We start from the raw sequence: 57,316 nt of genomic DNA on the forward strand, positions 1-57,316 counted from the left end.
CTGTCTGCGGCTTCGTCGCCTTGTCCTGATTTAAATTTAATCCACTATAAACATTATTGGATGGCGGATTTCCTGTTTCGTTACTGTAATTGCGCACAAGAGTTAACATGTGTTAAATTATGGCAATTCTTGTCATGATAAAAACATACAAAGGAGTAAAAACATGAACTTTTTGACCGCAGTCAGTCGGCAAATGACCCGCTTCACCGCCCTGATTATCGTCCTTGCCTCCATCATCGCCTTTATCGAACCTGCCACTTTTTCATGGGTAAAAGGCGATACGCAAGTCGTCGTACTCGGCATCATCATGCTGGGTATGGGCATGACTTTGGGCAAAGAGGATTATCAAATTTTGGCGCAACGTCCGCTCGATATTTTTATCGGCGCCATCGCCCAATACACGATTATGCCGCTGCTCGCCATCGGTATTGCCAGAGCCTTTGACCTGTCGCCCGGATTGACGCTGGGTTTGGTTTTGGTCGGTACTTGTCCGGGCGGCGTTTCGTCCAATATCATGAGTTTTTTGGCTAAAGGCGATGTTGCCTTTTCGGTTGGCATGACCACTGTTTCCACCGTCCTCGCGCCTGTGATGACGCCGCTGTGGATGACTTATTTAGTCGGACAAACCGTCGAAATGGACGGCTGGGGTATGTTCAAATTTATGCTGCTCGTTACCCTGTTGCCCGTCGTTATCGGTTCTGCCGCCAATATCTTGCTACATAAAAAACACTGGTTTGAAGACGTGCGCGCGATTATGCCGGCTGTTGCCGTTGTCGCATTTGCCTGTATTGTCGGCGGTGTTGCTGCCGTTCACGGCCATCGTTTCGCCGAGTCCGCCTTCGTTATGGTACTCGCCATCGCTGCCCACAACATCGGCGGCTACACCCTCGGCTATTACAGCGGCGCGCTGACTGGCATGAATACCGCCAAAAAACGCACCCTTGCCATCGAAGTCGGCGTACAAAACGCCGGACTTGCCACCGGTTTGAGCGCTAAATTCTTCCCCGGTAATGCCGAGTCTGCCGTTGCCGCCGCCGTTGCCTGCGTTTGGCACTCTGTATCGGGAACGGTTTTAGGTAATTTGTTCGCCTGGTGGGACAAACGTAAGCAATAAGCTGTAAACATTGCCAAATAACAAAAGGCCGTCTGAAACATTTCAGACGGCCTTTTGATTGCCTTTTATTATCAATGCGCTTTATGCGTCGTGCTGTACACGATTTTGTCTGTTAAAGCCATGGCGAGGGCGGAAATCAGGAAACAGATGTGGGTAATACATTGCCACATGATTTGTTTTTCCGACAGATTGGCGGCGTTGAGGAAGGTTTGCAGCAGATGGATGGAGGAAATGCTGATGATGGACATCGACAGTTTGACCTTCAAAACCGAAGCATTGACGTGGCTGAGCCATTCGGGTTGGTCGGGATGTTCGTTAATATGGAGGCGGGAAACGAAGGTTTCGTAGCCGCCGATAATGACCATGGTCAGCAGATTGGCAATCATCACAACGTCAATCAAGTTTAACACGGCCATCATGATGGTGTTTTCGTCCATGATGCCGAGATTGGTGACCAAATGCCATAAGGATTTGAGGAATTTGTAGGCGTAAATGCCTTGGGCGACAATCAAGCCCAGATAAATCGGCAGTTGCAGCCAGCGGCTGGCGAAGATGAAATGCGCGAAGATGCCCATTCGGTCGCGGGGCGTGTGTTTGGTCGGGGTAGAATGTTCCATAATATGTTGTGTGTGGGAAAGACAGGGGGCGGCATTTTAATGGAAAAATTTTTAAGCTGCAATTTGAGCGGCTGAATTGAAAAAGAAAGGCCGTCTGAAAACAGGATATGGTTCCTAGTTTTTCAGACGGCCTTGTAGGTTGTCAGGATAGGTAAACACGCGCAAAATCGCTTTGCTTTTTAGAGATGGACATTATGCTTGCAGATTCGTTTTTTTATTATCTGGTGTTGGTCGGTTTTGCCGCCGGGCTGATGGATGCGGCGGTTGGCGGCGGAGGGCTGTTGCAGATTCCCGGATTGTTCAACCTATTGCCAAACGCTACGCCTGTGGCTTCGGTGATGGGTGTCAATAAATTTGCTTCCTGCTGCGGCACGTTGACCGCGACGGGGCAATATCTGCGCCGAATCCCCGTACCGTGGAAAATGTTGCTGCCTGCCGCGGCTTTGGCATTTGCCGCTTCATATTTGGGCGCGAAAACGGTGGTGTATTTCCCCGTGCAATACATGAAACCGGCAATGTTGGTCATCATGATTGCCATGTGTCTGTATACTTTTTTGAAAAAAGACTTGGGGCAGACGGTGCGCACTGAAAAGCTGACGCGTCGCGAAACCTTATGGGGCTTGTTTTTCGGCGCGTTAATCGGGTTTTACGACGGCATTTTCGGGCCGGGAACGGGCAGCCTGCTGGCTTTCGTGTTCGTCCGCTTTTACGGCTATGATTTTTTAGCGGCCAACGCTTCGGCGAAAGTCATCAATTCGACCACCAATCTTGCCGCGCTGACATTTTTTATCCCGCAAGGCCATGTTGTGTGGGCATGGGCGATACCGTTGGCGGTAGCGAATTTGTGCGGTGGCGTGGTCGGCGCGCGCTTGGCAATACGCAGCGGAACCAAGCTGCTGCGTTACGGGTTTATGTTGTTGCTGTGTCTGACCATTGGAAAGTTTGCCTGGGATTTATTGGGTTGATATCGAATGAAAAAAAGGCCGTCTGAAAGTTTCAGACGGCCTTTGTGTTTTACAGTTTAACCGAATGCTCGCGTGTTTCGTGGAACACGATGTCCGGCCAGCGTTCTTGCGTCAGATTTAAGTTTACGCGGTTAGGCGCGAGGTAGGCGAGGTTGCCGCCTGCATCTATCGACAGATTGCCTGCGTTGGCTTTTTCAAATTCCGCCAGCTTTTTCTTGTCTTCACACGATACCCAGCGCGCCGACCAGATGGATGCGTTGTCGAACACGGCTTCTACGCCGTATTCGTTGGCCAGCCGCGAGGTAACGACTTCAAACTGCAACACGCCGACCGCGCCCAAAATCAAATCCGCGCCGCTCATCGGTTTGAAGACCTGTACCGCGCCTTCTTCGCCAAGCTGTTGCAGGCCTTTTTGCAGTTGCTTGATTTTCAGCGGGTTTTTGATGCGTACGCTGCGGAACAGTTCGGGTGCGAAGAAGGGAATGCCGGTGAACGCCAGTTGTTCGCCTTCGGAGAAGCTGTCGCCGATTTGGATGTTGCCGTGGTTCGGGATGCCGATGATGTCGCCGGCGTAGGCTTCTTCCACCAGCTCGCGGTCGTGCGACATGAATGTAACCACGCTGGAGGCAGCGATTTCGCGGTTGATGCGCAGGTGTTTCATCTTCATGCCGCGCTCGAACTTACCGGAGCAGACGCGCAAGAAGGCGATGCGGTCGCGGTGTTTCGGGTCCATATTGGCTTGGATTTTAAAGATAAATCCGGAAAACTTCGGTTCGTCCGGCTCGACCATGCGCACGGTCGCATCGCGCGGTTTCGGCGCGGGCGCCCATTCAATCAATGAATTGAGGATTTCCTGAATACCGAAGTTGTTAATCGCCGAGCCGAAGAATACGGGCGTGAGTTCGCCGGCGAGGAATTCGTCGAGATTGAACTCGTTGGAAGCGGCCTGCACCAATTCGATTTCGTCGCGCAGCTGCTGGATTTCCAACGGAAAGCGTTGTTCCAATTCGGGATTGTCGATGCCTTTGATGATGTCGAACTCGTGCGGCAGGCGCTCGCCGCCCGCTTCAAAGAGATAGATTTCATCGTTCAGGATGTGGTACACGCCTTTGAAGTTTTTGCCCATGCCGATTGGCCAAGTTACGGGCGCGCAGCGGATTTGCAGGATGTTTTCCACTTCGTCCAGCAATTCCAAAGAATCGCGCACTTCGCGGTCGTATTTGTTCATGAACGTCACAATCGGCGTGTTGCGCAGGCGGCAGACGTTCAAGAGTTTGATGGTTTGCGCTTCCACGCCTTTTGCCGCGTCGATGACCATCAAGGCGCTGTCCACGGCGGTCAAAACGCGGTAGGTGTCTTCGGAGAAGTCTTGGTGTCCCGGCGTGTCCAAGAGGTTGACGGTGTGGTCTTTGTAGTCGAACTGCATCACGCTGGATGCCACGGAAATGCCGCGTTGCTTCTCGATTTCCATCCAGTCGGAGGTGGCGAATTTGCCGGTTTTCTTGCCTTTTACCGTACCCGCGCTTTGAATTGCACCTGAAAACAGCAAGAGTTTTTCGGTCAGCGTGGTTTTACCCGCGTCAGGGTGGGAGATGATGGCAAACGTGCGGCGGCGGCGCACTTGGTCGAGGATTTCTTGGGACATGGTTTTCTTTGCAAAAAGTTTCAGGCCGCTTTTTCAGACGGCCTGAAGGGTATGGGTGTTGGAAAACAGGCTAAAATAAGGGCGTGTGCAACACGCCCTGCAATAGATTGAAAGATGCGGAATTGTACAAAAAAATGCTTGATAATTCAATGTTTGCACTAAGACAAAGGCCGTCTGAAAAGTTTCAGACGGCCTTTGGTTATGAATCGATGATTAAATATCCATCGGTTTCCATTCTGCGCCTTTTACCGGCGGCAGCCATGATTGCGTACCGCTGGAGGTAGAGCTCCACAAGGTGTCGGGGAAGCCGTAATGGTCGGTGCGCGTCGAGTCGAGTTGCGTTTCGATTTCATCTTCGCGGCCTTCACGGATTTGCGTGGCGATGTGCGGATTAATCATCACGGTTTTGCCCAATGCGATAAATTCTGCCCAGCCGGTTTCATAGGCGGCCAAAATTTGGTCGGCGGTAAACAGGTTGCCCACGCCGATAAGCGGCAGTTTGCCGTTGATGCGTTCATGGATGAACTGCATACGGGTTTGGGCGGTATCGCCGCCGCGACGGATTTTTTTATCAAATTCCCACAGGGAAACGTGCAGATATTGCAGCGGTTTTTGTACTAATGCGTCAATCAGTGCGCCGGTTTCAGTCATGGTCAAGCCGTCATCGCCCGGTTCTTCGGGAGAGAAGCGGTAGCCGATAATGAAGTCGTCGCGCTGGTGTTTTTCACGGACGGCAACCACGGCATCGATAACGGCGAGCGGGAAGCGCATTCTGTTTTCCAAGCTGCCGCCCCATTGGTCGTTGCGGCGGTTGCTTTGGGCAGAGTAAAACTGTTGGATCAGATAGGCATTGGCACCGTGGATTTCCACGCCGTCAAAACCGGCACGAAGCGCCAAATCGGCGGCTTGCGCATAAGAGGCGATGAGTGCTTCGACTTCTTTTGCGGTCGCTTCGCGCGTGTGTTCGGCTTCGCTGGCGGAAGCGCTGATTTTGTCGAGACCGTCCAAAAGGTCATCAATGGCTTTGGAACCGCCGTGATGGATTTGCAAAATTGCTTTTGCGCCTTGTTGTTGCAGGATTTGTGCGGTTTCTTTCAGGCTGTCGAGGCAGTGTTCGCCTGTGGCTTCAGGTTGGCCGTGAAAGGCTTTGCCGTCTTTTTGAACCAAAGTGGCGGCAGTGATAAACAAGCCCATATCGCCTGCGCGGTTGCTGAGGAAGGTACGCTCTTGGTCGCTGATCAAACCGTCGGCTTGTGAGCCGTAATGGGTCATGGGGGCGACGACAAGGCGGTTTTTGATGGTTACACCGTTATTGAGGGTATATGTTTGAAAGAGTGGGGCATATTTTGGATTCATGGAGTTTTACTCTTGATAAGTGAATGGTTGGTATAGAATTGGGCCATTCGGGAATTTATCAAGTACACAGGCCGTCTGAAAAGTTTCAGACGGCCTGTTTATTCTTTAAATCTTGGGATTAAAGATTAGGATTGACAATGATTTTTACTGCGGATTCGTTGTTGTGAATCAAACGCTCGAAGCCTTCGGAAATCAGCTCGTCCAGCTTGATGCGCTGGGTGATGAAAGGTTCGAGGTTAATTTTGCCTTCTTCCACCAGTTTGATGGTTTCGGCGTGGTCGTTGCAGTAGGCGATGGTGCCGCGCACGTCCAGCTCTTTCATCACGACGCTGTGAACGTTGATGGTGGCGGGGTGGCTCCAGATGGAGACGATAACCAAATTGGCCGTGGGCTTGCATGCTTCAACCAAAGTATCCAGAACTTTGTTGACGCTGGTGCATTCGAATGCGACGTCCACGCCTTCGCCGTTGGTCAGTTTTTTCACTTCTTCAACGACATCGACTTCGGACGGGTCGAGGATGTAGTCGGCAACGCCGGATTCGCGGGCTTTGTCTTTGCGCGCCTTGCTCAATTCGGTGATGATGACCTTGATGCCTTTGGCTTTCAACACGGCGGCAAGCAGCAAACCGATTGGGCCTGCGCCGCCGACCAATGCGACGTCGCCTGCTTTCGCGCCGCTACGGACATAAGCGTGATGGCCGACGGACAGAGGCTCAATCAAAGCGGCTTGGTCCAATGGGATTTTGTCGGAAATAGGGTGTACCCAACGGCGTTTGACGGCGATTTTTTCAGACAAGCCGCCACCGCAGCCGCCCAAGCCGATAAAGTTCATGTCTTTGGAGAGGTGGTAGTTGCTACCTTCGCCGGTCGGTACGTCGTCGCGGATGATGTAGGGTTCGACCACAACGTGTTGTCCGACTTTAATATCGTCCACACCTTCGCCGACGGCATAAACCACGCCGGAGAACTCGTGTCCCATGGTTACGGGTGCGGACTCGCCTGAGATTGGGTGTGGGTGGCCGCAAGGCGGAATGAAAATCGGGCCTTCCATGAATTCGTGCAGGTCGGTACCGCAGATACCGCACCAAGCAACATTAATGCCGACAGTACCCGGAGCTACGGTTGGCTCTGGAATGTCTTCGATGCGGATGTCGCCTTTGTTGTAAAAACGTGCTGCTTTCATTGTAACGCTCCTTTTTTTAAGTGGAGGCCGTCTGAAAAAGACGGTCAATTGGGGAAAGGGAAGCAGTGTGGCGTGTGAAATGTTTTTATTGATATGTTTTATGTTTGTTATTTTACTACTGATAATATGGAAATGGTTTGTCTTTGCTCAAATTAAAGTTTGTAAATGAAAAAAAAGGCCGTCTGAAATGGATAATCTGTTTTCAGACGGCCTGGGGCAATAGTTTGAATGCGTTATGGTGTAGGATTGTTACTTTTGCCGCGCTTCAGATGCTTTTGGTAGGCGATGACGTAGTCGGCCTTGCTTAAGCCAGCCAATACGCGGATGTGGGCGGCAGCGGATTTAGACATGGATTCCAAGGTATATCCGCCCTCCAGTACGGAAACGACACGTCCTTGACAGCTTGCCGTTGCTTGGACGATTTTGTGCGTCAGCCAGGCAAAGTCGGCTTCATGCAGGTTCAGACGGCCTGTTTCGTCTTGTTTGTGCCCGTCAAAACCTGCCGAAAGCAACACCAACTCGGGGCGGAAGGCCGTGAGCTTGGGCAGCCATTGTTTGCGGATGGTCGTGCGGAAGATACGGCTGCCTGTGCCCGGTTTGAGGGGCGTATGCAGCATATTCTTATTGCCGGCGTATTGTTCCGCCTGAGGGAAGGGAAAGATGTCGGTTTCAAACAGGTTGAAAAACATCACGCGCGGATCGTCTTGGAGAATCTCCGCCGTACCATCGCCGAAGTGGACGTCGAAATCGATGACGGCGATGCGTTGCAAGCGGTATTGGGCAATGGCATGCATCACGCCGGCGGCAACGTTGTTGATCAGGCAAAAGCCGCCGGCGCTGTTGCTGTGGGCATGGTGGCCTGGCGGGCGGATGGCGCAAAAAGCATGCCAGGCCTTTTTGTTCATCACCATATCGACTGCCTTGACGACGGCGCCGGCCGCAAAACGGGCGGCTTGGAGGGAGTCGTGGCAGATGACGGTATCGTCGTCGATACGGTGGATTTTACCGGGGAGCGGCTGGGCGGCTTCCAATTCGTGCAGATAGTTACGCGAGTGGACCAATGCCAGCTGCGCATCTTTGATTTCCGGTGCTTCGGCGGTTTGCAGGCGACGCCAAATGCCTTCTTGTTTTAAGGCGGTTTGAATGGCGCTGATGCGTTCGGGCCTGTCGGGATGGTTGGGCCCCGGCTGGTGCTGTAGGAATATCGGATGCGAAATCCATACGGTGCGGGCGTTTTTGCCAAACAAACGGCGCAGGCGGGTGCTGATGCGCCAAAGGATTTTTTTGAACATGGAACGGTATGTGTCGGACAAGTCGTAAAGACTGCTAAATATGGTTAATAAATACGGAAATACTTGGAAATTTTTCAGACGGCCTTTAGAATAGCTCAATTTTGCAGTCCAACCAATGTGTTTGATTGCAGTGTGCAGTTTTTTACTTAATCTAAAACTTGAAAGAACGGATATATTATGAATCAAGCAGTGGCTCAATTTGCCCCTTTAGTGCTGATCATGGTGGTGTTTTACTTCCTGATTATGCGTCCTCAACAAAAGAAATTCAAAGCGCACCAAGCGATGTTGGCCGCTTTGAAAGTCGGCGATAAAGTCGTTTTGGCGGCAGGTTTCAAAGGCCGCGTGACCAAAGTCGGCGAGCAATTCTACACTGTCGACATCGGTCAAGGTGCGAAAATCGAAGTGGAAGTTGAGCGCAACGCGATTGCCGCGAAAGCCGAATAATCCGTTTTTTTGCAAAAAGCCGCCTCATTTTCCGAGTGCGGCTGTTTGCCTTTATAAATAAAGCAAAGGTTTACCATGAACCGTTATCCTTTATGGAAATACCTGCTGATTGCGTTCACGATTGTGGTTGCGGCTGTTTACTCGCTGCCCAACCTTTTCGGTGAAACGCCTGCTGTACAGGTATCGACCAACCGACAAGCCATCGTGATCAACGATCAAACCCAGTCTAAAGTGGATGCCGCGCTGAAACAGGCGGGTATTCAGACTGATGGTATGTTCATCGTCGACAACTCGCTGAAAGTGCGTTTCAAAGATACCGAAACGCAATTGAAAGCGCGTGATGTCATCGAAAACACTTTGGGCGAGGGCTATATTACCGCGCTCAACCTGTTGGCAGACAGCCCTGAGTGGATGGCGAAAATCAAAGCCAATCCGATGTTCCTGGGTCTGGACTTGCGCGGCGGCGTACATTTCACCATGCAGGTGGACATGAAAGCCGCGATGCAGAAAACGTTTGAACGTTATTCCGGCGACATCCGCCGCGAATTGCGCCGCGAAAAAATCCGTACCGGCACGGTGCATCAGACTGAAAACGGTCTGACCGTGCCTTTGCAAGATGCTGCCGATGTACAAAAAGCCTTGCCTCAGTTGCAAAAATTGTTCCCTGAAGCCACTTTGCTTGCAGACGGCAACAATATCGTGCTGACTCTGTCTGAAGAGGCGATCAATAAAGTACGTTCTGATGCGGTAAAACAAAACATCAACACTTTGCACAACCGTGTGAACGAATTGGGTGTGGCAGAACCGGTTATCCAACAATCCGGTCTTGACCGCATTGTTGTACAGCTGCCGGGCGTGCAAGATACTGCCAAAGCCAAAGACATTATCGGTCGTACCGCGACTTTGGAAGTACGCATGGTGGAAGACGATCCGATTAAACTTCAAGAAGCCTTAAACGGTAATGTACCGACTGGTTATGAGTTACTGTCAAGCGGTGGCGATCATCCGGAAACTATTTTGGTCAACAAACAAGTTGAATTGACCGGCGACAACATCAACGACGCGCAACCTAGCTTTGACCAAATGGGTGCACCTGCCGTGAGCCTGAGCTTGGACAGCGCAGGTGGCAGCATTTTTGGCGAATTGACTTCGGCCAATGTGGGTAAACGTATGGCTATGGTGTTGATCGACCAAGGTAAATCCGAAGTCGTGACTGCGCCTGTCATCCGCTCCGCCATTACCGGTGGCCGTGTGGAGATTTCCGGCAGCATGACAACTGCCGAAGCCAACGATACTTCATTGTTGCTGCGTGCCGGCTCGCTGGCTGCGCCTATGCAAATTGTCGAAGAACGTACCATCGGCCCGTCTTTGGGTAAAGAAAACATTGAAAAAGGTTTCAATTCCACCTTGTGGGGCTTTGCCGCTGTTGCTGCATTCATGGTGATTTACTATCGCTTGATGGGTTTCTTCTCTACCATTGCCTTGAGTACCAATATCTTGTTTTTGGTGGGTATTTTGTCTGCCATGCAGGCAACGCTGACCTTGCCGGGTATTGCCGCCTTGGCTTTGACCTTGGGTATGGCGATTGACTCCAACGTGTTGATTAATGAACGTATCCGTGAGGAACTGCGTGCCGGTGTCGCACCGCAGCAGGCCATCAACCTCGGTTTCCAACACGCTTGGGCAACCATTGTCGACTCCAACTTGACCTCCCTGATTGCCGGTATCGCTTTGTTGGTATTCGGTTCCGGCCCTGTACGCGGTTTTGCCGTTGTGCACTGTATCGGTATTCTGACCTCGATGTACTCGTCTGTGGTCGTGTTCCGTGCTTTGGTTAACCTGTGGTACGGCCGTCGTCGCAAATTGCAAAATATTTCCATCGGTTCGGTATGGAAGCCGAAAGCTGAAATGGCAGAAGGCAAGGAGTAAAACATGGAATTATTTAAAATCAAACGCGATATTCCGTTTATGAGCTACGGCAAACTGACGACCTTTATTTCGTTGGTTACGTTTATCGCTGCCGTGTTCTTTTTGGTAACCAAAGGCCTGAATTTCTCCGTCGAATTTACCGGCGGTACGGTGATGGAAGTCCAATATCAGCAGGGCGTGGATGTGAATAAAACGCGCGAACGCCTCGATACGCTGAAAATGGGTGATGTACAGGTTCAGGCATTGGGTACGAACAAGCACATCATGATTCGCCTGCCGAACAAAGAAGGCGTAACGTCTGCCCAGCTGTCCAACCAAGTGATGGATTTACTGAAAAAAGACAATCCTGATGTTACCTTGCGCCAAGTCGAATTCATTGGCCCTCAAGTCGGTGAAGAATTGGTTACCAATGGTTTGATGGCATTGGGCTTCGTAGTGGCAGGTATTATTATTTACTTGTCCATGCGTTTTGAGTGGCGTTTTGCAGTGTCCGCGATTATTGCGAATATGCACGATATCGTGATTATTCTCGGCTGTTTTGCCTTCTTCCAATGGGAATTCTCTCTGACTGTCTTGGCAGGTATCTTGGCTGTTTTGGGTTATTCCGTAAACGAATCCGTGGTAGTGTTTGACCGTATTCGTGAAAACTTCCGTAAGCCGCATATGCGCGGCCACACTGTGCCGGAGGTCATCGACAACGCGATTACTGCAACCATGAGCCGTACCATCATTACCCACGGTTCGACCGAGGCAATGGTTGTTTCTATGCTGGTGTTTGGCGGTGCAGCCTTGCACGGTTTCTCTATGGCGCTGACCATCGGTATCGTGTTCGGTATTTACTCTTCCGTATTGGTTGCCAGCCCGCTCTTGCTGATGTTTGGCTTGAGCCGTGAGAACATTGCCAAAGAAGTGAAGAAAAAAGAAGAAGTTGTAGTTTAATCGCTGTAATACTTCAATAAAGGCTGTCTGAAAATTGATTGAATCAGTTTTCAGACAGCCTTTTGTATTTAAATTTCAGAATGTTTTGTTTTAATGAAATAAGAGGGGATAAACGTGAAAGAAAAAGAAAAAATAGGAACAATATAGTTTTGTGATGAATCAAGTTTATTGTCTGATATTCCCTTAATTGCTTGTCAGTCCTAATATTTTAAAACATAATACTTTTGCCCCCGATGCTGGAGTTTTACTACAAGTACATGATTTGCAAAAAATCTGTCGGGAGTGCAGACCCTGCCAATCAACCTCAAAAAAGGAAGGCCAAGAATGAAAGTAACCAGTTTCGGCGAAGTGCTGTGGGACGATTTTCCAAATGGAAAGGTATTGGGTGGCGCGCCCTTGAATGTTGCTGTCCGTTTGCAGTCTTTGGGTATCGATGCTGCCATCATCAGCCGTCGCGGCGATGATGCCGATGGTGAGGAATTGCTACGTCAAATTCAAAGTAAAAACGTCAATACTGATTATTTGCAGGTTTGTCACGAATGTGCGACCAGCTTGGTGAAAGTACACTTGGACAAGTCTGGCAGTGCGTCTTATGAGATTGTTTATCCTTGCGCGTGGGACAGGATTGCGGTTAATGATGCGGCAATCAAACGTGTGGCAGAATCAGATGCTTTCGTTTTTGGCAGCTTGGCAACCCGCGATGAAGTTTCGCGTAAAAGCTTGGCGGTTTTGCTGAAAGAAGCCAAATTTAAAATTTTTGACGTTAATCTGCGTAAGCCTCATTACGATATTGACCGCTTGCTTGAGACCATGAAACAGTCCGATATGGTCAAACTCAATGATGATGAGTTGTATGAATTGGCTGCGGCTTATGGCTCTCCTTATCACAGTATCGAGCAAAATATCAGCTACCTCGTTGAGCTGACCGGCGTCAAAATCCTTTGCGTGACTTTGGGAAGCCATGGCGCGGTTTTGTATAAGGATGGCGAGTTATACCGTCATTGCGGTTTCCGCGTCAAAGTGGTGGATACCGTCGGCTCCGGCGACAGCTTTCTTGGCGGTTTGACTTACAAACTGTTGAACAATGCGCCTCCTCAAGAAGCCATTGCTTTTGCTTGTGCGCTGGGTGCATTGGTTGCTTCACGTCATGGCGCGACGGCGGATATTTCTTTGGAAGAAGTTGAAGCGTTTATGAATCCTGTTTGATATTTTGACAAGAGACATAAAAAGGCCGTCTGAAAACCATTAAATCAGGTTTTTCAGACGGCCTTAGTATTTTCAGGCTTTACCAATAAGTTGTAAAACATTCTAAGTTGGTATTTTTCGGGCCGCTTCCTTCTTCGGTCGGCGAACCAATCATCATCAGGCCAATGATTTTGTCTTTGTCGGCACACTCAAATGCTTCGCGCAACAATGGGCTGTTGACCCACATGCCCGTAATCCAAACATTGTCGAAGCCTTGAGCAGAAGCAGCCAGTTGTAAAGCATAGGCGGCGCAGCCGGCAGTCAACATTTGTTCCCATTCAGGTTTAGGTTTTGCCACTTCACGGTTTGGCGTAAATGTAACGCCGATAATCATAGGCGCCATGTTGCCGACGCGTTCGGCTTTTTTCATGGCGTCATCGCCGAAGTTTAGTTCGGTAACGGTCTTGCTTAAAAGACTGCGGAAACGTTCCAATCCGGCTTCGCTTTGAATAACGGTAAAGCGGAAAGGGCGCATATTGCCGTGATCGGGTACTTGTGTTGCCGCTTGCAGCATTTGTTCCAGTTGCTCGGCATTGGGTGCCGGAGCAGTCAGTTTTTTGGAAGAGCGACGCGTAGTGAGGAGATTTAAGGCATCCATTTTTATTCTTTCTTGTGAATTCGAATGAGAATAATTATATAGCAGAACGATAAATAAATCAGCAAAGGACTAAGGCCGTCTGAATTAAGGTTTCAGACGGCCTTTGAGTTTTACAGGATACCGTTGTTTTGTGTATTTTCAGTCATCAGTGCTTTGCTGATTTCGTCGGCGGTGTAGCTCTTACCGTTTCCGAATACAAAGCTGTCGACATTATTGTTGGCAATGTCATGGATGGTCAGGGTGTCGCCTGTATCTTTGATGGTTAAGACCCAATTATCGCCGGTTTTCAACTGTAAATCTTTCAGCGTCAGCCCTTCTTTGAAAAGGACTTGGGTATCGCTGCCGCCATACGGATTAAAGGTGTCGTTGCCGCTGTTTCTGCCAAACATGATGACGGTGTTGTCGGCACCCGGGTCGGTAATGTTGTCGTTGCCGCCGGCCGTATCGACGATGTTTATGCCTCGGCCCAAAGTAATGGTTTCATCGCTGCGATTGCCCCTGTATTCGACAACAGAAGTGTAACGCGACAAATCTAAATCGCTGTTGTCGCTATCGGCGTGGATGGTGTGGTTGAAGTTGTTGTACACATTACGGTTGAGTTCTTCAACGGGTTGGCCGGTGTATTGGACGATGTTTGTGTTACCGATCATGTGCGGGATAGACAGTTTGAAGTGGTTGATTAGCTCGCCCGTGCTGTATGAGGTATTGCCGTCAAACTGAAATTCGGAAATCGCACCGTAAATGCCGCTTTGGTTTTTGATGGTTAAAACATCATCTGTACCTTTAATACGGATATGCCATGTGTTGCCATCCAGCAGGGGATTGGTCACAAATTGAGAGCTGTCGGGCATGTTGGCAACACTGGTTTTGTCGTAACCTTTTTCAACGGTAATTTCGAGGTCGTCAAGGGTAATGCCGCCGGTAAATTTAACGACGTTGGCGTTGAGTCTGTGTAGGCTTGCTTTGCTATCAAAACCGAAGTTGAAGTCGAAAATGGTGTCGTGACCGTAACCTTTGCCGAAAACATAGGTATCGTTGTGTTCGCCGCCTTCAAGATAATCATTGCCTGTGCCGCCGTCGAGTAAGTCTGCACCTACATGGGCATAGAGTTTGTCGTTACCGTTGCCGCCATAGAGTTTATCGTCGGAAGCAGGTTCGTTGCCGTAATAGGTTTCGCTGTGTTCGCGCAAGATGTCATCTCCGTCGTGGCCATAGAGGGTGTCATGGCCGTCGTTGCCGCCGTCGATTTCATTGTTGCCTGCATTGCCATGCAAGGTATCGTCGCCGTTTGTGCCGACAAATTTGATGGTTTCACCTTTCAGCGCTTGGAAGGCTTGTTGAAACTGCGCGGCAGTGTAGGTTTGGTCGTTGAACTGGAAACGGTCGATGGAAATGCTGCCATCAGCGCCGATTTGGTTTTGAATCAGTGCTGAACCTTGCTCCGAAGTAATTTCCCAACTTTGGCTGCCGTCGTCGTTATGAATGGCCTTCAGGTTGAGCTTGGCATTGTTCAGGCCGTCTGAAAACTTGAGGGTATTGATGCCTTGGTTGTCGATAATGGTATCGTTGTCGCCGTAGATATAGGTATCGTTTCCGGCTCCGCCTTTCAGAATGTCTTTACCGTTGCCGCCCACCAAAACATCGTCGCCTGCATCACCGTTGATGACATCGTTGCCGTCGCCGCCATCCAGATAATCGTTGCCCTCGCCGCCGTTGAGGTTGTCGTTGCCACCCATGCCGTAAACGGTATCATCACCGCGTCCGCTGTTGAGGCGGTTGCGGCCTTCGTTACCGGTCAGAATGTTATTGCTGTTGTTGCCGGCGGCAAAAATATTGGCCGAGCCGGTCAAGGTAACATTTTCAACGTGGGTAGCAGCGGTGTGGGAAATGCTGCTGAATACGGTATCTTCGCCGCCGCCAGCCTGTTCAATTACCACGTCTTTTACATCATCAACGTAGTAAGTGTCATTGCCGTCCCCGCCTTCCATAATGTCGGCACTGGCTTTGCCGTCGATAATATCGTCGCCGGATGTGCCGATCAGGTAGTCATTGTCGTCACTGCCATCGATGGTCTGACCGATTTCGGTATGCTCAGTCAGGGAAATATCGAAATATTTGGCAAAGTTGTTTACATCCAGTTTTTGTGTGCCAATGATGAAGTGGGAGACTGCCGGTGTTGTACCGTTTTGAGCGTATTGGTTTTTGATGGTTAAAACGGCGTTGCTGTTTTTTACGGCAATCAGCCAGTCGTAACCGCCGGTCTCGTTGTTTTGGACTTCAACGGTTAAATCGTTAAGGCTTAGATCGGTATGAAAGCGGATGCTGTTGTGGCCTTGATTATCGATGATGGTGTCTTGCTCGCTTTTTGCAGAGAAAAGGTAGGTATCGTCGCCTTCGCCACCTTCAAGCACATCGTTGCCTGCTTCGCCGTTGAGGATGTCATTGCCTGTTTCGCCGAAAAGAAGGTCGTTGCCTTCGCCGCCATTGATGACATCGTCGCCACCGCCGCCGTAAACGATGTCGTCACCGCGCCCGCTGTTAAGACGGTTGCGGCCTTCATTGCCGATGAGGATGTTGTTGCTGTTGTTGCCAGCGCCGAAAATGTTGGCTGTACCGGTCAAAACAAGGTTTTCAACGTGGTTTGGAAGGGTATAGCTGACGTTGCTGCAAACCGTATCATCGCCGCTATTTGGGTTTTCAATGATTATATCGTCACTGAGGGTTACATAATAAACGTCATCTTCCGACGTGCCTATCGTTACTTGTTCAAGGAAGGAAGGTTGTAATTGCTCTAAATGTCGTAATTCAAATTGCGCATTGGGGGTGCGCATTGCTTTTTCGATTGTCATGATATTTTCTTTAGATATTGATGAGAGTAACAAGGAAGTAAACGTATTCGGCATATGGCTGGTATTGCTTAATTTGTATTGTGTTTCGGCTGTATATACTAGTGCCGAAATTTGATAAAAACAACAGAAACGTTAAGATATGACAATATATAGAGAGACTTATCAGGCTTTGTCTGCCGTCTATTCCTTTGCTAAATGGCTTTGCCTTGTATGGCTGTTTTGTTTCTTATATACCACACATCAATTTTCATAGTTTCAAACTATGGATGGTTGTAAAAAGGCCGTCTGAAAAAAAGAAGCAGGTTTCGCATTGCAAAACCTGCTTCTGATTTTTCAGACGGCCTGTCTGATTATAGAGTACGGGCAACTTCGACGATGTCGAAACATTCGAGTTGATCGCCTTCCATAATCTCGTTGTAGCCTTTGAGCATCAGACCACATTCAAAGCCCATGCGGACTTCTTTGACGTCGTCTTTGTAGCGTTTCAAAGAAGACAGCTCGCCTGTATGGATAACCACGTTGTTGCGGATGAGGCGGACATGGGAATCGCGTTTGACCACACCGTCGGTAACCATACAGCCTGCAATGTTGCCGACTTTGGAAACGGAGATAACCTGACGGATTTCGACCGTGCCGGTTACTTGCTCTTTCTCTTCCGGAGAGAGCATACCGCTCATGGCGGCTTTCACATCGTCGATGGCATCGTAAATGATGTTGTAGTAACGGATTTCCACGTTTTCATTCTCAGCCAGTTTGCGTGCGGAAGCATCTGCACGGACGTTAAAGCCGATGATGAATGCGCCGGAAGCGATGGCCAAGTTGACATCAGATTCGGTAATACCGCCAACGCCGCTGTGCAACACGTTCACTTTCACTTCGTCTGTGGACAGTTTTTTCAGGCTGCCCGCCAAAGCTTCGTAAGAACCTTGTACGTCTGCTTTGATGATGACAGACAAGGATTGGGCTTGGTTTTCGCCCATGTTGTTGAACATGTTTTCCAGTTTTGCGGCCTGTTGTTTGGCCAAGCGCACGTCGCGGTATTTGCCTTGACGGAAGAGGGCGATTTCGCGCGCTTTTTTCTCGTCGGCCAATACCATTGCATCTTCGCCTGCGTTCGGTACGTCGGACAAGCCGAGGATTTCGACAGGGATAGACGGACCGGCTTCATTGATGGCTTTGCCGTTTTCGTCAACCATTGCACGGATTTTACCGAATGCAGTACCGGCCAGCAGCATATCGCCTTTTTTCAGCGTACCGCTTTGTACCAGCAATGTGGCAACTGCGCCGCGGCCTTTGTCCAGTCGAGCCTCAACGATGATACCTTTTGCAGGTGCATCGACAGGGGCAGTCAGTTCCAAAACTTCAGCTTCGAGCAAGACTGCTTCGAGCAATGCATCGATGTTCAGACCTTTTTTAGCGGAAACGTCGATAAACTGTACATCGCCGCCCCATTCGTCAGGCACGACTTCGTGTGCGGTCAGCTCTTGGCGGATACGCTCAGGGTTGGCGGCTTCTTTATCGATTTTGTTGACGGCAACCACAATTGGTACGCCGGCGGCTTTAGCGTGGGCAATTGCCTCGATGGTTTGCGGCATCACGCCGTCGTCGGCGGCAACCACGAGGATCACGATATCGGTTGCTTTCGCACCGCGCGCACGCATTGCGGTAAACGCTTCGTGACCCGGAGTATCCAAGAAAGTAATCACGCCGCGAGGGGTTTCAACGTGGTATGCACCGATGTGTTGGGTAATGCCACCCGCTTCGCCTTGTACCACTTTGGCGCGGCGGATGTAGTCCAGCAGGGAAGTTTTACCGTGGTCAACGTGACCCATCACGGTAACAACCGGTGGACGCGGCAATGCTTCGGCTTCAACTGCTTCAACGCCTTCATCCAGGAATGCTTCAGGGTCGTCGGCTGCAGCAGGTTTGCCGATGTGGCCGAGTTCTTCCACTACAATCAGGGCAGTGTCTTGGTCGATAGATTGGTTAATGGTTACCATCATGCCCATTTTCATCAGGGCTTTAACCACTTCGACGCCTTTAACGGCCATTTTGTGTGCCAAGTCGGCAACGGTAATGGTTTCAGGTACCAAAACTTCGTGTACGACAGGTTCGGTCGGCGCTTGGAAGGCGTGTTGGTTTGGCTCAAGTTTGAGTTTTTTGCCTTTTTTACCGCCGCGTACGCGATCGTCGTCGCCATTGCGTGCATTGTTGCGGTCGCGACCACCTTTGCCGCCTTTGCCTTTGGCGTTACGGCCTTGGTTTTCTTCGTCACGGTCACGACGGTCTTCTTTTTTACCGCGCGCGTTGTGTTCGGATTTGCCTTCGCCGGATGCCGCTTTTGCTTTCTCGGCAGGTTTATTGCGTTCGCCTGATTTGGCTTCTTTAGTAGGTTTTGAGTCTTGATCGGCCTGTTGTTTCATGGCTTCACGGCGTGCTTGACGCTCTTGTTTTTCTTTCAACAAGGCTTCTTGATGCGCACGCAGGGCGGCGGCACGACGGGCTTCTTCATCGCGTTGAGCCTGTTCTTCCACGCTGACGACAGGTTGCGGTACGGCAGGAGCGGCAGGTTTGGCTGCCTTTTTCGCTTCTTTGCCTTTGCCGCCTTTGTCTTGTTTGGCTTTGGCAGGTTTCTTGGCTTCGGCTGGTTTTTCAGCTTCAACGGATTTTTCAGACGGCTTGTTGTCTGCTTTAGCTTCAACTTTTGCTTCGGCCTTGGCTTCTACGGCTTCAACCGGTTTGGCTTCTTCTTTTTGGGCTTCGGCAGGTTTGCCTTCCGCTTTTGGTGCGGCTTTGGCTGCTTTCAGTCTGGCTGCTTCAGCCTCTGCTTTGGCACGGGCTTCGGCTTTGGCGGCAGCTTCTGCTTCAGCTTTGGCTTTTTCTTCGGCAGCTTGGGCGGCTGCTTTTTCTGCTTCGGCTTTTTGGTTTTCCGCTGCTACTTTGGCTTTGGCTTCCGCTGCCAATTCTTCGGAAGAAGGAATGGTAACGGCACGGCTGCGGCGGCGTGTTTCCACTTTTACGCCATCAACGGTGCTGACTTCGGTTTTTTTGCGGCGGATGCTGATGGTGCCGCTATTGCTGCCGTTTTTCTTTTGCAGGTAAGCAGTCAACAGTTGTTTGTCGTCAGTGGTTATGCTGTCATTACCACTGTTTTTGTTGACCCCGGCTTCTTTCAATTGTTTAAGCAAATCATCGACGGGGCGGTTTAGTTCGGCGGCAAATTGCGCTACGGTTGTATTACTCATTCAGTACCCCCTTAGTTATTTTCTTCAGTAAACCAGTGTTCGCGTGCAGCCAAAATCACTTTTTTGGCTTCTTCTTCGTCAACACCGGTAATTTCGACCAATTCGTCAACAGACAATTCGGCCAGATCATCGCGTTGGGTAACGCCGGCTTCGGCCAGTTTGCGCAACATATCGGAATTTACGCCGTCTAAATTGCGCATGTCTTCAGACACTTCACCCAGTTTTTCTTCTGCGGCGATGGTAATGGTCAGGATAGCGTCGCGTGCGCGGTTGCGCAGGGTTTCAACAATTTCTTCGTCAAAGCCGTCAATGGCGAGTAATTCTGCCGCTGGAACGTAAGCAACTTCTTCCAAAGTGGCAAAGCCTTCTTCCACCAAGATATCGGCGGTTTCGTCGTCGATGTTCAAGTGGGTGGTGAAGAGGTTGCGGATAACCGCGTCTTCGGCGGCATTGCGCTCGTCGGCTTCTTCAACGGTCATGATGTTCAGCTGCCAGCCGGTCAGGATGGAAGCCAGACGGACGTTTTGACCGCCGCGGCCGATGGCCAGCGCCAGTTGGTTTTCATCAACAATCACGTCAACAGCGTGTTTGTCTTCATCAATCACGATGCGGCTCACTTCGGCAGGAGACAGCGCATTCATTACGAATTGGGCAGGCTCTGGAGACCACAATACGATGTCAATGCGTTCGCCGGACAATTCGTTGCTCACGGCGTTAACACGGGAACCGCGCACGCCGATACAAGTACCTTGCGGGTCGATGCGTTGGTCGTTGGCTTTAACGGCAACTTTGGCGCGTTGGCCGGGATCGCGTGCTACTTCGCGGATTTCCAACAGGCCGTCTGCAATTTCAGGCACTTCGTTGGCGTAGAGTTTGGCCAAGAAGTCGCCGCTGGTACGGCTCAAAATGACTTGTTTGCGGCCGGTATTGCCGATTTCGTCCACACGCAGGAAGAGGGCGCGGATGCGGTCGCCGCTGCGGAAGTTTTCGCGCGGAATCATTTCTTCGCGCGGAATCAGTGCGTCAAGTTTGCCTGCTACGACTTCAACGATGATGCCGTGGCGCTCGACGCGTTTTACCGTACCGGAAACGATGTCTTCTTTAGAAGCGAGGAACTCGTTCAGGTTTTGCTCGCGCTCTGCATCGCGGATGCGTTGCAGAATGATTTGTTTGGCAGTTTGAGCTGCTTGGCGGCCGAAGCCTTCGTTTGGCAGCTGCTCTTCGTAGTATTCGCCGATTTGGATGGTTGTGCCGGGAATTTCTTCTTGGATTTCCTCGATGGTTTTTTCTACGTCGGGGTAGGTATAGTCTTCATCGGCAACAATCAGCCAGCGGCGGAAGGTTTGGTATTCACCGGTATCGCGGTCGATTTCGACGCGCACGTCCATGTGCTCGCGGTCAGCTTTTTTCTTGGCGGCAGTAGAGAGGGCGAATTCAAGGGCTTTGAATACGACTTCCGTTTCAACGTTTTTTTCACTTGCCAGCGCTTCGGCTAGCTGTAACATTTCGCGACTCATTTTCTAGAATCTCCAAGTAATCGGTTTTTAAAATTTAAATTCGGGGCGCAAACGGGCTTTGTCGATGTTGCTCAATTCGATTTGGGCGGTTTTGCCGTCGAAAGAGACGGTAACAATGTCGTTTTCGCAAGATTCGATGCGGCCGATGAAGTTTTTCTGACCATCAATCGGCAGGCGTGTTTTGATTTTGGCGTTCTGGCCGGCAAAGCGCACGAAGTCGGCGGCTTTTTTCAGCGGACGGTCAAGGCCAGGGCTGGAGATTTCCAAACGTTTGTAGTCGATGTCTTCAACCATAAACACGCGGCTCAGATGGTTGCTGACAGTGGCGCAGTCTTCGACGGTGATGCCGCCTTCTTTATCGATGAAAATGCGCAAATCGCCTTGCGCGGTCAGTTCGAAATCGACCAGCTCGTAGCCCAAGCCGGGCAGGGTTTTATCAAGAATGCTTTGAATATCCATGCTTCTCCAGAAGTACATAAACAAAAAAATGGCCGCGCGGCCATTTTTCGTGTGATTTGAAAAATTGGCCTATTATAACTGTTTTCCAGATAAAAGAAAAGCGTTGATTTGGCGTGGATTTTTTGAAGTGATTGCTTAAATGGAAGAGATTGGGATGAGGCCGTCTGAAAAGGGAATTGTTGACAAGTTTTGATGTGGTGTTTCCGAAATTATTTTGGAAAACAAAGAATTGGTATTGCTTTGTTTTCAGACGGCCTTGGATTTCTTGATTTTTCGTGCTTGCACAATGTGCAAGGCGGTTCTACAATTTCTTCATACCCTCCGAATAAGAAAGATGGCCGCTATGTCCGCACACCCGATTTATAATTTTTCCGCAGGTCCTGCCGTATTGCCGGAAGCCGTATTACGTACCGCGCAACAGGAAATGCTCGACTACAACGGTACGGGTTTTCCCGTGATGGCGATGAGCCACCGTTCGGATATGTTTTTGAGTATTCTGCATCATGCCGAACAAGACTTGCGCCAGCTTTTGAATATTCCGTCCAACTATAAAATCCTGTTTTTACAGGGCGGTGCGACCACGCAATTCAATATGGTGGCCATGAATTTGGCGCACGGTTTTGCGACTGCCGACGCGGTGGTAACGGGCAACTGGAGCCGTATTGCCTATGAACAGATGAGCCGTTTGAGCAATGCCGAAATCCGTTTGGCCGCGCATGGCGGCGAGCAATATGCCTATAAAAACCTGCCTGCGGTGGAGGATTGGGATGTCAACCCGAATTCCGCGTTTGTTCATTTTGCGATTAATGAAACCGTAAACGGCTTGCAGTATCAAAACGTCCCCAAACTTTCAGACGGCCTGCCGCCGCTGGTGTGCGATATGTCCAGCGAGATTTTGTCGCGTGAGTTTAATGTATCCGATTACGGCCTGATTTATGCCGGCGCGAAAAAAATATCGGCCCCGCCGGTGCGACCGTGGTCATTATCCGCGAGGATTTACTGGAGCGTTGTCCGAACGATATTCCCGATGTGTTCAACTACCGTTCGCACATCAACCGCGACGGTATGTACAACACGCCGTCCACCTATGCGATTTATATGTCGGGTTTGGTGTTCCGCTGGCTGCAAACGCAGGGCGGTGTGAAAAAAATTGAAGCGGTCAATCGAATAAAGGCGCAAACCTTGTATGAGGCGATAGACGGCAGCGGCGGTTTTTACATCAACGATATTCATCCTGATGCGCGTTCCAAAATGAACGTGGTCTTCAAAACCGCAAGTGAGGATTTGGACCGCCGCTTTGTGTTGGAAGCCGAGTTGCAGGGTTTGTGCCTGCTCAAGGGTTATAAAACCGTCGGCGGTATGCGCGCCAGCATTTACAATGCGATGCCGCTTGAAGGTGTGAACGCGTTGGCCGAATTTATGAAAGATTTCCAACGACGTTACGGTTAAGATGAAGATATAAAAAGGCCGTCTGAAACTGGGTTTCAGACGGCCTTTTGATTTGAACAAGCCTTATTCGGTGACTTCTTCAGTAATGCTGTCGCGGTAAATAGTGCTGTCGTAAGTCGGAACAGGAGGCGGCAGCAGGCTGTCGAGTGTCAGCGCGGACGGGTTCAGCGTAGGATAGCCACTGAAGGTTACGGAATAACCGCCGTTGCCGGTACTGCGGACTTTGGCATGCGCGCCCAAAGGGAAAGTAGTTTTGTTGGTAATGTGGCCGAATGGGAAACCAGTCAACACAGGAATCTTGGCGGTGCGCGAAATGTGGTTGACGACGGCGGAGAAATCGTAGCTGGAGTCGTACACGTCGCGGATGGTGCCCATGCGGAAATCGCCGAAGATGATGGCGCGTTGTTTTTGCAAAACACCTGACAGATAAAGCGTATTGAGCATACGCTCGATGCGGTAGGGTTGCTCGCTGACGTCTTCGATAAAGAGGATGCCGCCTTGAATATCGGGCATGTAGGGCGTGCCGGCGAGGGAGGCGAGAACGCTGAGGTTGCCGCCCCACAATGTGCCTTCTACGTTGACATCGGCGCGTTGGATGGTCGGAACATCAACGATGTTGACGTTGTTGGTTGTGCCGCGGATGAACGAATCCATGGTAAAGACGCTGGGGTCTGCTTTGCCGAATTCGCTGTACACCATCGGGCCTGCAAAGCTCATCATATTGCCTTTGGCCAACAGGGCGAGTTGGACGGCGCACACGTCGCTGAAACCGAAGAACAATGTGCCGCGTTCGCGCATTCTGGCGCCGAGTGAGGCAAAATCGATTTGCGGCAGGATGCGTGCCGCGCCGTAGCCGCCGCGCAGGCCCATCAAGACTTTAGGCGTTTCGACGCGGCCGCTGGCAACTTCTTGGAAGTCGGAGGCACGTTGGGCGTCGCTGCCGGCAAAGCGTTGGTAACGGCGGCTACCTGCCTGTTGGTTGGTCACGGTAAAGCCTGCGTTGTAGAGGCGGGTCAGGCCGGTGGTCACGCGGTTGGGGTCTTCGGCGAAGCCTGACGGCGCAACAACGCGCAGGAGGTTGTCGCCGGAACGTGGCGGATGGGGTTGCTTAGGTTGCACGGTTTTGGCTTTCGCGGTGGTAGAAGTGGTTTTGGTTTGCGGCGTGGTGGTCGTGCTGGTGCCGCAGGCCTGCAACAACCCTGCACCTGCGGCGGCAGAGCAGGTACGCAGGAAATGGCGGCGCGTGGTGGAAGTCATTGAGGTTTTCCTTTCGTTATATGTTCAGACGGCCTGAATTTGGCGTGTCGGACCTTACAGGCCGTCTGAAAGTTTAAGCGATTAAGTTTTTGATTTGTTGCGGCCAATTTTCAGGCAAGGCCATACCGTGTTCGCGTACGGGCGCGGCCCAAATCGGCGCGGGGAAGTTGGCGTCGTTTTCAAAGCGGGCGATGACGTGCCAATGAAGATGGGGCACAACATTGCCGAGGCTGGCTAAATTGATTTTGGCCGGGCGGAAGACTTGGCGCATTGCGGCTTCAACCTGATACACCATTTCCATGATTTCGTTGCGTTCGGCAGGGGAAAGGTCGGTCATCTCGGAAACATGGTCATTCCAAATAACGCGGCAGAATGCCGGTGCGCCGGCTTCGTTGTGGACGGCGATAACGCGCAGGTTTGGCGTTTGCAGCAAAATGTCTTCGTTGTCGGCAGTGCAGATGGGGCAGGTCATGGTTTTCTCTTTTTCAGTCTGAATAGGAATCGGGTGATTGCCATCAGGATTTTTAGAATGAGGTAAATAGCAGTCAGCGTGATGAATGCGAAAAGCCACGGTTCAGGTATAAACCACCAAAATCAATAGGCGGGCGTGATTCAGTCGGCACATTCTTCAGCACTCTTAACGTGGTCACACAAATCAATGCAATGATAGCAATCCAAAAGAATGGTTTGAGATATTTGAGTACAGTCATGGGTGAAGTGTTATGCAAATTTTGCCGCCCCTTGATTGGCGAGCTCGTCGGCTTTTTCGTTTTCAGGGTGTCCGGCATGGCCTTTTACCCAAGTCCAGCGGACATCGTGCTGTTGAACCAAACTATCCAGCTCTTTCCATAAATCGTCGTTTTTGACCGGTTTTTTGGCGGCGGTTTTCCAGCCGTTTTTTTTCCAGCCGTGTATCCAGCTTTCCATGCCGTTTTTGACGTATTGTGAGTCGGTGCAGATGACGACTTGGCAGCGGCGTTTTAAGGATTTCAGTCCTTCGATAACGGCGGTCAGCTCCATGCGGTTGTTGGTGGTTTCGGCTTCGCCGCCGAACAGTTCTTTTTCATGTGTGCCGTAGCGCATAAATACCCCCCAGCCGCCTGCACCGGGGTTGCCTTTGCATGCGCCGTCTGTGTAGAGGTAAACGGGTTTATCCATGGGCATGTCTTTGTCGAATAAGGCGGTATCATAACATAAGGCCGTCTGAAATATCGGCAAATACGGTTTGCGCGTGTAAAATACCCTGCACTTATTACTCGTTAAGTGGTGCAGGATTGGCGTTAGTTAATAAGGCTATAAATCCAAGATTATAAATGCGGTTAATTAATCGGAAGATATAGCTAATCTGGGAGTAAGTCGAAATAAAGGATTAAATGAAAAGATTCCTAATTTCCAAAAAGAACAATCATAGCGTATAAAAATAGGGTTGAGTTTGTAGAAAAGGGGAAAACTATGTGGAAAGGGGTAACACCAAGTGGTGTAGCAGTAAGAGGATACAAAGACCCTAAAACTACAGGTTATCCAGTTATGGGAGACAAGTAGGATATGATAAATGTGAAGTTTAGTTGGATAAATATGTGGAAAGATGAATCTTTAGAACCACATTGTTCTATTCTAAATATAAATGAAGCTTTAAATATAACTCATTTTTTAATTGATGATGAGGGATTAGGTATAACCCATTTGAAAAAGTGGATAAAAAATGGTCTTGAAGAGATTGATAAAATATCTAAAAAAGAAATTCTTGAATATGATATGTGGGGGCAAACTTTAGGCGCACTAATCTCGTTAGATAAAGTAATCATTTATTGGGGAGATGAAGAATATCCTGATGATTATCTTGAGTTTGACCAATTTAAGATTATTTTATCTAAGTGGTATGATTTCCTACTATCTGAACCCAATATAAGCAATGAAGTTTATTTTTCAGTTTAGATTAGAGGTATTTTATGACAGTCATGATCGGTAGATATTTCGCCTCTTGGCAATATATGTATTGATCGGATTCCAAATGGCGTATATCTTGCACAAAGTGCGAGACCCGACCGAAACCTTGCAGTTTAAAAGCGACAAGAGCGTGATTGCCATTCAAAAAGCCTTGGCAGAAGCTGTGTTGAAACCGTCAAAATAGAAAGGAAACATGATGAGCGAACAGCAAGAATTGTTTTGTTACAAACAGATGCCGGTGTGGACGGCGGACGAGATTCCCGAAGCCTTATTGTCCAAACACAATACCGCTGCCGGTACTTGGGGCTGCCTCAATGTACTCCAAGGCCGTCTGAACTTCAACGAAGTGGACGAAGCGGGCAATATTACGGCCACGCATGAGCTGACGCCTGAAAGCGATGATTGGATTATCCATCCGCAAGCATGGCACTTTATCGCGCCGCAAACGCAAGACACGGAAATCCAACTGTCGTTTTACTGCGAGGCGGCGGACTATTTCAATAAGAAATACGGCATGAGCGCGACACATTCGGCCGTCCGCGCCGCCGAAGGCATCGTGCCTGTCGGCAAGGTTTTGGATATGGGCTGCGGTCAGGGCCGCAACGCGCTGTATTTGGGTTTGAAAGGTTTTGACGTTACTGCTGTCGATAATAATCCGAACGCGGTTCAAAATGTGGAAGAGCTGGCGCGTATCGAAGAACTGAATGTCTGCGCGTTTGAATACGACCTCAACGCCGCCAATATTCAGGAAAACTTTGATTATATGGTGGCGACCGTGGTATTTATGTTCCTGATGCCGCGTTACGTTCCTGACGTGATTGCCAATATGAAGGAACACACCAACCCCGGCGGCTACAATCTGATCGTGTCTGCGATGGATACGGAAGATTTCCCTTGCCCGATGCCGTTCCCATTCAAATTCAGTGAAGGCGAGCTGCGCGAATACTATAAGGATTGGGAATTGGTGGAATACAAGGAAGAGCTGGGTTCGATGCACGCGAAAGACGAATTCGGCAATCCGATTCAGTTTAAATTCGTCACCATGCTGGCGAAGAAACCGGAATAAAGGTTTTACGTAAAAAGGCCGTCTGAATTCAGTTTTCAGACGGCCTTTGTCGTCATCAATCCACAATCCTTTTGCCCAAAATCACCACGTCTGCCAACATGGTGTCCAAATCGCAGACTTGCGGCAGCCGCCCCCATTCTTCAAAACCGAAACGGTGAAACAGGTTCAGGCTCGGATAGTTGTGGCCGAACACAAGCGCGATGACGTTGTGGATGTCTAAGGACGGCGCGCGTTCGAGCATGTGCCGCAACAGGATTTTGCCCACGCCCGCGCCGCGCATATCGTGGCGGACATAAATGCTGACTTCCGCACTGATGTGATAGGCGTAGCGCGGATGGTAGTCGCTGAAACTGCCCCAGGCTAAGACTGTACCGTCGGCATCGTAAAGGGCGTAGATCGGGCGTTTGTCCGTGTGCGCGGCAAACCACATTTCACGTTCGGCAACCGTGGTCGGCGACAAATCGGCCGTGGATTGGCGCGTGGCCACGGTGCTGTTGTAAATATCGACGATGGCGGGCAAGTCTTGGCGCAGTGCAGGGCGGATGGTGTATTGCATTTCAGACGGCCTGTTATTGAATCAGTTTGGAGATAGTCTTAAAGGCAGGATGTTTGGCATCGCCGAGCAGTTGGAACAAAATACTTTCGACATTGGAAATGATAATGCCCTGACGGCTTAGTTGCGCCAACCCATTGTCGCGGTTGGCCGTTGTGCGAGAGGCGGTGCATTCAAAAGGCAGGAATACGGCGTAACCTTGCTCTTTCAAATCCAATGCCGTCTGAAGCATACAGATATGCGCTTCCGCACCCACCAAAATAACGTTTTTGATGTCGTTTTTGCGTAAGATTTCCTGAATTTCGGGTAAAAACGCTGAGAATCGGGTTTTCTCGACAATCGGCGTGCCTTCGGGCAACAGCAGAGATACGGCGGATACGGTGTTGCCCAAACCTTTCGGGTATTGTTCGGTTACGGCAAAGGGTACGTCCAAAGCCGTCAAACCTTGAATCAGCAGGCGGCAGCGTTCCAACATTTCGTCCGCGCCGGAAAGGGCGGGCAGCAGGCGTTCTTGAATATCGACAATCAGACAAAGCGTATTTTTGGGGTTCATGGCTTTTCCTTTCAGACGGCCTTGACAGCAAAATCGTTGAATCAGAATGCAATCATATAACAAGCCGCTGGAAAAGTATTGCAGCTTGCCCTGTTTTAAAGCCCGAAATTCTTTTAAAATACCGCCTGATTTGAATTGATAGAGACCGACAACATGAATTTATACCAAACCGTCGAACGCGAAGCCGCCGCCGCCTTTGCCGCTGCAGGCATTGCCGACAGCCCCGTTGTTTTGCAGCCGACCAAGAATGCCGAACACGGCGATTTCCAAATCAACGGCGTGATGGGTGCGGCGAAAAAAGCCAAACAAAATCCGCGCGAATTGGCGCAAAAAGTGGCCGAAGCGCTGGCCGATAACGCCGTGATTGAAAGCGCGGAAGTAGCCGGTCCCGGCTTTATCAACCTGCGTCTGCGTCCTGATTTCCTCGCCCAAAACATTCAGACGGCCTTGAACGATGCGCGTTTTGGCGTAGCGAAAACCGATAAACCGCAAACCGTCGTTATCGACTATTCTTCGCCTAATCTGGCCAAAGAAATGCACGTCGGCCATCTGCGTTCCAGCATCATCGGCGACAGCATTTCACGCGTGTTGGAATTTATGGGCAACACCGTTATCCGTCAAAACCACGTCGGCGACTGGGGTACTCAGTTTGGCATGTTGGTCGCTTATTTGGTTGAGCAGCAAAAAGACAACGCCGCGTTCGAGCTGGCGGATTTGGAGCAGTTTTACCGCGCCGCCAAAGTACGCTTTGACGAAGATGCCGCCTTTGCCGACACCGCGCGCGAATACGTTGTGAAGCTGCAAGGCGGCGATGAAACTGTGTTGGCATTGTGGAAACAGTTTGTCGATATTTCGCTCTCGCACGCCCAAGCAGTTTACGACACGCTGGGCTTGAAACTGCGTCCTGAAGATGTGGCGGGCGAATCTAAATACAACGACGATTTGCAGCCTGTGGTTGATGATTTAGTCGAAAAAGGTTTGGCAGTCGAAGACGATGGCGCGAAAGTCGTATTCTTGGACGAGTTCAAAAACAAAGAGGGTGAACCTGCCGCGTTTATCGTGCAAAAACAAGGCGGCGGCTTCCTTTATGCTTCCACCGACTTGGCGTGTTTGCGCTACCGCGTCGGCACGCTTCATGCCGACCGCCTGCTGTACGTCGTCGACCACCGCCAAGCCCTGCACTTCGAACAACTTTTTACCACTTCCCGCAAAGCAGGCTATCTGCCGGAAGATGTAAAAGCCGAGTTTATCGGCTTCGGCACCATGATGGGCAAAGACGGCAAACCGTTCAAAACGCGTAGCGGCGACACAGTGAAACTGGTTGACCTGCTGACTGAAGCCGTTGAACGTGCTACCGCTTTGGTGAAAGAGAAAAATCCCGAATTGGGCACGGATGAAGCCGCTAAAATCGGCAAAACCGTCGGCATCGGCGCAGTCAAATACGCCGATTTGAGCAAAAACCGCACCAGCGATTATGTGTTCGACTGGGACGCCATGCTTTCGTTTGAGGGCAACACCGCCCCCTACCTGCAATACGCTTACACACGCGTGCAAAGTGTGTTCCGCAAAGCAGGTGAATGGGACGCAACTGCGCCAACCGTTTTGACCGAACCTTTGGAAAAACAACTGGCCGCCGAGTTGCTGAAATTCGAAGACGTACTGCAAAGCGTGGCAGATACCGCGTATCCGCACTATCTCGCCGCCTACCTCTATCAAATCGCCACCCTGTTCAGCCGCTTCTACGAAGCCTGCCCGATTTTGAAATCAGAAGGTGCAACCCGCAACAGCCGCCTGCAACTGGCGAAACTCACCGGCGACACGCTGAAACAAGGCTTGGAGTTGTTGGGCATTGATGTGTTGGATGTGATGTAAGTTTTTGAATAAAAACGATGAAAGGCCGTCTGAAACGTTGCGGGTTGCAAGGTTTCAGACGGCCTTTTTTATGCTTTGACAGATGTCGTTATGTCGTTGATTTTGAGCCTAAGCGGTTTGAATTTGCTCAAGTAATGCGTTCAGACGGCTTTGTCTTTATTTCAAATTGCTTGCCAACAACCAAGCCTGTGCTTCGGTGGCATCGCTGAAATATTTGGGATGTTGGTTGGTCAAGAGGCTGGAAAGGCGCGCGCCGAGTTTGATCCAGATGTCGTCGGTAATGACGGCAACGCGGCCGAAGTCGGTTTCGTGTTGGTTGAGGAATTTGATTTGTTCGACCGCCATATCGATGGTGAAGTCTTTCAGCATGGACAAATCCAGCAGGATGTCGGGCAGATGGATTTTTTGTTTTGCGGCCAACAAGGCTTCTTCCAATTGGCGGAAATCGTCCAAAGTGAACTCGTTGTACAGCGCTACGTTTAAGCCGTAAGATTGTTCGCGGATGGAAATCATGGTGTTCTCCTTGTTAAATTATTGCTTCATCAGAAATTTTTTGATTGAGGCCGGAGTAAAGCTGCTGAACACGCCGCCTGCAACAATGATAACCATGCCGACAGCTTCCTGCCAAGTGATTTTATCGCCGAAAAGCAGTACGCCGGACAGGGCGGAGAAAACGACGGTTAGGTAGGAAAGCGAGGCAACGGTAAATTTCTTGCCGACCTTGTAGGCGCGGGTCATGGCCAGTTGGGCAATCATGGCGGAGATGCCGATGCCGGCCAGATAGGGCAGGGAAGAGACGGTCAGCGGATGCCAGCCTGTGATGGTGCTCCAGACTGCGCCCATAATCAGGCCGGTAAGCGAGAGGTAAAATACCACGCGCCAGCCCGGCTCGCCCAAAAGTGAGAGTTCGCGCACCTGCAAATACGCCCAGCCCGACATGGCGCCGCCTGCCAAACTGACCAGCGCGGCAAATTCCTGTCCGCCTTGAAAAGAGGGGTTGAGCAAGAGGATAACACCGATAAAGCCCATAACCAAAATGGCTTGAGTGTAAAACGTAATTCTTTCTTTTAAAATGAAAAATGAAAAGATGGCCAGCCAAATGGAAGACGTGTAGTTGAGCGTGACGCCTGTTGCCAGCGGCAGGTGCATGACGGAATAAAACGTGCACATCATGGCAAGCGTGCCGATGACGCTGCGGTTGAGATGGGTTTTCCAATGCGGCGTGGAAAACGTGTTGCCTTGCGCTTTGGCCATGATGCCTAAGAACAGGGTGGAGACCAGCATGCGCCAAAAGACCAGCTCGCCGCTGGAAAAGCCGAAATGTGTAGAGGCGGCTTTGACGGAGAGGTTCATGACGGTAAAGCCGAGCGCGGCAATAACCACCCATGCCGAGCCGAGCGGATCTTTTCTGATGGTTTCCATTTGATGGGTATGTAAAGCGATTTTATTAATAAGAAAATATTATACAGGTCAATCAGGCCGTCTGAAAAATATCGTTGGGCTTCAACGGCCTTTTATTAGAAAATGAGAATTATTATTGAACAATGAAGTGGGTTTTTATAGAATGGGGGTTCTGTTTTTAAGAAAGGCTTGCCATGAAAGTATCCAATATTTCTGCCGTATTGCTGTCCGCTTTGTTTTCCGTTGCCGTTTCTGCCGCGCCTTTGGGAGAGGTTTCTTCCGAAAACGGTAAAATTTTCAGCGGCGAAAATTACATGGTCGTTAAGAAAGACATGAAGAAAGGGGAGCAGATTAAGCCGCACGATCATCCGGGTTTTAAAACGCTGATTTTTGCCGTTGGAAAAGGAAGCTTTGACGTGACTTTGAATCAGACTGAAAAACATACGGTCGGCGCAGGCTCGGTGTTGAGGTTTGGCGGCGATGCAGTGATTGAGGCCGTTGCAACCGAAGATGCGGATGTGGCAATTACTTTGATTAAGTAAACCGATAGATGATAAAAGGCCGTCTGAAAAATGATGTTTCAGACGGCCTTATTTATTCATTCAACTATTGCCATTAAGCGCAAATCAAATAGATGAAGCCGGAGCCGAAGATATCTGCCAACGCGTGAATCAGGAAAAACGGCAACAGGTTTTTGACTTTGTATTTGTAGAAGAAGTAGTACATCAAGCCGAAAACAACGCCGATAACGGTCGCCCAAAGCATGCCTTGGTAAGTATGGAAGGAGACGCGCACCAAGGTCGAATAGGCCAATGCCTGCCATTTGTATTTGTCTTCCACGCAGGTTAAAAGGCCGAGGAAACAGAATTCTTCGTAAAAGCCGTTTAAAAGGCCGTAGAGGATGGCCATCGGCGCAAGGGCGGCGAATTTGTCGAAGATGGATAATGGTTTGATGTATTGGAAGATTTCAGTGGTGAAGTAATTGTAGCCGCCGCTTAACGAAGTCACCGCATCGGCGATCAGACCCATCAATATAAAAATTACAGGCGTCCAAAACAATACGCCTAAATTAAAGCGAATCGGCAACTGTTTGAAGTCGAAACGGCGGATAACGAGGTAAATCAAAGTAATAGCAAGCAGCGTCAACTGCAGGCTCATGTTTTCCGAATAAGCCACGCCGGTTACCGCAGTATCGCGCACTTCTTCGGTAGCAGCAGCTGTTTCCACTTGCGGCATCAGGCTGGCGATATAAAGTTGGGTAGAACGGTAGGCAAATTGACCGAACAGGATGGCGGTAACAATCAGCATGTCAAACCAGCGCAGATGGCGCAAAGGCTCTTTAGGGCGGATAGCGGCGAGCATGCTCATAATTCTCCTCTTTACTCTAATTAAATGGCAGTGCGCAATAGTTACATAAACATACAAAAATCGTCAACAATTATCGTAATAAAACATGAATTAAAAATCAGGCTGTTTCAGACGGCCTGAAGCGCTTCTAAAATGCCGTATTTTCAGAAGGGTTTATCTTCAAAAATATGGCATAATCACTTTATTGCAAACTAAGGAATCTTATCGTGAGTATTTCTCTGTCCCAATATCTGCTGTACCTGCAATATATGTTGGCAGGTATCGCCATGACTGTAGTTTTCGGTGCCGTATATCTGCGGATTACCCCCGCCGAAGAATTGCGCCTGATTAAAAACGGCAACCTTGCCTGCGCCTTATCGTTTGGCGGCGCGTTGGTCGGTTTCTGTCTGACGCTTGCCTCAAGCATTGCACACAGCGTCAGCTTCATCGATTTTATCCTGTGGGGACTTGCCGCAGCAGTGATTCAGATTTTTGTCTATTTCGCTGCAACAATGATGATTAAAGACGCTACCCCAGAACTTATCGGCAACAATGTCGCCGTCGGCGCGCTGTTTGGTGCAGTGTCCATCTCGATCGGCATTTTGAATGCGGCTTGCTTGACTTGATTTTGATGGTCGGTTGGATAGCAAAAGATGTGCTGATCCTGACTCCTGCCTGGAGAAATTATCGGTAGATTTTTTTGACTGATAATGGCTTATGCCTGATGGTATTGGCGTTATAGTGAAATTCTGAAAGTATCAAAAAATTCAGACGGCCTGTTATATACAAGGCCGTCTGAAACGTTTTAACTACTTAAACTCATCAAATTAGAAAGAGTATTGCAATCTTATGCCCGCTTCGTGGGTGTGGTTTTTAGGTTCTATAGATCCCAATCCATATGAGTCATACTCTTCCGTAACGGTAAGGTTCGATTCTTTAACTTTCCAGCCGCGATAGAATGGAGTGAGGCTGATTTTGGAGCCGTTAGCGAATTTTTTAGATACAGGTACTTCAACCTCAATACCTTGTCCGCCACCTTGTTTCATTCGGGTTTCTACCTGGTCGGGTTCGTAAGAATATTGGCGGCCTTTCACGGCACGATTGTAGGCAATGCGGGGAGATATCTCAAAGTTTGCAGGAAGGGCGATATTTACTCCGGTATTGATTTGCGCATATGTAGTTCGGTTTTTGCGGTCATAATCATTAGGATCAATGCGGCTGCTTAAGTCTCTCAGAACACGGTGTCCCAAGCCGGCTCCGGCAGTAATGCTAAAGCGATTGTTAATCGGGAGTGTATATTCGTATAAGGCACGGATATCGTATGCGCGGCGTGGTGCATTTTTGAGTGTGGCTGAGCCATAACTTGCTGAATCATCGATATAATCCTCAGTTATATATTGTACGCTTCCCGTGTAATCTGTTTTACCGCGCGAATAACGGCCTTCTAATTTTGCCGCATGGCGATCGTTGAAACGGTATTTTACGCCGGCATTAATAGACCATAAGTTGCCTTTTTGCTGCATTAAGCGACTACCATCTTTTTCGTATTCGCGATAGGTCTCGTTGTAATATTCGCTACCAACGGTAAATTCAACAGGGCGGGCAGCCTGTGTACTTACGGCAGCAGAGAGTGCTAACACTGCAAAACAGAAATGAGCAGAATTTTTCATATAAATTCCTTTTACTTTATGAAAGCCAATGTGATAATTTGACAATACAGCATGATGAATTTCTAGGATTTGGTAAATATTAACAGGTGTAGTGAACGCTTGGTATGGTGTTTAATGATTTTCTACCTGTATTTGTCTTTTTTATGATATAGCGCAGGTAAAAGCAGAAAAATAGTGTAAAACAGAGTCTGCATGAATTTTAATGATATGTTAATGTTTCTGGGTCGGCTAGTGGGTTTAACACTAAAAATAGATAGAGCAACCCACTCTATTCCCATGCATAAAGACATTTTGAATGTTAATATCGTATAACATTATAGTTATATAAAATAAGCGATATGACCGACTAGGCAAATTGACCTGACAGCCTATAAGTTATCCCTTCTTCTTCAAATAAGGAACTGCGATGTTCAACTTTATCAAGAAACAGTTTATCGACGTCATTCAATGGCCGAATCCCGATGACAGCCTGTTGATGTGGCGTTTTCCGATTGCCGATGAGGAGATCCAAAACGGTGCGAGCCTGACCGTGCGTGAGGCGCAGATGGCGATGTTTGTCGATGAAGGCGTAACCGCCGATGTGTTCGCTCCGGGGCGTTACACGCTCAATACGCAAACGCTGCCAGTGCTGACCAATTTGAAAAACTGGGACAAGCTTTTTGAGTCTCCGTTTAAATCGGATGTTTACTTTTTCAATACCAAACAACAGCTTGCACGTAAATGGGGTACGTCCCAGCCTGTTACCGTGCGCGATGCCGAGTTTGGCGCGGTGCAACTGCGTTCGTTCGGTATGTATTCTTACCGTATCAGCGATCCGGCAAAATTCTTCAAAGAAGTCAGCGGCGTGGCGGCACAATACAGCGGCGTAGACTTGGAAAACCAACTGCGCAATATTGCAGTCACCCAATTGGCGGCCGCATTTGGCAGCTCCGGTATCCCGTTCTTGGATATGGCGGCGAACCAAGTTTTGCTGTCGCAAAAAATCGGCGAATTGCTTGGCGCGGAATTTGCCAAGCTGGGTTTGGCGCTGGAAAACTTCACTGTTGAAAGTATTACCTTGCCCGCGTCTATTCAGGCTGCGTTGGATAAGAAAATTTCGATGGGCGTTATCGGCGATTTGGGACGCTACACCCAATATCAAACCGCCGAATCTATCCCGCTTGCGGCACAAAATGAAGGCGGACTTGCCGGAATTGGTGCAGGTTTGGGCGTAGGTGCCGGTATTGGTCAGGCAATGGCGGGTGCCATGTCAGGCATGATGCAGCCGAATGTGCAACAGGCTCAGCAGAATGCTCAGCCGGCTGCCGAAGATCCGCAGGCAAAATTGGTGAAACTCAAATCTTTGCTGGATGGCGGTTTGATTTCGCAAGAAGATTTTGATAAGGCCAAGGCTGAAGTGTTGAAGCAGTTGATTGGTTAATCAATTGAAGGCCGTCTGAAAAATATCATTCAAAGAAGCGTTGAGCTGCTTCTGTGAAAAGGTTTCAGACGGCCTTTTGAATCATTTGATTGAGTCTGTTCGGCGATTTGGTGTGTTTCTAATCTGAAATCATTGATAAAACCAGTTGATATAAACACTAAGGCCGTCTGAAACACTCCAACCCATTCTGAAAAGCAAATCCATGTCTCAAACTCCTTTCTTCAAAACCGACTGCCCAAGCTGCGGCGCACCTGTCGAAGCGCATTCTGCTTCTGCTGTGACGCTGGTGTGCGGCTATTGCAACAGCATGCTGGTGCGGCAAGATAACGGCGTTGTCGACTCCGGCCGCGATTCCGCATTGCTGGAAGATTTTAGTCCGCTGCAAATCGGAACCAGCGGTACATTTGTCGCTCAACGCTTTACCTTGGTCGGACGGCTTCAGGTGCAATACGACGATGGTGCGTGGAATGAATGGTATGCGCTGTTTGACGACGGCAGGGCCGGTTGGCTTTCTGAGGCGGGCGATTTGTATGTGATGACCATGCCGGTCGAAATCGATAATCCGCCGAAATTTGAAGACACGCGAGCCGGATTTAGCGAGCTGACTTTTCAAGATAAGCGCTATATTGCCTCCGATGTCCGCAAAATCAGTTTGAAACGCGTGGCTGCGCAGGGCGAATTACCGTTTGTTTTGAAAGAGGATACAGAAAATCGGGTTTCCGACTGGCGTTGCGAAAACCTTTTCATCACGCTCGATTACAACAATAAAACACCCGAAGCCTTCTTTGGCCGCATGGTAAACCTAGATGATTTGAAGCTGGAAAACACGCGCCACGAAGATGAAATTAAAGAAAGTGCAGGCCGTCTGAAAGGCAGTATTACTTCAGAAAACTGTCCTAACTGCGGCTCATCCATTCATTGGGTGAACGGTCTGACTTCCCATCTGAACTGTCAAAGTTGCGGCAGCGAATTGGCAGTCGGCAAAGATAAAGCGGAGCTTATTACCGCCAATAATCTGCGTTTGTCGCAAAATACGATGTTTACTTTGCCTGTCGGCTCGACAGGCCGTCTGAAAAAACGCGAATTTTACGTTATGGGAGCGATCAGATACGCCGAAACTGACGCACAGGAAACGTTCGACAACCTGTTCAACGGAGCCAACCGCGTGCTCATACCCGAAGGCCAATGGTCGGAATATCTGCTTTACAACCCAACTCAGGGTTTCTTATGGCTGGTTGAAGCTGATGAAGGTTGGAATATTTCTGAAACCTTGAACGATTGGCCGCGCCTCGACCGAAACCGCCAACCGCAAGGCTATGGCAAACTTTATGACTATGGAGGCAGGGTAGAAGTCGCTGCCGGCGCCTTCTATTGGCGTGTCCGAAGCAGTGATTTGAACTATTACAGCGATTACCGAGACGGACAAAGCCGTAAGCTTGGTTCCGAACTAAACAGTCACGAAATGGCATGGAGTAGAAGTACACCCATTGCTTATCGGGAAATTGCGGATGCGTTTAATTTGACCAGCCGCGCTCCGCATTACACTGCAAACATGGCGGCAGACGGTATTGATAAATCATTAAGAATCATAATGACCGCCATCTTGGTTGTCGTCAACCTCCCTGCGCTTCTGACCAGTGACAGCTCTGCCGCACTTACCGTCATCTTTATAGGATGCTGGTTGTTGTGGAACATGGGCAAAAAAGACGAGGACGAGGATTAACATGTCGAGAATCACTTACATCATTTTCAGCACCATCATCATCGTCATCTCCATGATCATTAGCTACGGCTCTTCCGACTCCGACGGCTCGCGTATGCACTCCGGCGGTTATTACGGCGGCAGGGGTTATTCCGGAGGCCATAAATGACCCATGCCCCCGGTAACCATGGCCTATTAGACTTATACGGCTGCGATGAAGCCATCTTAAAAGATGAAGGCCGTCTGAAAACCGCTTTGGTAGCTGCCGCACAGGCTGCAGAAGCCACCATATTGAATGAACATTTCCACACATTCAGCGGCGCAGGCGGTGTAACCGGCGTTTTGTTGCTTGCCGAGTCCCATATCAGCATCCACACTTGGCCGGAACACCGTTTTGCCGCTATAGACGCATTTATTTGCGGAGGTATGAAATTGGAAAAAGTGAAGGAAGTGTTGTGCAGTGAGTTGGCGGCGGAACGGGTGGATTGGACGGTTGTAAATAGAGGCAGTGATTTGACTTTATTTTAGTTTTATCAATATTGACAAAAGGGGCAAAAGTTCAACGCCAAGCATACGCCATTTGATATTTCAGGAGATGTTAATTTATTGCTGGTTAAGTGTTATCGGTTCTATAACATGAAGGCATTTGGAAATAATGGGTATCTTACAGAGAAAAGGGTGTATGACTTGCTTTCCTAAAAAATACTGAAAAGCAATAATTTATTATGCTAACCCGCCGTCAATTTCTCAGCTATACCGCCGCGCTTGGCGCTGCTTCTGCTTTTTCTTGGCAGACTTACAAATACTTCAACCGCAAACCGTCGGTTTCTATTAACCGTGTCGGCTTGCCGCTGGGGCATTTGTTGCGCGATCGAAAATTGTTGCAAGCGCCGGCTCGTCGTTATGAGTGCAATACGTTGATACTCGGCGGCGGTGCGGCTGGGTTGGGGGCGTTGTGGTATTTGGCGAAGCATAATCACCGCGATGTATTGTTGGCAGAAGGGTTTGAACGCAATGGCAACAATGCCGCCTATACGTCTTCAGACGGCCTGAAAGCGCCGAGCGGTGCGCATTATTTGGCTTTGCCGTCGAAAGAAAGCGTGTATGTGCGCGAGATGCTGGCGGATTTCGGTATTTTGCAGTCAGACGGCAGCTTTAGGGAAACAGATTTGGTCTATGCGCCCGAATCGCGCCTCTTATATCAGGATAAATGGGTGGAACATTTATTGCCGAAAGAAGATGCGGATTCCAAACGGTTTTTTGATTTGATAGGCCGTCTGAAACAGGCTTACGGCGATGACGGTAAGAAAATTTTTGCCATTCCGATTGCGCTGTCATCGATAGATGAAACATGGCGAAAGCTCGATCATCTGACGTTTCAACAATGGCTTGATCAGGAAGGTTACCACTCGCCCGAGCTTTTATGGTATCTCGATTATTGTTGCCGCGACGATTACGGACAGGGCATAGCGCAAGTATCCGCCTTTGCCGGACTGCATTATTTTGCCGCCCGCAACAATGCAGAAACCGTCCTCACTTGGCCCGAAGGTTTGGCACATCTTTCTGAAAACCTGCGCCGTCATGCCGGTTTGCAGGAAGGCTGGCAATGGCCGTCTGAAAACAGTATCCGTTTGGAGAAGCCTGCTTCAATTAATGCTTCAGCCGTCAAAATCAAACCGCTTTCAGACGGCCGGATTGAAGTGTGGTTGCGTGATAATGCAAAAGGGGAAACCGTTGCCGTCACTGCGCAACACGTTATCTCCGCCATGCCGCTGATGGTTGCCGCCCGCATTATTGAATCTCCTGAACAATTTGGTCTGGACATTCCCGAATACGCGCCATGGCTGGTTTCCAATTTTGAACTGCACAGTTTCCCGAAAGAAAAAAACAACAGCGAACTTGCGTGGGACAATGTGGTTTACGGCAGCCAAGGGCTGGGCTACGTTGTTGCGACCAACCAGTTTATCCGGGTTGCCCGTCCTGAACGCACGATTTTTACCGCCTACGCCGCGCTCAATCACGATACGCCACAAGCCGTCCGCCGCCAGCTGCTTGAAGCAAGCGACGAAGAGCTGCTCCAGCTTGCCGCCCAAGATTTGCTTACCGCTTACGGCGAAGGCTTTTGGCGGCACGTTTCCCATGTTGACATTACCGTGCGCGGGCATGGCATGAGCGTGCCGAAACCCGGCTATTTAAGCGATGAGGCTTTATTAAAAATCAGAAATCGAAATACCGGATTGTTGTTTGCACACAGTGACTTAAGCAGCTATTCGGTCTTTGAAGAGGCTTTGTATTGGGGTGTGGAAGCGGCACGGAAAGTGTTGGCTTAATTGATATAAAAAGGCCGTCTGAAATCATATTCAGACGGCCTTTTTTTAACCTTATAACCTGATTAGGCTTTTGGTTTCAAAGCGGCAGCTTCGCGAGCCAGACGGGTAATGGTATCCCAGTCTTTGTTTTTGATGGCTTCTTTCGGAGTCAGCCATGAGCCGCCTACGCACAAGACATTAGGCAGCGCTAAGTACTCGGGTGCAGTTGCCAGGCTGATACCGCCGGTTGGGCAGAAGCGAACATCGGCGTACGGGCCGTAGAGGGCTTTGAGCATGGCTTTGCCGCCAACGACTTCGGCAGGGAAGAGTTTGAGGGTATCGATGCCGTGTTCCAAAGCCAGTTGGACTTCGCCCGGAGTGGCAACGCCGGGAATCAGGGGGATGCCGCTGTTGTGGCTGGCTTTGGCGAGGGATTCGTGCAAACCCGGGCTGATGGCGAAAACCGCACCTGCGTCTTCAACAGCTTTGAGCTGTTCGGGATTGGTAACCGTACCTGCGCCGACGATGGCGTTGGGCACTTCTTTGGCAATCAGGCGGATGGCGTCGAGGCCGACAGGGGTGCGCAGGGTGATTTCGAGGGTGGGAATGCCGCCTTCGACAAGGGCGTGGGACAAATCGACGGCGGTGCTTAAGTCGTCAATTGCCATCACAGGCACAACTGCGCCGGCGGTCAGGATTTCGCGTGGGGTCAGTTTGGACATTTCAGTTCTCCAAGTGGGATAGGGGCATTTTTGTTGAGGTCAAACGGGAAGGGGCTAAGTTTTCAGACGGCCTTTTTGTAAAATGGGAGACGTTGCTTATTCGCGGGCAAAGCCCACGCTGCGTCTGATTCGTTTAAACAGCTTTTATAATTTTTCAGACGACCTTCTATTCACGAAGGCCATCTGAAACGGACATCAGGCAAATTCGCCACCGAAGCTCATGGCACCGGTTTCTGCGCTGCTGGTCATGCTGCGGAAGTTGGCGAAGAGTTCGCGGCCGCAGCCTTGTTGGTTCGCGCTCAAGTCGATGTGTTCGACTTCGCGGGCGTTCCATTCGGCTTCATCAATCAGGACGTTGAGTTCGCCGGTAACGGAGTCGAAGCGGATCAGGTCGCCAGTACGGATTTTGGCGATGTTACCACCCATCAGGGCTTCGGGTGTCATGTGGATGGACGCAGGCACTTTGCCGGATGCGCCGGACATACGGCCGTCAGTCAGCAGCGCCACTTTGAAGCCGCGGTCTTGCAGGATACCCAAAGGCGGGGTCAGTTTGTGCAGCTCGGGCATACCGTTGGCGCGCGGGCCTTGGTAGCGGACGACGCACACAAAATCGCGTTCCAACTCGCCGCGTTCAAATGCAGCCAATACTTCGCGTTGGTCGTTGAACACGATGGCAGGCGCTTCGATAATGCGGCAGCCTTCGCGCACGGCAGATACTTTAATCACGCCGCGACCGATGTTGCCTTTCATCAGGCGTAGACCGCCGTCTGGGGAGAACGGGTTGTCGGCTTTGCGCAGGATGTCGTCGTTGCCGCTGGTTTCAGGGGCTTCGCGCCATTCGAGTTTGCCGTCAATGAGGAAAGGCTCTTTGGTGTAGTGGCGCATACCGTGTCCGACGACGGTATCGACATCGTCGTGCAACAAGCCTGCGTCCAACAATTCGCGGATAACGAAAGGCAGACCGCCTGCTGCGGTAAAGTGGTTCACGTCGGCTTTGCCGTTTGGATACACGCGGATCAGCAATGGGATGATGGAAGAAATTTCGTCGAAGTCGTCCCAGTTCAAAATCACGCCTGCCGCACGTGCCATGGCAACGAGGTGCATGGTGTGGTTGGTTGAGCCGCCGGTTGCCATCAGGCCAATCAGGGCGTTGATGAAGGATTTTTCGGTCAACATTTCGCCCAATGGTTTGATGGTGCCGTTTTTGATGCCGCGTGCGAGGTGTCCGGCTGCGTAGCGGGTCAGGGCCTCGCGCAGGTCGGTATAAGGGTGGACGAAGGCGGCTGCAGGCAGGTGCACGCCCATCATTTCCATCATCATTTGGTTGGAGTTGGCGGTACCGTAGAAGGTACAAGTACCCGGGCTGTGGTAAGAACCCATTTCGCTTTCAAGCAAGGCATCGCGGCCGACTTTGCCTTCGGCGAAAAGCTGGCGGGTACGGGCTTTTTCTTTATTACCGATACCGCTGGACATCGGGCCTGCCGGAACGAAGATGCCCGGAATATGGCCGAAAGACAAAGCGCCAATCATCAGGCCGGGAACAATTTTGTCGCATACGCCCATAAACAGGCTGCCGTCAAACATTTGATGCGACAGACCGATGGCGGTACTCATGGCAATCACGTCGCGGGAAAACAGCGACAATTCCATGCCGGCGTAGCCTTGGGTGATGCCGTCGCACATGGCGGGTGTACCGCCGGCGACTTGGGCGGTCGCGCCGTTTTTCTGTGCTTCGTCTTTGATTTGGTCAGGGAAGTCTTTAAACGGCTGGTGTGCGGAAACCATGTCGTTGTAGGCAGTGATGATGCCTAAGTTGGGGACGGTTTCCTGAAGCATTTCGATTTTGATGCTCTTAGGCATGGAGGCATAGCCGTGTGCCAAGTTGCTGCAGCCGAGTTGGTTGCGCTCTAAGCGTCCCATCTGTTTGGCGCTGCGGATTTTCGCCAGATACTTTTCACGCGTCGGGCGGCTGCGCTCGATAATGCGCTCGGTAATTTCGGCGAGTTTCGGGTGAATAGGAGTGGGGTTCATGTGCGGTCTCCTGGCTAAACGATATGATAGGGATTTTGTTTGCGCGTTTCTGATTTTTGTATTGGGCATGTTTCAGACGGCCTTGAGCTGTGGGAATAAATAATGAGTGCCGTCTGAAATGTTGAAGATTTCTCTTCGAAGTGTTTGCGTATTATAGTACAAATTCTGTAATTTTGTTACAAAATAATTTACTAAGTGGAAGAAATTTGATTTAAATCGAGGTATGGTCAATTCGTAAAATGGCAGGCTGCAAAAGTCATCAAACTTTTATGTTAAATCAAACAATTTGTAAAAATGAGAATAGACAAAATGTGTAGCCATGTGTAGTATTACTACTCATTAGCCCGCTTGTTTGAAATTTTGGTGCAGGCGATTGGTTTTTTACTGCTTATTGCTTAAAGGCTTTTGATTCTAATCGATTTTTATAGATGACGACAGTCCAAAAGTTTTGAAGCAAGCTTCCTCAATGAGAGATGAAACAATGAGTACACAGACAAATTTTGATTTGGTGTTGTTTGGCGCGACCGGCGATTTGGCAATGCGTAAACTTTTGCCTTGCCTGTATCAGGCGCATGTAGCCGGTTTGCTTCATCCCGAGGGTCGTATTTTGGGCGTAAGCCGCAGCGAATTGGATACCGCCGGCTTTTTGGCTAAAGTGGAAACGAATTCTAAAATTCATGTCAAACAAAACTTCTCAGATGAAGCGTGGGCATCGTTTATCCAACGTCTCGAGTATTTGAAAGTCGATGTGACAAAGAAAGACGACTTTATTGCTTTGGGCGACTTGGTAAAAGCACGCAAGAATACTGAAAATGTCGTGATCTACCTCTCAACTGCGCCGAAATTCTTTGCGCAAGCCTGTGAAAACCTTGCCGAAATCGGTTTGAATGCCGATAACGTGCGCGTGGTTCTTGAAAAACCGCTGGGTACAGACCTGGCCTCTTCCCAGCAAATCAATACAGATGTGGCCCGTTATTTCAAAGAAGAGCAAATCTACCGTATCGACCATTATTTGGGTAAAGAAAGCCTGCAAAACCTGCTGGCCTTGCGTTTTGCCAATGTGATGTTCGAGCCTTTGTGGAACAATAAATATATTGAAAGCGTACAGCTGACCATCGCCGAGCAGTTGGGTGTGGAAGAGCGCGGCGAGTTTTACGACATTACCGGCGCGTTGCGCGATATGGTACAAAACCACTTGATGCAAATGCTTTGTATGACTGCGATGGAAGCACCGGCGAGCTTGGATGCGGATGCCGTACGCGACGAGAAAGTGAAAGTCATCAAATCGCTGAAACCGCTGACCATCGAATCCGTCAACGAAAATGTTATTCGCGGCCAATATGTTGCAGCAAACGGCATGAACGGCTATCTGGAAGAAGTCGATGTACCGAAAGACAGTTTCACTGAAACCTATGTCGCCATCAAAGCCGAAATTGAAAACGAGCGTTGGAAAGGCGTACCTTTTTACTTGCGTACCGGCAAACGTATGGCAGGCAAAGTAGCGGAAATTGTGTTGAACTTCCGTCCACTGCAAAACCATATTTTCGACAACAGCCAACCTGCGCCGAATCGTTTGGTTATTGAACTACAACCGACCGAATCCGTCCGCCTTTACACTCAAGTGAAAACCCCAGGTGCAGGTAACAAAGTCGAAGTGACACCGATTGGCGTGGATTTGGGCACAGCCGTCGAGGGCCGCCGCGCAGAGGCTTATGAGCGTCTGCTGCTGGACGTGATTAACGGCAAACTCGCTTTGTTCAACCGCCGTGACGAACTCGAAGCCGCTTGGGAATATGTGATGCCGATTTTGGAAAACTGGGCGAACAATACAACGCCTCCACATGCTTACGAAGCCCATTCTTGGGGTCCTGAAGCTGCGCGCGCGCTGTTGGCCCGTGACGGCAACAAGTGGCACGAAGAGCAATAATATTTCTTTCAGACGGCCTTGTTTTCCAACAAAAGGCCGTCTGAAACCATGAAAGGACGAAACATGTTTGTTTGGCACGAACAAGAAAACGCTGCAACTGCCGCGCAAGCTTTGGCCGATGCCGTTGCCGCCGCACTGCAAACCGCATTGAATGAGAAAGGCCATGCGGTTTTGGCCGTTTCCGGCGGTCGTTCGCCGATTGCGTTTTTCGAGGCTTTGTCGCAAAAAGATTTAAATTGGCAAAACATCGGCATTACTTTGGTGGACGAGCGTATTGTCCCGACCACGCATGCCGACAGCAATACAGGCTTGGTACGCGAATATCTGCTCAAAAATAACGCGGCCGTTGCCACATGGATTCCGGTTGTTGAAGATGGAAAATCTGAAACTGAATTACAACCTGAAGTTGTCGTTGCTTACGCATTGAAACATTACAAACAACCTGACGTGCTGGTATTGGGCATGGGTTCAGACGGACATACGGCGTCGTTGTTCCCTCAAGCGCCTCAATTACAGGCTGCAATCAATGAAGCCGATGACCCGACATTGATTCATACCACGCCGGTTACCGCGCCGCATGAGCGCGTGAGCATGACTTTGGGTGCGATTGCCAAAACGCCGAATGTGTTTTTGGCTATTCAAGGCGCAGAGAAAAAAGCAGTATTTGATAAAGCTGCCGCAAGGGCCGATACCGAATATCCGACCAGCCTGATTCTCAATCATCAAGGAATTAACTGCCATGTCTACTATGCACACTGAAGCTTATCCCCGCCTGGTCGCCGATATTGGCGGTACGAATGCCCGTTTTGCGCTTGAAACTGCCCCACAAGTAATTGAGAAGGCTGAAGTTCTACCATGCAAAGATTACGATACCGTCGTTGATGCCGCCAAAACTTATTTGGAACGCGCAGGCAGCCCGAAAGTTTTGCACGCCGCCTTTGCGATTGCCAATCCGATTTTGGGCGACTGGGTGCAAATGACCAACCACCATTGGGCGTTTTCCATCGAGACCACCCGTCAGGCTTTGGGTTTGGAAACGTTGATTCTGTTGAACGACTTTACCGCCCAAGCTTTGGCAGTGACCAAAACCGAAAAGAAAGACCTGGTACAAATCGGCGGGCAAAAGCCCATCGAATTTGCGCCTAAAGCCGTTATCGGCCCGGGTACAGGTTTGGGTGTCAGCGGTTTGGTGCACAGCGCTGCCGGTTGGGTGGCGTTGGCAGGCGAGGGCGGCCATACCAGCTTCCCGCCGTTTGACGATATGGAAGTATTGATTTGGCAATACGCTAAAAACAAATACGGTCATGTTTCCGCAGAGCGTTTCTTGAGCGGCGCAGGTTTGAGCCTGATTTACGAGGCATTGGCCAAGCGCGACAACATCAAACAATGCCGTCTGAAGCCTTCTGAAATCACCGATAAGGCATTGAGCGGAACATCGCCGATTTGCCGTCAGACTTTGGATATTTTCTGCGCCATGCTGGGTACGGTTGCTTCCAATTTGGCTTTGTCATTGGGTGCGCGCGGCGGCGTGTATTTGTGCGGTGGCATTATCCCGCGCGTGTTGGATTACTTTAAAACGTCTCCATTCCGCAGCCGCTTTGAAAACAAAGGCCGCTTTGAAGCTTATCTTGCCGCCATTCCCGTGTATGTCGTATTGAGCGAGTTTCCGGGCATCGTCGGCGCGGCGGTGGCATTAGACAATCATTTAAATAACGTTTAGACACACAAACGGCGGTGCAGGGCAGGGTGCAAAAATGTGCCTTGTCCTGAACGTCAAAGAATCAAAGGGTAGAGTATATGTTAAGCAAAATCAGCGAATCATTGTCCAATCTCTCCGGCGCGGAACGCAAAGTTGCCGAATCTGCGCTGGCCGAGCCGAAATGGTTCGTTCATGCCGCTGTGGCGGAAATCGCCGAGCGTGCGTCCGTCAGTCAGCCGACAGTAATCCGTTTCTGCCGCAGCCTGGGTTACAAAGGCTTGCCTGAGTTCAAACTTGCTTTGTCTGCCAGCATCGGCCACGAAGGCATGCCTTACGTTCATGAAGAATTAAACGCTGATGACAACATGAGCAGCGTGGTCGAAAAAGTATTGGGCAATGCCGCAGCCTCCCTCTTGGGCGAGCGCCGCTTCCTGAAAGAGTCCGAGCTGGAAAACGCGATTGCCATTTTGATGCACGCGCGACGCGTTGAGTTTTATGGTGTCGGCAACTCCGGCATCGTTGCCCAAGATGCGCAGCACAAATTTTTCCGCTTCGGTATGTCTACCGTTGCCTATGTCGATACGCATACCCAGTTGATGGCGGCTTCCGTATTGACCGAGCAAGATGTGTTGGTGGCGATTTCCAATACCGGCTCATCTATCGAATTGTTGGATGCGGCCAGTATTGCCAAAGAAAACGGCGCAGCCGTTATCGCGCTGACCCGCAATGATTCGCCGTTGGCTCAAATGGCCGACTGCGTATTGAGCATTGCCACTCAGGAAAATGCAGAGCTTTATACGCCTATGGTGTCCCGTCTTCTGCAGTTGGCCGTTATCGACATTCTTGCCATCGGCTTGGCCTTGCGCTTGGGCGACACTGCCAGCACGCAACTGCAAAAAAGTAAAAAAAGCATACATAACAAACACATCGAATACGATAAAGATTGATTCTTCACTGATATATTCAGACGGCCTTAACCCACATCAAGGCTGTCTGAACCCTCAAAAAACGGAAACCCCCCGTTCCCGTTTCAGACGACCTCACGGCCGTTTTCTCAACAAAACTGTCCACTATCCAGGAGAGCATCCGATGAAACACCTTCACGATTTACCAGCTTGGTCAAAATTATGGATACATTTTGACGAAACCAAAGAACAACACATGCGTGAAATGTTCGAGCAAGATCCCGAACGTGCCGAGCGCTACTGGCTGCAGGTTGGCGGCCTGACTTTGGATTATTCTAAAAACCGTATCAACGACGAAACCATGTCGCTTTTGTTCGAGTTGGCGCGTGAAGCAGGCGTGCCGGAGCGGATGCAGCAAATGTTCCGCGGCGAAAAAATCAATACGACAGAAAACCGCGCCGTACTCCACGTTGCCCTGCGCAACCGCACCAATGCCCCCATCGTCGTGGATGGCGAGGATGTGATGCCTAAAGTCAACCATGTCCTGCAACGCATGGGCGAGTTCGCGCATGAAGTCCGCAGCGGCAGCTGGTTGGGCTATACCAATCAAGTGATTACCGACGTTGTTAATATCGGTATCGGCGGCTCCGACCTCGGCCCTCTGATGATGTGTACCGCGCTCAAGCCTTTCGGTCATCCGCGCCTGAATATGCACTTCGTCTCCAATGTAGATGGCTCCCAACTGCGCGACGTATTGTCTAAAGTCCACCCAGAAACCACGCTGTTCATCATTGCTTCCAAAACCTTTACCACCCAAGAAACACTGACCAACGCCCTGACCGCGCGTAAATGGTTCTTGGATCATGCAGGCGATGAAAGCGCCGTAGCCAAACACTTCGTTGCCGTATCGACCAACCAAAAAGCCGTTGCCGAATTTGGTATCGATACCGCCAATATGTTTGAATTCTGGGATTGGGTCGGCGGACGATACAGCCTCTGGTCGGCCATCGGCCTGCCGATTATGCTGTATCTCGGTGAAGAAAACTTCATCGAAATGCTCAACGGCGCGCACCTGATGGACCAACACTTCATCAACACGCCGCTGGAGCGCAACCTGCCGGTTATCCTTGCCCTTATCGGCGTTTGGTACATCAACTACTACGGCGGCGGCAGCCATGTTATCGCGCCTTACGACCAACATCTTCACCGCCTGCCTAAATTCATTCAGCAGCTCGATATGGAGAGCAACGGCAAACAAGTTACCCTTGACGGGAAACCGGTCGGTTACGAAACTTCCCCGATTATTTGGGGCGAAACCGGTATCAACGGCCAGCACGCATTCTTCCAACTGCTGCACCAAGGTACGCACATCACACCGATTGACCTCATCGCCTCTCTTGAAAAACGCAGCAATTTGCAAGGCCATCACGAAATCCTGTTGGCTAACGTCTTTGCCCAAGCCGAAGCTTTTATGCGCGGCAAAACGCCTGACGAAGTCCGCGCCGAGCTTCAAGCCCAAGGCATGGAAGCAGAGCGTATCGAAGAGCTGGTTCCGCACAAAACCTTCTCCGGCAACCGTCCGACCAACCTTATCCTCATGGACAAAATCAACCCGCGCAATATGGGCAGCCTGATTGCCATGTACGAACATAAAACCTTCGTACAAGGCATTATTTGGGGCATCAACAGCTTTGACCAATGGGGCGTAGAGCTCGGCAAACAACTGGCCAAAACCATTCTTGCCGAATTGACCGGCGAGACCGAAGTGCAAAAACACGACAGTTCCACTACACGCCTGATTAATCTTTATTTGAACGCCAACAAATAAAGCATTTATTTAAAACAAAAGGCCGTCTGAAACTTTCAGACGGCCTTTTGTTTTATTCCGGATCATCCGTAAATGCATTATCCCGAAATATCGGTACAAATGTGAAAAGATACAGTACGAATACGGCGGCGGTCAGAATCGCGGGGACGGTAATGAAGAATATCGGGTTCACGTTCATCAAGAAAGCACGCGAGATAGCAGCCATAAAGAGCAGGGGAACGGCAATGCGGCAGATTTTGGGGTAGTCGAGTTTGGTAAAACCGCTGTGCCATAATCCGGCGGTCAGCCACACCATCATCACGCCGCCCATCATGCCGCCGAGGGTAATCAGGTGTAATGGAGCGGAGGAGGGCAGATTTTGCAGTTTCGCCGCGCCTGTCCACAGATAGCCTGCGGCAGCAAAGAGTTGGAGCAGGTAATAGGTGCGGACGTAGTGTTTGCGCAGGAGTTCGTGATGGTAAAGTTCACGCAGTTTGGCAAGCAGGATGAAGCCGACGGCAAGCGCGGTAAAACCGGCGGTTTGCGCGGGCAGCCAAAGTTCGGCGGCGGCGTGCAGCAGCAGGAAAGTAATAGCGATGTTTTTATAAACGATATTTGGAATAAAAACAGGGTCTTTCAGGCGGCATTCTTTCAGGGCTTCCGCACCCAAGAGGACGCTGACGCGGACGGATACGAACATGACTGCCGCCATGTTCAGATGCACTTGCGCACGCAGCAGGTTTAAATCGCCAGTCGCGGCATAGGCCGTCTGAAAAACGGTAAACGCGGCAAGCAGCATTAAGAGGGCGAAGTTGTCGGTGTTGCGGTCGAGCCAAATCAGCCAGGCGCAAAACAGCAGCAATACCAGCCAATAGGCGGCGACGAAAAACGAAGCGGTTTGCGGCGAAAAGGGCAGTATGGTGGATGCGGCGAGCAACAATGCCGCCATCAAAGTAGCGACAGGTTTCAGACGGCCTTGATAGCCCGTCCATTCAAGCATAGCGGCAGTCAGAAAACCGCCGTATGCCGCAGGCAGCATGAGTTCTAAGAAGATTGGGCGGTGCAAAATGACGGCACGAGGGCTGATGAAAAACACCAACGCGCCGAGTATGGCAAGTGCCGCCGCGCCGATGAAAAATGGCCGCATGGGGTGGGTGAAAAATTTATTCATCGCTTGGCTTGATTCTGCATTGAAGATGCTTTCGGATTGCTTAATTGGCTCTGGGGAGTTTTAAGCCTGTGTACGTAATGTAATTAGGGTTTACTTACTCTAAAATATAATTAAATTTTTTTTCGAATCCATAATCCTCATCTTGTTTCTTAACTCTTTCTAGAACCTTTACTATTTCAATAAATATATTTTCTAATTGATTTTTTGAGAACATAGCATCTTTCCATACCAAAGTAATCGGTCGTTCTACATTTGTGCTTAATAAATCCCACAGAGCATCAAGATTGTTCCCATAATAATCTTGTATAGAAAATATTTTTGAAATTTGATTATGAAAATCTTGTTCCGTATAAATTTTACTACCGATAATCTCTAATTGCATAAGTTATACTCATATTTCCAAGTTCCAATTTGTATTGCAGAGATATAATGATCAGTTGTTATATATAGCAATCCATTATGGATTTATTGGGCGGACAGATTCGTACCTTTCACCGAAGAGGCAAGCCTGCGGCTTGCTTGCCCTTTCCCTAACCCTCTCCCCGTGGGAGAGGGTTAGGGAGAGGGCAACGAACCGCAAGGTTTGTCAGATACTCAAATGCCCGTATCATTCATATTATTGATATTATTGTTTGAATTGTATTATTTTCAATAATAATAAATAATCCTAAACCAATATAAATAACAGCCATTATCCAACGACTAAACTTCTCTACAATTTCACCAACACCTGAAATATTAGCCAATCTTTGTGCTGTATATACTAAAACAAAAATCAATATTAAAAATACAAGAAGAGTAACTAATAAGTCGACAAGATCTAAAGTCACAAAGTAAGGAACAAAAAGTCCAATATTATCTGCACCACAACTAGCAACTGTAACCAAAGCAACAATACCGACTAATTTTGACAACCCTTTTTCATCCAATTCTTTTTTAGCTCTTTTTTCGCCCTCACAATCGTCGTAAATAGCAACTTTAATACCTAAGTAAATCGGTATTAAACCTAATAAACCCAACACCCATTTTTCCGGAACATAATTCAAAACAAAAGCTAGAAATAAACTAACTAATATTAAAATTGCAGAACCTAAATATTGTCCGATATAAATATCTCGATATTCTTTTCTAGTATTTGCTCTAGCAAAAAATATTAATAGTATTACCAACAAATCTACTGCTGTAGCAATATATAAAACAGCAGCAGTAATCACAGTCGAAAACATAAAGCACCTCATAATGAATCCCCTGCCCCCTTGGCACCACGGCTTTTTCAAAAACCGAATCGCGTTCGGATAACAGATTCGTATCTTTCGCTAAAGAGTCAAGCCTGCGGCTTGCTTACCCTCTCCCTAGCCCTCTCCCACGGGGAGAAGGAATTGGGCTGTCGAGCCTGAACATTTTCAGGTTTCCCTGACATCTGATTTTCAATTCTACGTTCTTTGATTTTCAGCAACCTGATCCCCTTTCCCCGTGGGAGAGGGTTAGTGAGAGGGCAACGAACCGCAAGGTTTGTCAGAAATTTAAATTCCTATCACTCATAATAATGAATCCCCTGAAACTCTCTTGCCACCACGGCTTCTTCAAAAGCCGAATCGCGTTCGGACAGCGGCGTAGGCAGGGTAATCACGTTTTGCACGTTCATGCCCTTAGTGGAAAGCAGCATGATTTCATGGCTCAGGCGTGCGGCTTCGAAGCGGTCGTGCGTTACCAGCATACACGCCATGCCCTGCCGCTCGATTTTTTCCACCAGCATGGCGACCAAAATATCGCGCAAATCGCGGTCCAAACCGACGAACGGCTCGTCCAGCAAGGCAAGGTCGCAGCCGCACAGCAGCAGGCGCAAAAATGCTACCCGTTTCGCCATGCCGCCGGACAATTCGGTCGGATATTTGTTCAAATCGCCCGCAGTCAGCCCGACTTTCGCCGCCAGCGCGATGATTTCGCCTTCATCGGGTTTGTCCATAAAAATAGCGATATTCTGCATCGCGGTCAAGTTTCCCGGCAGGCGGTTTTCCTGAAACAGAAAACCCGTTTTGCGGAAAGTATTGCGTATCGTGCCCGATTTTGGCGTTTCCAAGCCCGCAATCAGCCGCAAAACCGTCGTCTTGCCGCAGCCGCTCGGCCCGAACAAGGCTTTCACTTCACCATGTTGCAAGTTCAAACTGAAATCGCGCACGATGGGGTCGCGGAGAATTTCAAAACGCACGTTTTCAAGACAGAGCATCATCTTCTCCACGGCATAAACAAAATTTCCAAAGGCTTGGTAATTAGGTATTCAAACAGCGATACAAACACGATAACCAACACCACATAAGCCATCACCGTCGAAGTCTCCAGCATCGCCCTCGCGTCCGCAATCCGCGCGCCCACGCCTTCGCTCGCGCCCAAGAGTTCCGCCATAATCACCACCTTCACCCCCATCGCCACCGCCACGCCGATGCTGGAAATCACATAGCCCGTCAGATGAGGGATATACAGATAACGGATTTTTTTCAGACGGCCTAATTTATAAGCGTCAAACAATTCCTCATGCTGCTTGTTCACGCTCGCCATCCCGACCGCCGCACTCGCAAACGTCAGCGGCGCAACCAACACAATGATGGTAAACAACACGCTCGGATTGCCGAAACCGAACCAAAACAGAGCCATCACCACCCAAATAATCGGCGGCATCGCCAACAAAACCGTAATCACAGGCTTGAGCAACGCCATCGCTGTCTTAAAACTGCCCGCCACCAGCCCCGCCGCCAATCCCGCCGCCAGCGCAACCGAAATGCCCACCACCGACCGCCACAGCGAAATCCCGATTTCGTTTTCCTGAAAATGTTTCAATAAATCCAAAGACTTTTGAAACACCTCCACCGGCGCAGGCAGCATAAACTCGCCGAACACGGCACTGCCCCACGCCCACAACGCCACCACCACCATCGCCACGCCCAGACCGGCAAAGCCGCTCCAAAGGTAGTCGATGATGTAAAACACCGCAGGCTGCGGTTTGCGGATTTTGTCGGTCTTAATCATGGTTTGAGTATTGGTTTGTATTTTGAAATCAGCAGGTTGGGTATGTGGATGCTTTAATCCAATTTTCAGATTATTAGTGTTATTTTCAGGTAGTCAACAGTAACTACGGTGTACTGCAAATTGTATTAAGTTTTGCAATGGCGTTATAGTTATGGAAACGTGCATAAACACTGCATTTGTTGCTGTCTTTCAAATTAAATAAAGAGTCATACCAATAAGCAATTAATGCACGTCTGACCCCATCTTTTTTTAAAAAATCTAGCGCGATATCAAAGGTACCATTTAAAAAAATGGAAACCGCTCTCGGTAAAACTGTTTTGTAATAACTCTTTTCAATATATCCATGTTGTTCAATCCAAGAAATTGTTCCTGGAAAATCTAAAATTAATTTATCTAACAATATCATATGGGTGCTTTGTGTATTCTTTCTATTTAAGGTACTAAAAGCTACCTCATGAGACCCGATATTCAACGTAAAATATCTGCCGCCATTTGTTGACGGGAAAAGTGAAAATGTCCATACCCCTTGGTATTCCAACCAGTGTGCCAATCCGGACAATATGAATAAATTCTTTAGATAAGAACATAAATATTCATCTTGAAACATCCTATCTACTTTGGGTTTGTGAATAATCAGGTTTTCATCCAAATCATTCAAAGCATCAGATGCTTCTTTAACGCTTAAATAAAAAAGTTCCTTTTGGTTAGCCTGATTTGTATTTAGACAGCTTCTAAATCGATAATGCAAATAATGTTCTACTTTCCGCCAATTATTTACTTGTCTAAAATCTGCCAGTTCCCATTTTCCTAATTTTTTATAAGGTTCAGTTTGGTTGATTTCTTTAATACGCTTAATCGGTGGATAATTACTACCTCCAATTTTTACACTATCACAATTTTTAGAAGTCAAAATATAGACATATCCTATAGATTTAGTATCAAACATAATTTAAAGTACGCTTCTTCAAAATATATTTATTTTACATTCATAATAGCAAATTGGGTTATGACCAAAAATCTTATTATATCCGTTTGATGTTGTTAGTTTTGAAGCACCAAACTTTGGTGGGCGGGGATGCCCACCCTGAGGTTTTTAAGCCAAGAAGAACCCGTTATCCGGCAGCTTGCCGCCCAAGAGTTTCGGGTTGAACTGCATCAGAATTTCGTAAAACTTCAAAATCTCGTTCTTCACTTCGCTGCCTTTGGTTACCGTCAGCCGCGCACCGTCTAAGCCCATGACCAGGGCGGGTTCGGGGGCGGGGAGGTAGTTTTTGCCAATTTTCGCCGCGCTTTGGCGGTTGGCGAGTATCCAGTTGAGCGCGTTTTTCAAATCCTGATGGAAGAGGTCGAACTGTGCTTTGTGTGCGTGGAAATATTCTTCGTTGGCGATGATGCCCGCCATCGGAATCAGCTGTTTGGTGTCAAAAGCCTGCCCCCATGCTTTCACTAAGTCAAAGCCGCGCATGACGTTCACGCCCATGGTTTTGCCTTTGAGCATACTCGCGCTCGCCATCGGTTCGGGCAGGATGGCGGCGTGGTAGTCCTTGCTCAAAAATAGTCCGACTGCTTCGGGCGGCGTGGCGGTGTAAGTGATGCCGACTTTGTGTGCGTCGATTTTCAGTTTTTTCAACAAGGCTTGCAGCACGATGTCGGGCATGTCGTTTTTAAACGGCACGAGGATTTTTTTACCGATCAAATCCTGCGGCGAGGTAATCGCGCTGCCTTTGCACATTAGCTGCGTGATGCCGTTGGTCAAAATATTGACCATGCCGACTTTCTGCCCTTGGTTGCGCAGGTTCACGCCGACATTGCTCGGACTCATCATGACTTTAAATTGTCCGCTTGCTACGCCTGCACGCAGTTGATCGGGCGATCGCCAGATTTTCAGCGATACATCTGCCTGTTTCGCCAGCTTGCCTTGCAACGCCGCTACGGCAATGGTAACGCTGGGCATTGCCGGTGCGCCGTACACGGTAAACTGCTCTTTCCCCGCCGCCAACAGCGAAGGCGAAACGCCTGCGGCTGCCAGCGCGGCGGTCATTTTTAAGAAATCACGTCTTTTTAGTTCCATTTTTATCTCCTAATTCTTAATAAGCCAGTGTAGGCATTCTTTCAGACGGCCTGATTTTAAAAAGCCGCATGCAAACTCAACCAATATGTCCTGCCCGGTGCATACACCACGCTGGGCGACAGGGCGAGGACGTGGTCGCCGCTGATGTATTCGGCGTATTTTTTGTTGAACACGTTGTTCACGCCCAAGCGCAAGCCGTATTTGTCTTTAATGTTTACGCCTGCGTAAAGGTCGGCAACGGTAAAGCCTTTGGCGGCTTCGCGTTTGTCTATACCCAGACCGCTTGCCGCGTCAAAATCGCCGCGCGTTTGTTTTGCGACAAAGCGTGTTGCTGCGCCGATGTTGTAGCTGCCGTGGGCAAAGTAGTTTTTGTAGTCGGCTTGGACGGCGGCTTCAAACGGAAGGATTTGATAGAGCGGCCTGCCGTCGGTTTCATTGTGTCCGTAGTTGTAGGTAGCTTTGATGCCTGCCGCCCAATGCGGATTGAAGTTGTAACGCGCGTAGGCCTGCGCGGTAAACAATCGTGCGTCCACGTTGCGTGTGATGATGCCACCGCCTTTGGAAGCAGTGCCGCTTTGTCCGCGTGCGCGGTCAAAAATAATCAGGTCTTTGACTTTGTCCGCCACAAGCGTACCGCCCACGTTCCAGCCTGCGCCTGCCAACGAGTTCATGTAGCCGTTGTAGTAGTCGTTGCGGCTGTCGGCGGTAAGCTTGATGCGGTTGTGTTTTTCGGTTTTCAGCAGGGGGTTGCCTGCGATGGCGGCGGCTGGATTTTGGTTCATCAGCGCGCCGTTCATGCGGTTTTGCACGATGGCGGCAAGCGAGTTGAAGCGTTCAGTGTTGTCGCCGATGCGTTCTAAGTGAGCAAGGGAAACGCTGTATTTTTGCGTTTCAGACGGCGTGAAATCGTATTTGAGTTCGCCGGAGAAGGCATGACGGCGCACTTTGCCGTTGAAGTCGTAGCCGTAATGGGTTTTCCAGATTTGTTGCGATGAAGCGAAGGCGAGATTGCGGTTCATCGGATGGGCGGGTTGCGCCGTATTTTTGCGTACGTCCGCTTCGTTGGTTTCGTAGCTTAAGCCCAAGCCTAGTTTGTGTTGGTCGTCAAACTTGTAAGACAGGGTATCGGCAATGCGCCAGCGGTCGAGGTGTACATCGGCGAAACGGTAGCCGTTGAGGAAATCGCGCATGGGAGTGTGGGTGTTGCGCTCGCCGTTTTGGCTGTCGTTGCGGTAGCTGACGGCGGCGGTATTGTGGAATTTGCCGAAGTCTGCATCGTGTTTGAGCGAGAAGTCGTACACTTTGCGGTCAAGCTCTACGAATACTTGCTGCGGTGTGTTGTTTTGGCGCAGGGAGTAATTGTCGGCGCGGCGTTTGAGTTTGATGACGCCTGCTTCCGCGCTGACCGTATTGCTCAAATCGGCATTGCCCCAACGCGCGTTGAGTTTGGCGATGTGGCGCTCGGTGTCCAATGCGTCGTTGACGAATTGCGGCTGGCGGTCGTTATTGATGTCGTCGTGCAGATAAGTGAGGCGGTATTCCTGATTTTCAGACGGCACGAAACCGAGCACCAAAGCCTGATTGAAGCGGCTGTATTTCCAATCGGTCTGATTGCCATCGCCGTCTTTATAGCCGTTGGCTTTGGTGTGATTGAGGTTGGCCACGCCGTACACTTTTGCCCCGCGCGCTTGCGCGGTAACGGAATTGTAAAAGCTTTTGCCGTAAAAACCGCTGTTTGCTTTCAGCGGACGGAAGGCTTGGTCTATGTTTTCGGTAACAAAGTAATGATCGCTGCGGTCGGTGCGGTCGAATTGGTTTTCGGGGAAATAGCCTTGAGCAGCGGTCGGGGCAATCGGTTTGGGAGGGGAAAAGGTTTTGACAGGCTGGATTTCATCAGGGTCTGCCAAGGTTTTGGCAAAGCCGTTTGCGGTAGCAAAACTGCTCATTAACAGGTAAACCAAATGTTTTCGTTTCATCTTCATCTCCTGATAATCATTTTTATTCATTATGCTCTTG

50 protein-coding genes and 1 pseudogene are annotated in these 57,316 nt (G+C 49.6%); 22 read left to right on the forward strand and 29 right to left on the reverse strand.

From position 1 onward, the window contains the following. Positions 1-163 precede the first annotated feature (163 nt). Positions 164-1,114 (forward strand): bile acid:sodium symporter family protein, encoded by a 951-nt coding sequence (locus tag HMPREF2675_RS05470; protein ID WP_070814324.1) that lies wholly within the window; start codon positions 164-166, stop codon positions 1,112-1,114. A gap of 71 nt (positions 1,115-1,185) precedes the next feature. Here HMPREF2675_RS05470 and HMPREF2675_RS05475 read toward each other — a convergent pair whose 3' ends face one another. Beyond that, entirely contained in the window at positions 1,186-1,731 is a 546-nt protein-coding gene (locus HMPREF2675_RS05475; RefSeq protein WP_070814325.1) for a TIGR00645 family protein, read from the reverse strand. 194 nt (positions 1,732-1,925) lie between these two features. On the opposite strand from HMPREF2675_RS05475, the gene HMPREF2675_RS05480 reads away from it, so the two are divergent. Continuing rightward, positions 1,926-2,696 (forward strand): sulfite exporter TauE/SafE family protein, encoded by a 771-nt coding sequence (locus tag HMPREF2675_RS05480; protein WP_070814484.1) that lies wholly within the window; start codon positions 1,926-1,928, stop codon positions 2,694-2,696. Positions 2,697-2,745: 49 nt separating this feature from the next. Here the strand turns inward: HMPREF2675_RS05480 and HMPREF2675_RS05485 are convergent, their stop codons facing one another. The 4 genes from HMPREF2675_RS05485 to HMPREF2675_RS05500 all read right to left on the reverse strand — a co-directional run bounded on the left by HMPREF2675_RS05485 (position 2,746) and on the right by HMPREF2675_RS05500 (position 8,172). After that, positions 2,746-4,341 (reverse strand): peptide chain release factor 3, encoded by a 1,596-nt coding sequence (locus tag HMPREF2675_RS05485; protein WP_049323856.1) that lies wholly within the window; start codon positions 4,339-4,341, stop codon positions 2,746-2,748. Positions 4,342-4,554: 213 nt separating this feature from the next. After that, entirely contained in the window at positions 4,555-5,697 is a 1,143-nt protein-coding gene (locus HMPREF2675_RS05490; RefSeq protein ID WP_070814326.1) for an NADH-dependent flavin oxidoreductase, read from the reverse strand. A 118-nt stretch (positions 5,698-5,815) separates the two neighbouring features. Continuing rightward, positions 5,816-6,880: a 2,3-butanediol dehydrogenase gene (locus HMPREF2675_RS05495; protein WP_003686191.1), complete on the reverse strand. Its 1,065-nt coding sequence runs from the start codon at positions 6,878-6,880 to the stop codon at positions 5,816-5,818. 233 nt (positions 6,881-7,113) lie between these two features. Further along, positions 7,114-8,172 carry a histone deacetylase family protein gene (locus tag HMPREF2675_RS05500; protein WP_070814327.1) on the reverse strand — a complete coding sequence of 353 codons (1,059 nt, stop codon included), beginning with the start codon at positions 8,170-8,172 and terminating at the stop codon, positions 7,114-7,116. Between the two features lie 177 nt (positions 8,173-8,349). Between HMPREF2675_RS05500 and yajC the strand changes: the two genes are divergently transcribed. From yajC to HMPREF2675_RS05520, 4 genes are all read left to right on the forward strand, one after another. Beyond that, on the forward strand, positions 8,350-8,616 hold the full coding sequence (gene yajC / locus HMPREF2675_RS05505; protein WP_003675720.1) for a preprotein translocase subunit YajC: 267 nt from the start codon (positions 8,350-8,352) through the stop codon (positions 8,614-8,616). A 75-nt stretch (positions 8,617-8,691) separates the two neighbouring features. After that, positions 8,692-10,545: a protein translocase subunit SecD gene (gene secD / locus HMPREF2675_RS05510; protein ID WP_070814328.1), complete on the forward strand. Its 1,854-nt coding sequence runs from the start codon at positions 8,692-8,694 to the stop codon at positions 10,543-10,545. Positions 10,546-10,548: 3 nt separating this feature from the next. Continuing rightward, positions 10,549-11,484, forward strand: a complete 936-nt coding sequence (gene secF, locus HMPREF2675_RS05515) for a protein translocase subunit SecF (protein WP_003686183.1) — start codon at positions 10,549-10,551, stop codon at positions 11,482-11,484. 324 nt (positions 11,485-11,808) lie between these two features. Further along, a complete protein-coding gene (locus HMPREF2675_RS05520; RefSeq protein WP_070814329.1) occupies positions 11,809-12,690 on the forward strand; it encodes a carbohydrate kinase family protein in 882 nt (293 codons plus the stop codon). Positions 12,691-12,769: 79 nt separating this feature from the next. Here the strand turns inward: HMPREF2675_RS05520 and HMPREF2675_RS05525 are convergent, their stop codons facing one another. The 5 genes from HMPREF2675_RS05525 to rimP all read right to left on the reverse strand — a co-directional run bounded on the left by HMPREF2675_RS05525 (position 12,770) and on the right by rimP (position 21,397). Beyond that, positions 12,770-13,327, reverse strand: a complete 558-nt coding sequence (locus HMPREF2675_RS05525) for a nitroreductase family protein (protein WP_070814330.1) — start codon at positions 13,325-13,327, stop codon at positions 12,770-12,772. Between the two features lie 110 nt (positions 13,328-13,437). After that, on the reverse strand, positions 13,438-16,176 hold the full coding sequence (locus HMPREF2675_RS05530) for a calcium-binding protein (protein WP_070814331.1): 2,739 nt from the start codon (positions 16,174-16,176) through the stop codon (positions 13,438-13,440). A gap of 350 nt (positions 16,177-16,526) precedes the next feature. Next, positions 16,527-19,421 (reverse strand): translation initiation factor IF-2, encoded by a 2,895-nt coding sequence (gene infB / locus HMPREF2675_RS05535; protein ID WP_070625920.1) that lies wholly within the window; start codon positions 19,419-19,421, stop codon positions 16,527-16,529. Between the two features lie 11 nt (positions 19,422-19,432). Further along, entirely contained in the window at positions 19,433-20,938 is a 1,506-nt protein-coding gene (gene nusA, locus HMPREF2675_RS05540) for a transcription termination factor NusA (RefSeq protein ID WP_049335384.1), read from the reverse strand. 27 nt (positions 20,939-20,965) lie between these two features. After that, on the reverse strand, positions 20,966-21,397 hold the full coding sequence (gene rimP / locus HMPREF2675_RS05545) for a ribosome maturation factor RimP (RefSeq protein WP_003745685.1): 432 nt from the start codon (positions 21,395-21,397) through the stop codon (positions 20,966-20,968). Between the two features lie 343 nt (positions 21,398-21,740). On the opposite strand from rimP, the pseudogene serC reads away from it, so the two are divergent. Further along, positions 21,741-22,846 (forward strand): annotated as a pseudogene (gene serC, locus HMPREF2675_RS05550) (phosphoserine transaminase). A gap of 63 nt (positions 22,847-22,909) precedes the next feature. Here serC and HMPREF2675_RS05555 read toward each other — a convergent pair. The 3 genes from HMPREF2675_RS05555 to rnhA form a co-directional block, all read right to left on the reverse strand. After that, positions 22,910-24,103, reverse strand: a complete 1,194-nt coding sequence (locus HMPREF2675_RS05555; RefSeq protein WP_070814332.1) for an LD-carboxypeptidase — start codon at positions 24,101-24,103, stop codon at positions 22,910-22,912. Positions 24,104-24,176: 73 nt separating this feature from the next. Then, positions 24,177-24,575 (reverse strand): HIT family protein, encoded by a 399-nt coding sequence (locus HMPREF2675_RS05560; RefSeq protein ID WP_003686086.1) that lies wholly within the window; start codon positions 24,573-24,575, stop codon positions 24,177-24,179. 248 nt (positions 24,576-24,823) lie between these two features. Continuing rightward, positions 24,824-25,261 carry a ribonuclease HI gene (rnhA, locus tag HMPREF2675_RS05565; protein ID WP_036473212.1) on the reverse strand — a complete coding sequence of 146 codons (438 nt, stop codon included), beginning with the start codon at positions 25,259-25,261 and terminating at the stop codon, positions 24,824-24,826. Between the two features lie 417 nt (positions 25,262-25,678). Here rnhA and HMPREF2675_RS05570 point away from each other — a divergent pair, with 417 nt between their 5' ends. After that, positions 25,679-26,038 carry a hypothetical protein gene (locus HMPREF2675_RS05570; RefSeq protein ID WP_141759958.1) on the forward strand — a complete coding sequence of 120 codons (360 nt, stop codon included), beginning with the start codon at positions 25,679-25,681 and terminating at the stop codon, positions 26,036-26,038. Between the two features lie 208 nt (positions 26,039-26,246). After that, a complete protein-coding gene (tehB, locus tag HMPREF2675_RS05575; protein ID WP_070814334.1) occupies positions 26,247-27,116 on the forward strand; it encodes an SAM-dependent methyltransferase TehB in 870 nt (289 codons plus the stop codon). A gap of 55 nt (positions 27,117-27,171) precedes the next feature. Here tehB and HMPREF2675_RS05580 read toward each other — a convergent pair whose 3' ends face one another. Then, positions 27,172-27,672, reverse strand: a complete 501-nt coding sequence (locus HMPREF2675_RS05580; protein ID WP_070814335.1) for a GNAT family N-acetyltransferase — start codon at positions 27,670-27,672, stop codon at positions 27,172-27,174. Positions 27,673-27,685: 13 nt separating this feature from the next. Beyond that, positions 27,686-28,222 (reverse strand): isochorismatase family protein, encoded by a 537-nt coding sequence (locus HMPREF2675_RS05585; RefSeq protein ID WP_070814336.1) that lies wholly within the window; start codon positions 28,220-28,222, stop codon positions 27,686-27,688. Positions 28,223-28,375: 153 nt separating this feature from the next. Here HMPREF2675_RS05585 and argS point away from each other — a divergent pair, with 153 nt between their 5' ends. Continuing rightward, a complete protein-coding gene (gene argS / locus HMPREF2675_RS05590) occupies positions 28,376-30,094 on the forward strand; it encodes an arginine--tRNA ligase (protein ID WP_070814337.1) in 1,719 nt (572 codons plus the stop codon). A gap of 156 nt (positions 30,095-30,250) precedes the next feature. Here the strand turns inward: argS and HMPREF2675_RS05595 are convergent, their stop codons facing one another. After that, positions 30,251-30,607: a SpoIIAA family protein gene (locus HMPREF2675_RS05595; protein ID WP_003745709.1), complete on the reverse strand. Its 357-nt coding sequence runs from the start codon at positions 30,605-30,607 to the stop codon at positions 30,251-30,253. An 18-nt stretch (positions 30,608-30,625) separates the two neighbouring features. Next, positions 30,626-31,516 (reverse strand): DMT family transporter, encoded by an 891-nt coding sequence (locus tag HMPREF2675_RS05600; RefSeq protein ID WP_070814338.1) that lies wholly within the window; start codon positions 31,514-31,516, stop codon positions 30,626-30,628. Between the two features lie 173 nt (positions 31,517-31,689). Here HMPREF2675_RS05600 and HMPREF2675_RS05605 point away from each other — a divergent pair, with 173 nt between their 5' ends. Further along, the gene (locus HMPREF2675_RS05605; RefSeq protein ID WP_003686176.1) at positions 31,690-32,037 is read left to right on the forward strand and encodes a cupin domain-containing protein; all 348 of its coding nucleotides are present in this window, start codon (positions 31,690-31,692) and stop codon (positions 32,035-32,037) included. 73 nt (positions 32,038-32,110) lie between these two features. Here the strand turns inward: HMPREF2675_RS05605 and HMPREF2675_RS05610 are convergent, their stop codons facing one another. Then, positions 32,111-32,863, reverse strand: coding sequence for a CPBP family glutamic-type intramembrane protease (locus HMPREF2675_RS05610; protein ID WP_070814339.1), 753 nt, complete (start codon positions 32,861-32,863; stop codon positions 32,111-32,113). A 206-nt stretch (positions 32,864-33,069) separates the two neighbouring features. Here HMPREF2675_RS05610 and HMPREF2675_RS05615 point away from each other — a divergent pair, with 206 nt between their 5' ends. After that, entirely contained in the window at positions 33,070-33,468 is a 399-nt protein-coding gene (locus HMPREF2675_RS05615; protein ID WP_210389033.1) for a DUF350 domain-containing protein, read from the forward strand. A gap of 201 nt (positions 33,469-33,669) precedes the next feature. Here HMPREF2675_RS05615 and HMPREF2675_RS05620 read toward each other — a convergent pair whose 3' ends face one another. After that, entirely contained in the window at positions 33,670-34,512 is an 843-nt protein-coding gene (locus HMPREF2675_RS05620; protein WP_070814340.1) for an outer membrane beta-barrel protein, read from the reverse strand. Positions 34,513-34,918: 406 nt separating this feature from the next. Here HMPREF2675_RS05620 and HMPREF2675_RS05625 point away from each other — a divergent pair, with 406 nt between their 5' ends. The 5 genes from HMPREF2675_RS05625 to HMPREF2675_RS05640 all read left to right on the forward strand — a co-directional run bounded on the left by HMPREF2675_RS05625 (position 34,919) and on the right by HMPREF2675_RS05640 (position 39,964). After that, positions 34,919-35,932 (forward strand): SPFH domain-containing protein, encoded by a 1,014-nt coding sequence (locus tag HMPREF2675_RS05625; protein ID WP_070814341.1) that lies wholly within the window; start codon positions 34,919-34,921, stop codon positions 35,930-35,932. A 202-nt stretch (positions 35,933-36,134) separates the two neighbouring features. Then, entirely contained in the window at positions 36,135-37,655 is a 1,521-nt protein-coding gene (locus HMPREF2675_RS05630; RefSeq protein WP_283127803.1) for a DUF4178 domain-containing protein, read from the forward strand. Position 37,656: 1 nt separating this feature from the next. Next, positions 37,657-37,803, forward strand: a complete 147-nt coding sequence (locus tag HMPREF2675_RS11385) for a hypothetical protein (protein WP_168164757.1) — start codon at positions 37,657-37,659, stop codon at positions 37,801-37,803. Next, on the forward strand, positions 37,800-38,162 hold the full coding sequence (gene speD, locus HMPREF2675_RS05635; RefSeq protein ID WP_070814342.1) for an adenosylmethionine decarboxylase: 363 nt from the start codon (positions 37,800-37,802) through the stop codon (positions 38,160-38,162). Before HMPREF2675_RS11385 ends, speD begins: the two co-directional genes overlap by 4 nt. Before the next feature lie 197 nt (positions 38,163-38,359). Further along, on the forward strand, positions 38,360-39,964 hold the full coding sequence (locus tag HMPREF2675_RS05640; RefSeq protein ID WP_070814343.1) for an NAD(P)-binding protein: 1,605 nt from the start codon (positions 38,360-38,362) through the stop codon (positions 39,962-39,964). 62 nt (positions 39,965-40,026) lie between these two features. Here the strand turns inward: HMPREF2675_RS05640 and HMPREF2675_RS05645 are convergent, their stop codons facing one another. Both HMPREF2675_RS05645 and edd read right to left on the reverse strand, forming a co-directional pair. Then, complete coding sequence (locus HMPREF2675_RS05645) at positions 40,027-40,665, reverse strand: bifunctional 4-hydroxy-2-oxoglutarate aldolase/2-dehydro-3-deoxy-phosphogluconate aldolase (RefSeq protein ID WP_003745733.1); 639 nt, start codon at positions 40,663-40,665, stop codon at positions 40,027-40,029. A gap of 195 nt (positions 40,666-40,860) precedes the next feature. Continuing rightward, positions 40,861-42,696, reverse strand: coding sequence for a phosphogluconate dehydratase (edd, locus tag HMPREF2675_RS05650; RefSeq protein WP_070814344.1), 1,836 nt, complete (start codon positions 42,694-42,696; stop codon positions 40,861-40,863). Between the two features lie 481 nt (positions 42,697-43,177). Here edd and zwf point away from each other — a divergent pair, with 481 nt between their 5' ends. From zwf to pgi, 5 genes are all read left to right on the forward strand, one after another. After that, on the forward strand, positions 43,178-44,623 hold the full coding sequence (zwf, locus tag HMPREF2675_RS05655; protein WP_039862026.1) for a glucose-6-phosphate dehydrogenase: 1,446 nt from the start codon (positions 43,178-43,180) through the stop codon (positions 44,621-44,623). Positions 44,624-44,686: 63 nt separating this feature from the next. Next, entirely contained in the window at positions 44,687-45,382 is a 696-nt protein-coding gene (pgl, locus tag HMPREF2675_RS05660; RefSeq protein WP_070814345.1) for a 6-phosphogluconolactonase, read from the forward strand. Beyond that, on the forward strand, positions 45,363-46,343 hold the full coding sequence (locus HMPREF2675_RS05665; protein WP_070814346.1) for a glucokinase: 981 nt from the start codon (positions 45,363-45,365) through the stop codon (positions 46,341-46,343). Before pgl ends, HMPREF2675_RS05665 begins: the two co-directional genes overlap by 20 nt. Positions 46,344-46,420: 77 nt before the next feature. After that, positions 46,421-47,269, forward strand: a complete 849-nt coding sequence (hexR, locus tag HMPREF2675_RS05670; RefSeq protein WP_049352085.1) for a DNA-binding transcriptional regulator HexR — start codon at positions 46,421-46,423, stop codon at positions 47,267-47,269. 142 nt (positions 47,270-47,411) lie between these two features. Beyond that, positions 47,412-49,055 (forward strand): glucose-6-phosphate isomerase, encoded by a 1,644-nt coding sequence (pgi, locus tag HMPREF2675_RS05675; RefSeq protein ID WP_070814347.1) that lies wholly within the window; start codon positions 47,412-47,414, stop codon positions 49,053-49,055. Between the two features lie 52 nt (positions 49,056-49,107). Here pgi and HMPREF2675_RS05680 read toward each other — a convergent pair whose 3' ends face one another. The 8 genes from HMPREF2675_RS05680 to HMPREF2675_RS05715 form a co-directional block, all read right to left on the reverse strand. After that, positions 49,108-50,205: an NnrS family protein gene (locus HMPREF2675_RS05680; RefSeq protein ID WP_070814348.1), complete on the reverse strand. Its 1,098-nt coding sequence runs from the start codon at positions 50,203-50,205 to the stop codon at positions 49,108-49,110. 94 nt (positions 50,206-50,299) lie between these two features. Continuing rightward, complete coding sequence (locus HMPREF2675_RS05685) at positions 50,300-50,587, reverse strand: barstar family protein (RefSeq protein ID WP_070814349.1); 288 nt, start codon at positions 50,585-50,587, stop codon at positions 50,300-50,302. A 229-nt stretch (positions 50,588-50,816) separates the two neighbouring features. Beyond that, a complete protein-coding gene (locus tag HMPREF2675_RS05690; RefSeq protein ID WP_070814486.1) occupies positions 50,817-51,431 on the reverse strand; it encodes a CadD family cadmium resistance transporter in 615 nt (204 codons plus the stop codon). Between the two features lie 308 nt (positions 51,432-51,739). After that, entirely contained in the window at positions 51,740-52,432 is a 693-nt protein-coding gene (locus tag HMPREF2675_RS05695) for an ATP-binding cassette domain-containing protein (protein ID WP_009310824.1), read from the reverse strand. Then, on the reverse strand, positions 52,432-53,229 hold the full coding sequence (locus tag HMPREF2675_RS05700; protein WP_070814350.1) for an ABC transporter permease: 798 nt from the start codon (positions 53,227-53,229) through the stop codon (positions 52,432-52,434). Before HMPREF2675_RS05700 ends, HMPREF2675_RS05695 begins: the two co-directional genes overlap by 1 nt. A 103-nt stretch (positions 53,230-53,332) precedes the next feature. After that, entirely contained in the window at positions 53,333-54,175 is an 843-nt protein-coding gene (locus HMPREF2675_RS05705) for a GIY-YIG nuclease family protein (protein WP_070814351.1), read from the reverse strand. Between the two features lie 147 nt (positions 54,176-54,322). Continuing rightward, complete coding sequence (locus HMPREF2675_RS05710) at positions 54,323-55,300, reverse strand: ABC transporter substrate-binding protein (RefSeq protein ID WP_070814352.1); 978 nt, start codon at positions 55,298-55,300, stop codon at positions 54,323-54,325. Positions 55,301-55,356: 56 nt separating this feature from the next. Beyond that, positions 55,357-57,276, reverse strand: coding sequence for a TonB-dependent receptor (locus tag HMPREF2675_RS05715; protein WP_070814353.1), 1,920 nt, complete (start codon positions 57,274-57,276; stop codon positions 55,357-55,359). Positions 57,277-57,316: the final 40 nt, after the last annotated feature.

The sequence above is a fragment of the Neisseria sp. HMSC061H08 genome, assembly GCF_001836795.1.
Taxonomy (GTDB): domain Bacteria; phylum Pseudomonadota; class Gammaproteobacteria; order Burkholderiales; family Neisseriaceae; genus Neisseria; species Neisseria subflava_A.

Bases quoted from the DNA above. Each gene is read 5' to 3' on its own strand.
- HMPREF2675_RS05470 (WP_070814324.1), top strand. From the start codon at position 164: ATGAACTTTTTGACCGCAGTCAGTCGGCAAATGACCCGCTTCACCGCC.
- HMPREF2675_RS05475 (WP_070814325.1), bottom strand. From the start codon at position 1,731: ATGGAACATTCTACCCCGACCAAACACACGCCCCGCGACCGAATGGGC.
- HMPREF2675_RS05480 (WP_070814484.1), top strand. From the start codon at position 1,926: ATGCTTGCAGATTCGTTTTTTTATTATCTGGTGTTGGTCGGTTTTGCC.
- HMPREF2675_RS05485 (WP_049323856.1), bottom strand. From the start codon at position 4,341: ATGTCCCAAGAAATCCTCGACCAAGTGCGCCGCCGCCGCACGTTTGCC.
- HMPREF2675_RS05490 (WP_070814326.1), bottom strand. From the start codon at position 5,697: ATGAATCCAAAATATGCCCCACTCTTTCAAACATATACCCTCAATAAC.
- HMPREF2675_RS05495 (WP_003686191.1), bottom strand. From the start codon at position 6,880: ATGAAAGCAGCACGTTTTTACAACAAAGGCGACATCCGCATCGAAGAC.
- HMPREF2675_RS05500 (WP_070814327.1), bottom strand. From the start codon at position 8,172: ATGTTCAAAAAAATCCTTTGGCGCATCAGCACCCGCCTGCGCCGTTTG.
- yajC (WP_003675720.1), top strand. From the start codon at position 8,350: ATGAATCAAGCAGTGGCTCAATTTGCCCCTTTAGTGCTGATCATGGTG.
- secD (WP_070814328.1), top strand. From the start codon at position 8,692: ATGAACCGTTATCCTTTATGGAAATACCTGCTGATTGCGTTCACGATT.
- secF (WP_003686183.1), top strand. From the start codon at position 10,549: ATGGAATTATTTAAAATCAAACGCGATATTCCGTTTATGAGCTACGGC.
- HMPREF2675_RS05520 (WP_070814329.1), top strand. From the start codon at position 11,809: ATGAAAGTAACCAGTTTCGGCGAAGTGCTGTGGGACGATTTTCCAAAT.
- HMPREF2675_RS05525 (WP_070814330.1), bottom strand. From the start codon at position 13,327: ATGGATGCCTTAAATCTCCTCACTACGCGTCGCTCTTCCAAAAAACTG.
- HMPREF2675_RS05530 (WP_070814331.1), bottom strand. From the start codon at position 16,176: ATGACAATCGAAAAAGCAATGCGCACCCCCAATGCGCAATTTGAATTA.
- infB (WP_070625920.1), bottom strand. From the start codon at position 19,421: ATGAGTAATACAACCGTAGCGCAATTTGCCGCCGAACTAAACCGCCCC.
- nusA (WP_049335384.1), bottom strand. From the start codon at position 20,938: ATGAGTCGCGAAATGTTACAGCTAGCCGAAGCGCTGGCAAGTGAAAAA.
- rimP (WP_003745685.1), bottom strand. From the start codon at position 21,397: ATGGATATTCAAAGCATTCTTGATAAAACCCTGCCCGGCTTGGGCTAC.
- HMPREF2675_RS05555 (WP_070814332.1), bottom strand. From the start codon at position 24,103: ATGACTTCCACCACGCGCCGCCATTTCCTGCGTACCTGCTCTGCCGCC.
- HMPREF2675_RS05560 (WP_003686086.1), bottom strand. From the start codon at position 24,575: ATGACCTGCCCCATCTGCACTGCCGACAACGAAGACATTTTGCTGCAA.
- rnhA (WP_036473212.1), bottom strand. From the start codon at position 25,261: ATGGATAAACCCGTTTACCTCTACACAGACGGCGCATGCAAAGGCAAC.
- HMPREF2675_RS05570 (WP_141759958.1), top strand. From the start codon at position 25,679: ATGTGGAAAGATGAATCTTTAGAACCACATTGTTCTATTCTAAATATA.
- tehB (WP_070814334.1), top strand. From the start codon at position 26,247: ATGAGCGAACAGCAAGAATTGTTTTGTTACAAACAGATGCCGGTGTGG.
- HMPREF2675_RS05580 (WP_070814335.1), bottom strand. From the start codon at position 27,672: ATGCAATACACCATCCGCCCTGCACTGCGCCAAGACTTGCCCGCCATC.
- HMPREF2675_RS05585 (WP_070814336.1), bottom strand. From the start codon at position 28,222: ATGAACCCCAAAAATACGCTTTGTCTGATTGTCGATATTCAAGAACGC.
- argS (WP_070814337.1), top strand. From the start codon at position 28,376: ATGAATTTATACCAAACCGTCGAACGCGAAGCCGCCGCCGCCTTTGCC.
- HMPREF2675_RS05595 (WP_003745709.1), bottom strand. From the start codon at position 30,607: ATGATTTCCATCCGCGAACAATCTTACGGCTTAAACGTAGCGCTGTAC.
- HMPREF2675_RS05600 (WP_070814338.1), bottom strand. From the start codon at position 31,516: ATGGAAACCATCAGAAAAGATCCGCTCGGCTCGGCATGGGTGGTTATT.
- HMPREF2675_RS05605 (WP_003686176.1), top strand. From the start codon at position 31,690: ATGAAAGTATCCAATATTTCTGCCGTATTGCTGTCCGCTTTGTTTTCC.
- HMPREF2675_RS05610 (WP_070814339.1), bottom strand. From the start codon at position 32,863: ATGAGCATGCTCGCCGCTATCCGCCCTAAAGAGCCTTTGCGCCATCTG.
- HMPREF2675_RS05620 (WP_070814340.1), bottom strand. From the start codon at position 34,512: ATGAAAAATTCTGCTCATTTCTGTTTTGCAGTGTTAGCACTCTCTGCT.
- HMPREF2675_RS05625 (WP_070814341.1), top strand. From the start codon at position 34,919: ATGTTCAACTTTATCAAGAAACAGTTTATCGACGTCATTCAATGGCCG.
- HMPREF2675_RS05630 (WP_283127803.1), top strand. From the start codon at position 36,135: ATGTCTCAAACTCCTTTCTTCAAAACCGACTGCCCAAGCTGCGGCGCA.
- HMPREF2675_RS11385 (WP_168164757.1), top strand. From the start codon at position 37,657: ATGTCGAGAATCACTTACATCATTTTCAGCACCATCATCATCGTCATC.
- speD (WP_070814342.1), top strand. From the start codon at position 37,800: ATGACCCATGCCCCCGGTAACCATGGCCTATTAGACTTATACGGCTGC.
- HMPREF2675_RS05640 (WP_070814343.1), top strand. From the start codon at position 38,360: ATGCTAACCCGCCGTCAATTTCTCAGCTATACCGCCGCGCTTGGCGCT.
- HMPREF2675_RS05645 (WP_003745733.1), bottom strand. From the start codon at position 40,665: ATGTCCAAACTGACCCCACGCGAAATCCTGACCGCCGGCGCAGTTGTG.
- edd (WP_070814344.1), bottom strand. From the start codon at position 42,696: ATGAACCCCACTCCTATTCACCCGAAACTCGCCGAAATTACCGAGCGC.
- zwf (WP_039862026.1), top strand. From the start codon at position 43,178: ATGAGTACACAGACAAATTTTGATTTGGTGTTGTTTGGCGCGACCGGC.
- pgl (WP_070814345.1), top strand. From the start codon at position 44,687: ATGTTTGTTTGGCACGAACAAGAAAACGCTGCAACTGCCGCGCAAGCT.
- HMPREF2675_RS05665 (WP_070814346.1), top strand. From the start codon at position 45,363: ATGTCTACTATGCACACTGAAGCTTATCCCCGCCTGGTCGCCGATATT.
- hexR (WP_049352085.1), top strand. From the start codon at position 46,421: ATGTTAAGCAAAATCAGCGAATCATTGTCCAATCTCTCCGGCGCGGAA.
- pgi (WP_070814347.1), top strand. From the start codon at position 47,412: ATGAAACACCTTCACGATTTACCAGCTTGGTCAAAATTATGGATACAT.
- HMPREF2675_RS05680 (WP_070814348.1), bottom strand. From the start codon at position 50,205: ATGAATAAATTTTTCACCCACCCCATGCGGCCATTTTTCATCGGCGCG.
- HMPREF2675_RS05685 (WP_070814349.1), bottom strand. From the start codon at position 50,587: ATGCAATTAGAGATTATCGGTAGTAAAATTTATACGGAACAAGATTTT.
- HMPREF2675_RS05690 (WP_070814486.1), bottom strand. From the start codon at position 51,431: ATGTTTTCGACTGTGATTACTGCTGCTGTTTTATATATTGCTACAGCA.
- HMPREF2675_RS05695 (WP_009310824.1), bottom strand. From the start codon at position 52,432: ATGCTCTGTCTTGAAAACGTGCGTTTTGAAATTCTCCGCGACCCCATC.
- HMPREF2675_RS05700 (WP_070814350.1), bottom strand. From the start codon at position 53,229: ATGATTAAGACCGACAAAATCCGCAAACCGCAGCCTGCGGTGTTTTAC.
- HMPREF2675_RS05705 (WP_070814351.1), bottom strand. From the start codon at position 54,175: ATGTTTGATACTAAATCTATAGGATATGTCTATATTTTGACTTCTAAA.
- HMPREF2675_RS05710 (WP_070814352.1), bottom strand. From the start codon at position 55,300: ATGGAACTAAAAAGACGTGATTTCTTAAAAATGACCGCCGCGCTGGCA.
- HMPREF2675_RS05715 (WP_070814353.1), bottom strand. From the start codon at position 57,276: ATGAAACGAAAACATTTGGTTTACCTGTTAATGAGCAGTTTTGCTACC.